This is a genomic window from Piezobacter thermophilus (genome assembly GCF_055386745.1).
The window spans coordinates 2,151,588-2,208,803 of record NZ_AP042380.1 but is presented as its reverse complement, the minus strand read 5'-3'; the positions used below and the strand labels follow the sequence as shown (position 1 = coordinate 2,208,803).

General features: G+C 67.6%; 46 protein-coding genes and 1 pseudogene (2 of these 47 running past the window's edge). 22 read left to right on the top strand and 25 right to left on the bottom strand.

Annotation, left to right across the window (positions count from 1 at the left end; all coding sequences use genetic code 11):
• Positions 1-525 carry the 5' portion of a pyridoxal phosphate-dependent aminotransferase gene (locus tag ACZ5CM_RS10670; protein WP_464638533.1) on the bottom strand. The gene continues 585 nt to the left of window position 1, outside the view, so only the first 525 of its 1,110 coding nucleotides appear in the window; it begins with the start codon at positions 523-525; its stop codon lies off the left edge, out of view.
• A gap of 110 nt (positions 526-635) precedes the next feature.
• On the opposite strand from ACZ5CM_RS10670, the gene ACZ5CM_RS10665 reads away from it, so the two are divergent.
• The 5 genes from ACZ5CM_RS10665 to ACZ5CM_RS10645 all read left to right on the top strand — a co-directional run bounded on the left by ACZ5CM_RS10665 (position 636) and on the right by ACZ5CM_RS10645 (position 4,450).
• The gene (locus tag ACZ5CM_RS10665; protein ID WP_464638531.1) at positions 636-1,421 is read left to right on the top strand and encodes a crotonase/enoyl-CoA hydratase family protein; all 786 of its coding nucleotides are present in this window, start codon (positions 636-638) and stop codon (positions 1,419-1,421) included.
• 161 nt (positions 1,422-1,582) lie between these two features.
• Entirely contained in the window at positions 1,583-2,089 is a 507-nt protein-coding gene (locus tag ACZ5CM_RS10660; protein ID WP_464638529.1) for a peptidylprolyl isomerase, read from the top strand.
• Entirely contained in the window at positions 2,082-2,633 is a 552-nt protein-coding gene (locus ACZ5CM_RS10655) for a peptidylprolyl isomerase (RefSeq protein ID WP_464638527.1), read from the top strand. The genes ACZ5CM_RS10660 and ACZ5CM_RS10655 overlap by 8 nt, the downstream gene beginning before the upstream one ends.
• A 57-nt stretch (positions 2,634-2,690) precedes the next feature.
• Positions 2,691-3,356: an HPP family protein gene (locus ACZ5CM_RS10650; RefSeq protein ID WP_464638525.1), complete on the top strand. Its 666-nt coding sequence runs from the start codon at positions 2,691-2,693 to the stop codon at positions 3,354-3,356.
• Between the two features lie 101 nt (positions 3,357-3,457).
• Entirely contained in the window at positions 3,458-4,450 is a 993-nt protein-coding gene (locus ACZ5CM_RS10645) for a DUF3179 domain-containing protein (RefSeq protein WP_464638522.1), read from the top strand.
• A gap of 70 nt (positions 4,451-4,520) precedes the next feature.
• Here ACZ5CM_RS10645 and ACZ5CM_RS10640 read toward each other — a convergent pair whose 3' ends face one another.
• Positions 4,521-6,614, bottom strand: a complete 2,094-nt coding sequence (locus ACZ5CM_RS10640) for a calcium-binding protein (RefSeq protein WP_464638520.1) — start codon at positions 6,612-6,614, stop codon at positions 4,521-4,523.
• Between the two features lie 506 nt (positions 6,615-7,120).
• Between ACZ5CM_RS10640 and ACZ5CM_RS10635 the strand changes: the two genes are divergently transcribed.
• Positions 7,121-7,324 carry a hypothetical protein gene (locus ACZ5CM_RS10635; RefSeq protein ID WP_464638517.1) on the top strand — a complete coding sequence of 68 codons (204 nt, stop codon included), beginning with the start codon at positions 7,121-7,123 and terminating at the stop codon, positions 7,322-7,324.
• A 17-nt stretch (positions 7,325-7,341) separates the two neighbouring features.
• Here ACZ5CM_RS10635 and metG read toward each other — a convergent pair whose 3' ends face one another.
• From metG to ACZ5CM_RS10615, 4 genes are all read right to left on the bottom strand, one after another.
• Entirely contained in the window at positions 7,342-9,060 is a 1,719-nt protein-coding gene (gene metG, locus ACZ5CM_RS10630) for a methionine--tRNA ligase (protein ID WP_464638515.1), read from the bottom strand.
• Between the two features lie 57 nt (positions 9,061-9,117).
• Entirely contained in the window at positions 9,118-10,380 is a 1,263-nt protein-coding gene (locus ACZ5CM_RS10625; RefSeq protein WP_464642581.1) for an MFS transporter, read from the bottom strand.
• Positions 10,381-10,509: 129 nt separating this feature from the next.
• Positions 10,510-11,118 (bottom strand): YceI family protein, encoded by a 609-nt coding sequence (locus ACZ5CM_RS10620; RefSeq protein WP_464638512.1) that lies wholly within the window; start codon positions 11,116-11,118, stop codon positions 10,510-10,512.
• 91 nt (positions 11,119-11,209) lie between these two features.
• A complete protein-coding gene (locus ACZ5CM_RS10615) occupies positions 11,210-11,833 on the bottom strand; it encodes an ImuA family protein (RefSeq protein WP_464638509.1) in 624 nt (207 codons plus the stop codon).
• A gap of 263 nt (positions 11,834-12,096) precedes the next feature.
• Between ACZ5CM_RS10615 and ACZ5CM_RS10610 the strand changes: the two genes are divergently transcribed.
• The gene (locus tag ACZ5CM_RS10610) at positions 12,097-14,601 is read left to right on the top strand and encodes a GcvT family protein (RefSeq protein ID WP_464638507.1); all 2,505 of its coding nucleotides are present in this window, start codon (positions 12,097-12,099) and stop codon (positions 14,599-14,601) included.
• Between the two features lie 94 nt (positions 14,602-14,695).
• On the opposite strand, the gene ACZ5CM_RS10605 is transcribed toward ACZ5CM_RS10610, so the two are convergent.
• The 11 genes from ACZ5CM_RS10605 to xdhA all read right to left on the bottom strand — a co-directional run bounded on the left by ACZ5CM_RS10605 (position 14,696) and on the right by xdhA (position 27,264).
• Complete coding sequence (locus ACZ5CM_RS10605; RefSeq protein ID WP_464638504.1) at positions 14,696-15,064, bottom strand: carboxymuconolactone decarboxylase family protein; 369 nt, start codon at positions 15,062-15,064, stop codon at positions 14,696-14,698.
• A 264-nt stretch (positions 15,065-15,328) separates the two neighbouring features.
• On the bottom strand, positions 15,329-15,988 hold the full coding sequence (locus ACZ5CM_RS10600) for a DUF938 domain-containing protein (RefSeq protein ID WP_464638502.1): 660 nt from the start codon (positions 15,986-15,988) through the stop codon (positions 15,329-15,331).
• Entirely contained in the window at positions 15,985-17,064 is a 1,080-nt protein-coding gene (locus tag ACZ5CM_RS10595) for an NAD(P)/FAD-dependent oxidoreductase (RefSeq protein ID WP_464638499.1), read from the bottom strand. The genes ACZ5CM_RS10600 and ACZ5CM_RS10595 overlap by 4 nt, the downstream gene beginning before the upstream one ends.
• 79 nt (positions 17,065-17,143) lie before the next feature.
• Positions 17,144-17,725, bottom strand: coding sequence for a VOC family protein (locus tag ACZ5CM_RS10590; protein ID WP_464638497.1), 582 nt, complete (start codon positions 17,723-17,725; stop codon positions 17,144-17,146).
• A 132-nt stretch (positions 17,726-17,857) separates the two neighbouring features.
• Positions 17,858-18,928, bottom strand: a complete 1,071-nt coding sequence (locus tag ACZ5CM_RS10585) for a BMP family ABC transporter substrate-binding protein (RefSeq protein WP_464638494.1) — start codon at positions 18,926-18,928, stop codon at positions 17,858-17,860.
• Positions 18,929-18,963: 35 nt separating this feature from the next.
• A complete protein-coding gene (locus tag ACZ5CM_RS10580; RefSeq protein ID WP_464638491.1) occupies positions 18,964-19,884 on the bottom strand; it encodes an ABC transporter permease in 921 nt (306 codons plus the stop codon).
• Between the two features lies 1 nt (position 19,885).
• The gene (locus ACZ5CM_RS10575; protein WP_464638488.1) at positions 19,886-20,968 is read right to left on the bottom strand and encodes an ABC transporter permease; all 1,083 of its coding nucleotides are present in this window, start codon (positions 20,966-20,968) and stop codon (positions 19,886-19,888) included.
• Between the two features lie 75 nt (positions 20,969-21,043).
• Complete coding sequence (locus ACZ5CM_RS10570) at positions 21,044-22,561, bottom strand: ABC transporter ATP-binding protein (RefSeq protein WP_464638485.1); 1,518 nt, start codon at positions 22,559-22,561, stop codon at positions 21,044-21,046.
• Positions 22,558-23,505: a xanthine dehydrogenase accessory protein XdhC gene (xdhC, locus tag ACZ5CM_RS10565; protein ID WP_464638482.1), complete on the bottom strand. Its 948-nt coding sequence runs from the start codon at positions 23,503-23,505 to the stop codon at positions 22,558-22,560. The genes ACZ5CM_RS10570 and xdhC overlap by 4 nt, the downstream gene beginning before the upstream one ends.
• A complete protein-coding gene (gene xdhB, locus ACZ5CM_RS10560; protein ID WP_464638478.1) occupies positions 23,495-25,858 on the bottom strand; it encodes a xanthine dehydrogenase molybdopterin binding subunit in 2,364 nt (787 codons plus the stop codon). Before xdhB ends, xdhC begins: the two co-directional genes overlap by 11 nt.
• Positions 25,855-27,264 carry a xanthine dehydrogenase small subunit gene (gene xdhA / locus ACZ5CM_RS10555; protein ID WP_464638475.1) on the bottom strand — a complete coding sequence of 470 codons (1,410 nt, stop codon included), beginning with the start codon at positions 27,262-27,264 and terminating at the stop codon, positions 25,855-25,857. Before xdhA ends, xdhB begins: the two co-directional genes overlap by 4 nt.
• A gap of 329 nt (positions 27,265-27,593) precedes the next feature.
• Here xdhA and dnaE point away from each other — a divergent pair, with 329 nt between their 5' ends.
• Positions 27,594-31,106, top strand: a complete 3,513-nt coding sequence (dnaE, locus tag ACZ5CM_RS10550) for a DNA polymerase III subunit alpha (RefSeq protein ID WP_464638473.1) — start codon at positions 27,594-27,596, stop codon at positions 31,104-31,106.
• 8 nt (positions 31,107-31,114) lie between these two features.
• On the opposite strand, the gene ACZ5CM_RS10545 is transcribed toward dnaE, so the two are convergent.
• From ACZ5CM_RS10545 to ACZ5CM_RS10535, 3 genes are all read right to left on the bottom strand, one after another.
• A complete protein-coding gene (locus tag ACZ5CM_RS10545) occupies positions 31,115-31,543 on the bottom strand; it encodes a hypothetical protein (protein ID WP_464638470.1) in 429 nt (142 codons plus the stop codon).
• Positions 31,544-31,698: 155 nt separating this feature from the next.
• Complete coding sequence (gene bmt, locus ACZ5CM_RS10540) at positions 31,699-32,718, bottom strand: betaine--homocysteine S-methyltransferase (protein ID WP_464638467.1); 1,020 nt, start codon at positions 32,716-32,718, stop codon at positions 31,699-31,701.
• A gap of 132 nt (positions 32,719-32,850) precedes the next feature.
• The gene (locus ACZ5CM_RS10535) at positions 32,851-33,177 is read right to left on the bottom strand and encodes a DUF1476 domain-containing protein (RefSeq protein ID WP_464638465.1); all 327 of its coding nucleotides are present in this window, start codon (positions 33,175-33,177) and stop codon (positions 32,851-32,853) included.
• Positions 33,178-33,417: 240 nt separating this feature from the next.
• Here ACZ5CM_RS10535 and purC point away from each other — a divergent pair, with 240 nt between their 5' ends.
• The 6 genes from purC (at position 33,418) to ACZ5CM_RS10505 (ending at position 42,000) form a co-directional block, all read left to right on the top strand.
• Complete coding sequence (gene purC / locus ACZ5CM_RS10530; protein ID WP_464638462.1) at positions 33,418-34,173, top strand: phosphoribosylaminoimidazolesuccinocarboxamide synthase; 756 nt, start codon at positions 33,418-33,420, stop codon at positions 34,171-34,173.
• Between the two features lie 95 nt (positions 34,174-34,268).
• Positions 34,269-34,499 carry a phosphoribosylformylglycinamidine synthase subunit PurS gene (purS, locus tag ACZ5CM_RS10525; protein WP_464638460.1) on the top strand — a complete coding sequence of 77 codons (231 nt, stop codon included), beginning with the start codon at positions 34,269-34,271 and terminating at the stop codon, positions 34,497-34,499.
• 58 nt (positions 34,500-34,557) lie between these two features.
• Positions 34,558-35,226, top strand: a complete 669-nt coding sequence (gene purQ / locus ACZ5CM_RS10520; protein ID WP_464638457.1) for a phosphoribosylformylglycinamidine synthase subunit PurQ — start codon at positions 34,558-34,560, stop codon at positions 35,224-35,226.
• 36 nt (positions 35,227-35,262) lie between these two features.
• Positions 35,263-37,038: a sensor histidine kinase gene (locus ACZ5CM_RS10515; RefSeq protein ID WP_464638455.1), complete on the top strand. Its 1,776-nt coding sequence runs from the start codon at positions 35,263-35,265 to the stop codon at positions 37,036-37,038.
• 19 nt (positions 37,039-37,057) lie between these two features.
• Complete coding sequence (locus ACZ5CM_RS10510) at positions 37,058-38,392, top strand: sigma-54-dependent transcriptional regulator (RefSeq protein WP_464638452.1); 1,335 nt, start codon at positions 37,058-37,060, stop codon at positions 38,390-38,392.
• A gap of 437 nt (positions 38,393-38,829) precedes the next feature.
• Positions 38,830-42,000, top strand: coding sequence for an Rne/Rng family ribonuclease (locus ACZ5CM_RS10505; RefSeq protein ID WP_464638449.1), 3,171 nt, complete (start codon positions 38,830-38,832; stop codon positions 41,998-42,000).
• A gap of 102 nt (positions 42,001-42,102) precedes the next feature.
• Here ACZ5CM_RS10505 and ACZ5CM_RS10500 read toward each other — a convergent pair whose 3' ends face one another.
• Positions 42,103-42,336 carry a sulfurtransferase TusA family protein gene (locus ACZ5CM_RS10500; RefSeq protein WP_464638446.1) on the bottom strand — a complete coding sequence of 78 codons (234 nt, stop codon included), beginning with the start codon at positions 42,334-42,336 and terminating at the stop codon, positions 42,103-42,105.
• Between the two features lie 247 nt (positions 42,337-42,583).
• Between ACZ5CM_RS10500 and ACZ5CM_RS10495 the strand changes: the two genes are divergently transcribed.
• From ACZ5CM_RS10495 to ACZ5CM_RS10480, 4 genes are all read left to right on the top strand, one after another.
• Positions 42,584-43,216 carry a thiamine phosphate synthase gene (locus ACZ5CM_RS10495; RefSeq protein ID WP_464638443.1) on the top strand — a complete coding sequence of 211 codons (633 nt, stop codon included), beginning with the start codon at positions 42,584-42,586 and terminating at the stop codon, positions 43,214-43,216.
• Positions 43,217-43,313: 97 nt separating this feature from the next.
• Positions 43,314-44,762 carry an IMP dehydrogenase gene (guaB, locus tag ACZ5CM_RS10490; RefSeq protein WP_464642579.1) on the top strand — a complete coding sequence of 483 codons (1,449 nt, stop codon included), beginning with the start codon at positions 43,314-43,316 and terminating at the stop codon, positions 44,760-44,762.
• A gap of 52 nt (positions 44,763-44,814) precedes the next feature.
• Positions 44,815-45,981, top strand: coding sequence for an RsmB/NOP family class I SAM-dependent RNA methyltransferase (locus tag ACZ5CM_RS10485; protein ID WP_464638441.1), 1,167 nt, complete (start codon positions 44,815-44,817; stop codon positions 45,979-45,981).
• A gap of 124 nt (positions 45,982-46,105) precedes the next feature.
• Positions 46,106-48,394: an ATP-binding protein gene (locus tag ACZ5CM_RS10480; protein ID WP_464638438.1), complete on the top strand. Its 2,289-nt coding sequence runs from the start codon at positions 46,106-46,108 to the stop codon at positions 48,392-48,394.
• 151 nt (positions 48,395-48,545) lie between these two features.
• Here ACZ5CM_RS10480 and ACZ5CM_RS10475 read toward each other — a convergent pair whose 3' ends face one another.
• On the bottom strand, positions 48,546-49,139 hold the full coding sequence (locus ACZ5CM_RS10475; RefSeq protein WP_464638436.1) for a gamma-glutamyl kinase: 594 nt from the start codon (positions 49,137-49,139) through the stop codon (positions 48,546-48,548).
• Between the two features lie 190 nt (positions 49,140-49,329).
• On the opposite strand from ACZ5CM_RS10475, the gene recA reads away from it, so the two are divergent.
• The 3 genes from recA to ACZ5CM_RS10460 all read left to right on the top strand — a co-directional run bounded on the left by recA (position 49,330) and on the right by ACZ5CM_RS10460 (position 53,545).
• Positions 49,330-50,394, top strand: coding sequence for a recombinase RecA (gene recA / locus ACZ5CM_RS10470; RefSeq protein ID WP_464638433.1), 1,065 nt, complete (start codon positions 49,330-49,332; stop codon positions 50,392-50,394).
• A gap of 197 nt (positions 50,395-50,591) precedes the next feature.
• Complete coding sequence (gene alaS / locus ACZ5CM_RS10465; RefSeq protein ID WP_464638431.1) at positions 50,592-53,255, top strand: alanine--tRNA ligase; 2,664 nt, start codon at positions 50,592-50,594, stop codon at positions 53,253-53,255.
• A gap of 2 nt (positions 53,256-53,257) precedes the next feature.
• On the top strand, positions 53,258-53,545 hold the full coding sequence (locus ACZ5CM_RS10460; RefSeq protein ID WP_464638428.1) for a DUF1330 domain-containing protein: 288 nt from the start codon (positions 53,258-53,260) through the stop codon (positions 53,543-53,545).
• Positions 53,546-53,647: 102 nt separating this feature from the next.
• On the opposite strand, the gene typA is transcribed toward ACZ5CM_RS10460, so the two are convergent.
• The 3 genes and pseudogenes from typA to ACZ5CM_RS10445 form a co-directional block, all read right to left on the bottom strand.
• Positions 53,648-55,468, bottom strand: a complete 1,821-nt coding sequence (gene typA / locus ACZ5CM_RS10455) for a translational GTPase TypA (RefSeq protein ID WP_464638425.1) — start codon at positions 55,466-55,468, stop codon at positions 53,648-53,650.
• Positions 55,469-55,704: 236 nt separating this feature from the next.
• A pseudogene (locus tag ACZ5CM_RS10450) lies at positions 55,705-55,920 on the bottom strand (hypothetical protein); the annotation flags it as partial.
• A complete protein-coding gene (locus ACZ5CM_RS10445) occupies positions 55,920-56,573 on the bottom strand; it encodes an alpha/beta hydrolase (RefSeq protein ID WP_464638423.1) in 654 nt (217 codons plus the stop codon). The gene ACZ5CM_RS10445 and the pseudogene ACZ5CM_RS10450, both read right to left, overlap by 1 nt.
• A gap of 188 nt (positions 56,574-56,761) precedes the next feature.
• On the opposite strand from ACZ5CM_RS10445, the gene iscR reads away from it, so the two are divergent.
• A protein-coding gene (gene iscR, locus ACZ5CM_RS10440; RefSeq protein ID WP_464638420.1) for a Fe-S cluster assembly transcriptional regulator IscR crosses the window boundary here: on the top strand, positions 56,762-57,216 show its 5' portion. 7 nt of this gene lie beyond the right edge of the window; only the first 455 of its 462 coding nucleotides appear in the window; its start codon is at positions 56,762-56,764; its stop codon lies off the right edge, out of view.

The window sequence follows — 57,216 nt, the reverse complement described above, 5'->3', positions numbered from 1 at the left end:
GCGCCCCTCGTGCCAGCTGCCCATCGGATTGTCGGGATTGGCCAGATAGACCAGCTTGGCCCCGACTTCGGCGGCCTTGGCGAACAGGGCTTCGGGGTCTTCGTGGTCGTCACGATAGGGCACGGTATGGATTTCGCCGCCAAAGCCGGTCACGTGGTAGTTGAAGGTGGGATAGGCACCCAGCGAGGTCACCACCCTGTCGCCGGGCGCCACGGTCAGGCGCACGAGGTAGCCCAGCAGCCCGTCGATCCCTTCGCCCACCATCACGTTTTCGGGCGCGACGCCATGATGGGTGGCCAGCGCCGCGCGCAGCTCGTGGTTTTCCGGGTCGCCATACATCCAGACCTCGGCCGCGGCGTGGGCCATGGCCTCGATGGCGCGGGGCGAGGGGCCGAACACGCTTTCATTGGCGCCGATGCGGGCGCGGAAGGGGGCGCCGCGCTGGCGTTCCTGGGTCTCGGGGCCGACGAAGGGCACGGTCGCGGGCAGGCGGGCGGCAAGCGGGGTGTAGCGGGGCGTGGTCATGGGCGGGTAATATGCGCAACCGCCCCGCCGGGGCAAGTGCCCCCACGTCGCGCTGGAATGGCCGCGCGCTTCGCGGCAATCTCGTGAAGCAATGTTACCGGAGGCCCCGCATGGCACGCGTATCCGTCCGCTTTCACGATCACATCGCCCGCGTCACCCTGACCCGGCCGGACAAGATGAACGCGCTGGATGGCGAGATGGTGAAGGCGATCCTGGCCGCGGGCGAGGAAGTCGCTGCCTCGGACGCGCGCGCGGTGGTGCTTGCGGGCGAGGGGCGCTGCTTCTGCGCCGGGCTGGATCTGGCCAGTTTCGGAAAGATGGCCGCCGGCGCCGACCTGGGCGAGTGGCTGCTTGCGCGCAGCCACGGGGATGCCAACGAGATGCAGGAGCTGGCGCTGCTGTGGCGCCGCCTGCCGATGCCGGTGATCGCGGCGCTGCACGGGGCGGTCTTCGGCGGCGGGCTGCAGATCGCGCTGGGCGCCGACATCCGCATCTGTCACCCGCAGGCGCAGCTGGCGGTGATGGAGATGAAATGGGGCATCGTGCCCGACATGGGCGGGATGGTGCTGCTGCCGCGGCTGGTGCGTTCGGACGTGCTGCGGCTGCTGACCTACACGGCTGAGCCGGTGGATGGGGTGCAGGCCGAGCGCTGGGGGCTGGTGACGCGCCTGGCCGAGGATCCGCTGGCCGAGGCGCTGGCGCTGGCCGGGCAGATTGCCGAGCGCGGCCCGAACGCGATCCGCGCCGCCAAGCGGCTGATCGGGCTGGCCGAGACCGCCCCCCGGGCCGAGGTGCTGCTGGCCGAATCGCGCGAGCAGGCGGCGCTGATCGGCCGCCCCGAGCAGATCGAGGTCGTCTCTGCGCAGATGCAGGGCCGCAAGCCGGTCTTCGACTGAGAGCCCCTGGGGGCCAGTTCGGGCGGCCTTTCGCCCCGGCCCGTGTCCGGCCGCGCCGCCCCCTGCGGCATTTGCGGCCCGCGCCTGCCGCCCGCTCCGCCTTGGCAAGGCGGCCCGCGGCGACTAGACAGGGTCCGACACTCATGCGACAGGAGGGCCGGATGGCCGAAATCAGGGATCCCGAAAATACCATTCTCATCGAGCTCAAGGACGGTACGGTGGTCATCGAACTGCTGCCCGACGTGGCGCCGAAGCATTGCGAACGGATGAAGGAGCTGGCCCGCGCCGGCGCCTATGACAATGTCTGCTTTCACCGGGTGATCGACGGCTTCATGGCACAGACCGGCGACGTCAAGAACGGCAACATGGAATCGGGTTTCAACCTTCGCATGGCCGGCACCGGCGGCTCGGACCTGCCGGACCTGCCGGCCGAGTTCTCCAGCCTGCCCCATGACCGGGGCACGCTGGGGGCGGCGCGCTCGGCCAACCCCGACAGCGCCAATTCGCAGTTCTTCATCAATTTCACCGACAATCACTTCCTCAACGGGCAGTACACGGTCTATGGCCGGGTGATCGAGGGGATGGAATTCGTGGACAACATCACCCGGGGCGAGCCGCCGGCGGTGCCGGACCGGATGATCCGCGTCACGGTGGCAGCCGATGCTTAGGCTGGCGGCGGTTCTGGCGCTGGTGGCCGCGCCCGCGCTGGCCACCGAGCTGAAGATCGAGGTCGAGGGCGAGGGCGCCAATGGCAGCTTCACCATCCGCCTGCGCGACGACGTGGCGCCCGAACACGCCGCCCGGCTGGCCGAGCTGGCCCGGTCGGGCGCCTATGACGGGGTGGTGTTCCACCGGGTGATCGACGGGTTCATGGCCCAGACGGGGGATGTGCAGTATGGCCGGCTGGGCGGCGACATGCGCATGGCCGGGCGTGGGGGCTCGGACCTGCCGAACCTGAAGGCCGAGTTCTCGGACATCCCCTTCGAGCGCGGCACCGTCGGCATGGCCCGCGCCCGCGACCCGAACAGCGCCAATTCGCAGTTCTTCATCATGTTCGCCCCGGCCCCGCATCTGAACGGCCAGTACACGGTCGTGGGCGAGGTGATCGAGGGCATGGAGGTGGTGGACGCGATCAAGCGCGGAACCGGGCGCAACGGGGCCGTCGTGGGAAGACCCGACGTGATGAAGAAGGTGACCGTGATCGAGGACTGACAAGCGGGCAGGCGGGCGTCCGTGCCTGCCGGGGCCCGCGGCAAGGGGGAGGGCGCGATGCGGACCTCATCCGCGAAGGAAATCCTGCTTTCGGGCCTGGGGGGCTTTGTGGCCATCGCGGCCGTATTCGGCCTGACCCGGACGCTGGAAGCGGAACTGCATTCGCGGCTGTTGCTGATCGCATCCATGGGCGCGACGGCGGTTCTGCTGTTTGCCGCGCCGAAAAGTCAGCTTGCGCAGCCGTGGAACGTGATCGCGGGCCACATGGTTTCTGCCGCCATCGGCTTCGGCGCGCATGCGCTTCTGGGCGGGACGGCACTTGCCGCGGGCGTCGCGGTGGGGCTGGCGATTTCGGCCATGTATGCGCTTGACGCCCTGCACCCGCCCGGAGGCGCCACCGCCGCGATCCCGGTGATCGCCGGGCCGGCGCTTTCGGATTACGGGGCCCTGTTCATCCTCTTCCCGGTGGGGTTCGGGGCGGTGCTGATGGTGCTGATCGCGATTGCCTTCAACTATCCCCTGAAATGGCGCCGCTACCCCGCCCGTCTTGCCCCGCCCGAGCCGGCGCAGACCTATCCGGATATCAGCCACGCCGATTTCGTCGCCGCGCTGAGCGAGATCGATACTTTCGTGGATATCTCGGAGGAGGACCTTCTGCGCATCTACCGGCTGGCCACCGGCCACCATGCGCGCGAAGGGCGCGCCCCCGAAACCCGCCGCTGACCGCCTGCCGGCCGCGTGCACGATCCGTCAATTCTGCGTGTGGAGGGCTGTGCCCGCCGCCGCCAATGGCGCACCCTGTCGCGCAAAGCGGAGGGGAAGCCATGACCATGTTACGCCTGCTGGCCATCATTGCGGTGTTTGCGGCCTCGCTGGCGCAGGCCAACCCGGATTTCTGGCGCTACGAGTGGCCGAAAACGAATTTCGACAGGACCAGCGTCGAAAGCTGGCTGGAGATCCGCGATGGCGGGCCGCCAAGGGATGGGATTCCGGCGCTCGACGATCCGCCCTTCATTCCCGCGGCGCAGGAAACCCGGCTGGGCGCGCGCGAACCGGTGGTCACGCTACGCATTGACGGCGAAAAGGCTCGGGCCTACCCGATGCGCTACCTGATCTGGCACGAGATCGTCAACGACACGGTAGGCGGCGTGCCTGTCGCGGTGACCTGGTGCCCGCTGTGCAATACCGGCCTGACCTTCGACCGCCGGACCGAAAGCGGCACGCTCAGCTTCGGTGTCACCGGCAAGCTGCGCCTGTCCAACCTCATCATGTACGACCGCGAGACCGAAAGCTGGTGGCAACAGGCGCTGGGCGAAGCGATCGTCGGCGAGCTGACCGGTACGCAGCTTCGGATCCTGCCCACATGGACGGAAAGCTGGGCCGAGTTCCGCGCCCGCAATCCCGACGGGCTGGTGATGGACCAGCCCGGTTTCGCCCGCCGCTACGGGTTCAATCCCTATACCGGCTATGACAGTTCGGCGCGGCCGTTCCTCTACAGCGGCGAAAACCCGCCCTTCGGCATTGCGCCACTTGAGCGCGTGGTGCGGGTCGGGGACCGCGCCTGGCCGCTCACCCGGCTGTCGCGCGAAGGCGAGATCCGCGAGGCGGGGCTCGTGATAAGCTGGACCTCGGGGCAGGCTTCGGCGCTGGATACCAGCCGGATCGCGCGCGGGCGCGACGTGGGATCGATCCGCGTGCGCGACGCGCAGGGTCGCGACGTGATCCACGACATCATGTTCGCCTTTGCCTTCCATGCCTTCTGGCCCGAAGGCAAATGGATGCTGGGCCGACGGGCGCCGCGTGCCCGCACAGAATGACACCGCCCCCTTCAGGGGGGGCGGTGCCGGAGTGCCACCGGTCATCGCCGGGTCGGGCCCGGATGACCGCCTATTCGGCGTAAAGGTTGAAGTTGAGCAGACCGTCGTCGGGATCGGCGTCGTAGATGTTGGCGTCGAGATCCATGAAAAAGTCGATCATGTCGCGCTCGGTGAGGTTGATGAGCGTATCTCCGAACACCTTCCCTTCGTCCACAGCCAGGGTGCCCGCGGTGCGGTACCAGGGGGTGCCGTCCCATGCGACATCGGGCTGATCCGGGGTGCAGGGCTCGGTCCAGACTTCCACGTCCTCGAACACGATCACGCCCTTGCCGTCGGCATCCAGACCGCCCTTGAGCAGGAACTCGAGCAGCTGCGCATCGCTGAACAGCGGATCGGTCAGATCTATGCCTTTGTTCTCGTACTCGGTCACCAGGCCCTCGACGATCACCGAACCGCCATCATCCGGTCCCGCCGGATCCCAAGAGATTTCGACATCGGTGCCGTTGACGATGGTGGCGCTCAGCTCACCCATCAGGGTCGTGTGGAAGACCAGGCGATCACCATTGTCCACGTCGAAGTCAACCACGCGGTTGTTCCAGTCGGCATCGGTGGTCACGGTACCGTTCAGCTCGTAGCCGAAGACGAAATCGTCCCCGTCGCCACCGCCGCGCAGCGTGTCGGTGCCCTCGTCGGCGATCAGGATGTCATTGCCCTTGCCACCGTCGAGATAGTCGTCATCGGGCACCTGATCATAGGTGACACCGCCCAGCAGCAGGTCGTTGCCGAAGTCGCCGAACAGGGTGTCGTTGCCTTCACCGCCGAAGAGCTGGTCATTGCCCCTGCCGCCATCGACATAGTCATCGCCGCTGTCGCCATAGGCACGGTCGTCGCCGCTGTCGCCATAGACCGAGTCATTGTCCTCGCCGCCGCAGAGCAGATCGTTGCCATTCCCGCCGTGGATGAGGTCCATGCCGCTGCCGCCCGAGATCTCGTCCCAGCCGTTGTCGCCGTTGAGGACATCGTTGCCGGCATCGCCGTTGATATCGTCATCGCCATCGCCGCCGCTGACGGTGTCATCGCCGTCACCACCGGCCAGGGTGTCGTTGCCGGTCTGACCGAAGATGGAGTCGTCGCCGGTTCCGCCCTGCACCTGGTCGGCATCTTCGCCGGCAAAGATCGTGTCGTTGCCGGTGCCGCCGTCGATCAGGTCGGTGGCGCGGCCCTGTGCGGGCTGACCATCGGCATTGTCGCCATAGATCAGGTCGTTGCCGTCGCCGCCATAGATGCAGTCGGCATTGTCGTTACCCTCGATGACATCGTCGCCCCACTGGCCGTCGATCCGGTCGTCGCCGCCGCCGCCCTTGATGTTGTCCTTGCCGCCGCCGCCATAGATCTCGTCATTTCCCCGCTGGCCCAGAAGCGCATCGTCGCCTTCATTGCCATGAAGCCAGTCGTCGCCTCCGTTGCCGCGGATCGTGTCGCCGTCGGAGCCGCCGAAAAGGGTGTCTTGACCGGCGCCGCCATTGATGTAGTCCGCCCCGGCATTGCCGGCGATCAGGTCGTTGCCCAGCTGTCCGTAAAGCGAATCGTCGCCTTCGCCTCCGGAGACGCTGTCATCTCCATCGCCGGCGTAGATCTTGTCGTCGCCCAGCTGCCCGAACAGGCTGTCATTTCCCCAGTTGCCGAAGATCGTGTCGTCGCCATCGCCGCCGGCAAGAAAATCGTCGTCGGTGGTGCCGGGTTCGAAGCTGATCCGGCCATTGCCGAACATGCGGTCATTGCCGGTGCCGCCCATGCCGATATCGTCGCCGATGGAGCCGACGATCAGATCGTCGCCGCCCACGCCGGCCATGACATCGTCGCCGGCGCCGCCGTTCACATAGTCGTTCCCGTCGGTCAGCGGGTCGGGGGTGATCCCGTCGCCGATAAGCGCATCGTCATCGGCTCCGCCGAACAGGGTGTCGTCGTCGCCTTCCCCGCGCAGCAGATCCATGCCGCGATTGCCGTAGATCAGGTTCTGAAGAGAATTCCCGCGGATCTGGTCATCGCCGCCCAGGCCCCGGGCCTTGGTGATGTTCAGCGCCGCGTTCAGCGTACCGCTGTCGCTGAACGGCGTGCCTTCAGGCCACGCGTTACCCGGAAACAGATCGAAAAATGATGGCATACTCTTTACCTCTTGTTGCTCGTGATGAACTGGAAGATTTCGGATGATTGTTATTGACCCGGCTCACGTCCGCGCCCGTGGCCTGGCTTTGTCGTTGCGACCGGCGGGGACTCACCCCTCATCCCTTCCGGCCTCACGTCTCACATTGATGCATTTTCCCTCCATGGGCAAGCTGTTCCCCATATATGGGTGGTATCGGGGTGCAATCTTCCACGACTTGTGTTGCCCTCCTGCATCTCGTGGTGTCTTGGTTGCGGGGCGCAGGTTAAGTATGCGCCTCGGGGGCGGGCGGGGTGGCACCCTTGGCCGGGGAACATCGCGGAGCGGTGCCCTGGGCCGGGCCATTGATTCAAATTCGTGAACAGAGCCTGTTTTTTTGTCGTATCGTTTCCATCAAATTGGGCAAATCAGGCAATTTTGGGGCAAAAGGGCGGTCGAAACCGGGCAGGCGGTGACTCGTTGACGAAATTTCAACACAATGCCCGAAGCCATTTCCGGGGGTTGATATGAAAAGACTGTTCTGGGGTTTCACGTTCATCGTCGCCGCCTGCGGCAGCGGCACGTCGCAATATCCTGAAAGCTGGCAGAAGATGAAGGCCGCCTGCGTGGGCGGAGATTATGGTGCCTGCGCCGATATCGGCCACCAGGCCCGCGCCGCGGCAACCCCGCAGCCCGAACGGGTGGTCATCTCGCAGCCGATCGTGGACTGACCGCGAAGGGGACGGGCTCAGCCCCGCCGCCCCGCGAAGCGGGCCTGCCAGTCCGCGCGCTGGTCGTCGGCGATCTTGGCGAACAGCACATCGGGAACCGTGAAGGTGTGGCCGGGCTTCAGCACGGTCAGCGCCGCTTCCAGATCCTGTGGCCAGGCATCGTCGGCAGAGCCCATGGCCGCGAGCATCCGGGCGCTGGTGAAGGGGATGAAGGGTGCACTCAGTACCGCGTAGAGGCGGATCAGGTTCAACGACAGGCGGATGATGGCGGCGGCGCGTTCGGGATCGGTCTTGAACGCGGCCCAGGGGGCGGCCGATTGCAGATATTCGTTGCCGGCAACCCAGATCGCCCGCAGCTCCTGCGCGGCCTTGCGGATCTCCATCGCTTCCATCAGGCGTTCGTAGCTGCGAACCCGGCCTCCCAGGTCGTCGATGAGGGCGCGTTCCGTGTCGCTCCACGCGCCGCCCTCGGGCACCGACTCGCCGAATTTCGACCGGCAGAACTTGGTCACGCGGGAGACGAAATTGCCCAGCACGTCGGCCAGGTCCTTGTTCACCGAGGCCTGGAAGTTTTCCCAGGTGAATTCGCTGTCGGAGTTTTCCGGCGCATGGCTGAGCAGCCACCAGCGCCAGTAATCCGCCGGCAGCAGCTCCAGCGCCTGGTCCATGAACACCCCGCGGCCCTGGCTGGTCGAGAACTGCCCGCCGTCATAGTTGAGGTAGTTGAACGACTTGATGTAATCGACCAGCTTCCACGGCTCTTCCGAGCCGATCAGGGTGGCGGGAAAGGACAGGGTATGGAAGGGCACGTTGTCCTTGCCCATGAACTGGACATAGCGCACGTCGTCCGCGCCCTTGTCGGTGCGCCACCAGCGCTCCCACGCGGTGTCGTCCAGGCCGTGCGCATCGGCCCATTCGGCGGTGGCGCCGATATATTCGATGGGGGCGTCGAACCAGACGTAGAAGACCTTGCCCTCCATCCCCTCCCACGGGGCGCCGGGGAACTGGGCGGGGATGCCCCAGTCAAGGTCGCGGGTGATGCCGCGGTCCTGAAGCCCGTCTCCGTCATGCAGCCATTTCTTGGCGATCGAGGTGGTCAGCACCGGCCAGCCGGATTGCGAGTCGATCCAGGCGTCCAGCCTGTCGCGCAGCCTGGACTGGCGCAGGAAGAGGTGCTTCGTCTCGCGCACCTCGAGGTCGGTCGAGCCCGAAATCGCGCTGCGCGGGTTGATCAGGTCGGTGGGGTCGAGCTGCTTGGTGCATTCCTCGCACTGGTCGCCGCGGGCGCGTTCGTAGCCGCAATTGGGGCAGGTGCCCTCGATATACCGGTCGGGCAGGAAGCGGCCGTCGGCCTTCGAGTAGACCTGTTTCTCGGTCACCACCTCGATCAGCCCGTTTTCGCCCAGCCGGCGCGCCAGATGCTGGGTCAGCACCCGGTTGCGGGCGGATGAAGAGCGCCCGAAATGATCGAAGCTCAGCCCGAAGCGGCGGGCGATGTCGGCCTGGACGTCGTGCATTTCGGCGCAGTATTCGGCCACTGGCTTGCCGGCTTTCTGGGCGGCGATCTCGGCCGGGGTGCCGTGTTCGTCGGTGGCGCAGATGAACATCACCTCGTGGCCGCGCGCGCGCATGTAGCGCGCATAGAGATCGGCCGGCAGCTGGCTGCCGACGAGATTGCCCAGATGCTTGATCCCGTTGATGTAGGGAAGCGCCGAGGTGATGAGAATGCGTGCCATGTCCCTGCCTGCCATGTGGTTGCGCGGGGCCGTGTGTACCCCACCGGCAGATGCCCGTCACCCCCCGAGTTTTTCGCCCCGGGGGGCGCGCCGGGCGCCGTTTTCCTCGCGCTGGCGCCGCAGCAGCCGACCGATCAGGAAGGTCGTGCGCGGGGCATAGACATAGCGGGTGCGCCGGCCCGGTGACGGTCGTGCCATCATGCGGGCAAAGCCGGTGGCGGCAAGCAGCAGATGTACCACCCCGATCATCGTGAACATGGCCGGGGGGCCGGCAAGCTCGATCAGCAGCGAGGTCAGCCACGGCGCCGCGATCGCGCCCAGCGCATAGACGAACATCAGCGCTGCTGACAGTTCGACCCGTTCGGACGATTCGGCGAAGTCGTGGGCGTGGGCGGAGGCCACCGAGAAGATGGGAAAGGTGGTCAGGCCGAAGACGAAGGCCGCTGACATGATCGCGGCGGTGCCCAGATCCTGGGCCGCCACGGTCAGCGCCGAGCTGACCACCGAGGCCAGCGACAGCCAGGTCAGCACCCATCTGCGGTCGAAGCTGTCGGCGATCCAGCCCACCGGGAACTGGGCCAGCGCCCCGCCCAGCACGAAGGCGGACAGGAACCACGCGATCTGGCCGGCACTCAGCCCCACCTCCTGCCCGTAGACCGGACCGACCATGCGAAACGAGGCCAGGGACACCGCCGCCACGATCACCCCGGCCACCGCCAGCGGCGATTTCTCCAGCGCCAGCTTCGGGCGCAGGCGCGGGGCGGCGGGGGTTTCGGGCTGCGGCAGCCGGGTCAGGGTCAGCGGCAGCAACGCGGCGCTGCACAGGATGGCCAGGATGTTGTACGAGATGTAGCTGGCCGGCTCCAGCACCGCGATCATCATCTGCGCCACCAGCGAGCCGCTCATGTCCACCACGCGATAGACCCCCATCGCGCGGGCGCGGACGTCGTTTGAAATCCGTGCCTGAAGCCAGGCCTCGATCACGGTGTAGCAGCCGGCGATGCTGAACCCGGTGGCCACGCGCATCACCGACCAGGCATAGGGGTCGGTCACCAGCATGTGCGCCATCAGGCCGATGGCGCCGGCCGCGGTAAAGGCGGCGAAGGCGCGCGAGTGGCCGACGCTGCCCATCACCCGCGGCGCCCACCAGCAGCCGACGAAGAAGCCGAGGAAATGCGCCGATCCGAGCATTCCGATCTGGGCCCGCGAAAAACCCAGTTGCAGCCCCGACAGCGCGTCGAGCGGCCCCACCCCGCCCGACGACAGCTGCAGCAGGAAAATGGACAGGAAAAGGGCGGCAAAGGACAGGATCAGGCGCATGACCCTAGCCACCTTGACGGTAGCGGCAGGCGCGGCTTCTGCGTTTTCGACATTCCGGTGTCGTTTGCGCGCGTTTCTCGCGCCGCCGGTGCCCGGCGGCGCGGGGCGCGCAGGGATCAGCGGCGGACTCTAGCGGCGGGCGCGGATGGTGGCCGAGATCTCGATGGTGACGGGATCCGGGACCAGATCGGCATATCCGGTCAGGCCGAAGGCCTTGCGGCTGATCAGCCCGGTCAGGCGGACGGTCAGTTCGCTCAGATCGTCAGGTGCGCTGCCGCGCGGGCGGTAGAGTTCGGCGACCAGCTCGACCGGCCGGGTCCGGTCCTTGAGCGTCAGCAACCCGCGCAGGCGCGCCCCGCCCGACAGGCGGCCCTCGGCGCCGAGCCGGACCCGGGTCGAGACGAAGCGGGCGGTGGGATAGCGCGCCACATCCAGCATCAGCGGGCCGGTCAGGGCCTGCGTGGCATAGAACAGCCCGGTGCGCATCTGCGCGGTGCGCAGCCGGACATCGATGCGGCTGGCGGCAAGGTTGGCCGGGTCGATCACGATATCGGCGCTTTCGACCGGCACGATGCCGCGCTGGCGCGTTCCGGCAAGACGAAAGCCGAACTGCACCCGGGTCGAGTCCGGGTCGAGGTCATAGCGGATGGGGGCGGCCCGGGCACCATCGGAGGGCGGGGCGGCCGAAAACAGGGCGCCGGCGGCCAGGGTCGCGAGGAATGTTCTGCGTGTCGGCACCGTGTCCCGTCTCCTTCATCAGTCGCTTTGCGGCAGCCTACACCCTTGCCGGGCCGTCCGCGTGCCTTTTCTCGCATGTCTCACCGGATTGTCAGGGCGCAATCTGCCAATCGGATGCAGCCGGCCCGGCCGGAGGGACGGGCTGGGTGATGTGCCAGGTTTTCGGGGGTGCGGTCCGGGCGTGGCGTCGCTCCAGCCGCCAGGCCCGGATCGGGCCGGCATGGGCCGGGGTCATGTGCCAGCGGCTTTCGACCCCGCGCGCGCCGCCATCGCCGGGGGTCAGCAACAGGCCGAGCGGTACCACGCCCCGTTCCGCCCCCTGTTCCATCCCGGCCTCGGCGGCCAGCTGCAGCCGCCGCACGGGCGTCAGGTCCGGCACGGCGGGCAGATCCGCCACCACCAGGGGCACGACGCCCGCGCGCAGCGCCTCTTCGGCGCACCACAGCAGGTCGGCAGCCCGGCGCGGCGCGACGAAGAGGAACCGCGCCGGATCGGCGAAGGGGTGCAGCCCTTCGGCGTGAAGCCGCTCCACCCCCCAGTCCGGCGCGATCCACAGGACCGGCCCATGCATCCGCCCCGCCAGCCGGGCCGCGAAACCGTGCCGGGCCGGGCCGCAGGCTTCGTGCACGCGGCCGCGGGCCAGTTCGATGCCCTCCTGAAGCCTGACCGGCGTTCCGGCCTGCCGCGGGGCGTGGGAGAGAAGCTGCGCGATCATCCGAATCCCGTATGTTCCTGCAATGTTCCTGTCTACTCCGTTTCTCTCCGGTTTCAAATCCCCGCCGCGCCGCAGGCGGCGCGGAATGGCGCGTGCGCGCCATGCCTCCGGCGGGAGTATTTTCGGCAAGAGGAAGGTGGGGAGGGGCAGGGGGCGGCCTCTGCACGTCGCTTTTTCAACCTGACAGGTCGGATGGACTTGGCGCGCTGCGCCCCCGTTCGGCATAAACCTGAGTCAGCGGATACAATCGGGAGAACGGGCCCATGAAAACCCATGTCAAGGCACTGGTGGTCGGTGGCGGCGCCATCGGCACCTCGATCGCCTATCATCTGGCGCGTGCCGGCTGGCAGGATGTCATGCTGCTGGAGCGCGACGAGTTGACGGCGGGCTCCACCTGGCATGCGGCCGGGCTGTTGCCGCTGTTCAACATGTCCTATGCGACCAGCCATATCCACGACTACAGCGTGAAATTCTACAAGACGCTGGAGGAGGAGACGGGGCTGAACCCCGGCTTCTACGTGGTCGGCAATCTGCGCATGGCCCAGACGCGGGAGCGCATGGACGAGTACATGCTTTACGCCTCGACCGCCGAGACCGTGGGCATTCCCTACGAGTGGCTGACGCCGGCGCAGATCAGGGAACGCTGGCCGCTGGTGCGGACCGAGGATCTGGAGGGCGCGCTCTATCACCCGACCGATGGCTACATCAACCCGGCGGATGTGACCCAGGCCATGGCCAGGGGCGCGCGTCAGCGCGGCGTGGTAATCGAGCGCCGCTGGCAGGTGGACGGCTACGCCTGGACCGGCGCGGAGTGGCAGGTCACGGTCACGAAGATGGCCGAGAAGGGCGGCAATCTGGTGCCCACCGACGAACGGGTGGTGATCACCGCCGAGCATGTGGTGACCGCCACCGGCAACCATGCCCAGCGCACCGCGCGGCTGCTGGGGATCAAGATCCCGGCAATCCCGGTCGAGCACCAGTATATCGTGACCGAGCCCGACCCGGCGCTGGTGGCGTGGCGCGAGGCCGGCAACCCCGAGCATCCCGTCCTGCGCGATGCCGATGCGAAGTGGTATGTGCGCGAGGAGCGCGGCGGCTGGATCCTCGGCCCCTACGAGCGCGGCGCGCCGGCGCGGTTCCTCTACGACGTGCCCGAAAGCTTCCGTGCCGATCTTTTTCCGCTGGATCTGGATCGGATCGAGGAAGAATACATGAGCATGATCCACCGCATCCCCTCGACCGAAACGGTGGGTCTGAAGGACGATTTCAACGGCCCGATCTGTTACACCCCCGACGGCAACCCGCTGGTCGGCCCGGCGCCGGGGCTGCGCAACATGTGGCTGGCCGAGGGGTTCAGCTTCGGCATCACGGCGGCCGGCGGCACCGGCTATTACCTTGCCCAGATGATGGTCGAGGGCGAGGCCGAGATCGACATGGCCAGCCTCGATCCGAAACGGTATGGCGGCGACTGGATGACCACCGAATACGCCGCGCGCAAGAACGAGGAATGCTACGAACACGTCTACATCCTGCACCACCCCGACGAGGAACGCCCCGCCTGCCGGCCGCTGCGCACCGCGCCGGTTTACGACCGGCAGAAGGCGCTGGGCGCGCAGTTCGGGCAGGTGAATGGGTGGGAGCGGCCGAACTATTACGGTCCCGTCGGCGCGCCGGAGGATTTCGACGAAAAGGCGCGCTCCTTCCGCCGCGGTGGCTGGTGGCAATATGCCGAGGCCGAGGCGCGCGCGATCCGCGAGGGCGTGGGCCTGATCGACGCCACCGCCTTTGCCAAGCATGTGGTCAAGGGCCCCGGCGCGACGGCCTTCCTCGACTGGTTCACCACCAACCGCCTGCCGAAGGTGGGGCGGATCAACCTGACCTATGCGCTGACCGATGCCGGCACCACGCGTACCGAATACACCATCGTGCGGCTGGACGAGAACGAATACTATCTTGTCTCGGCCGGGGCATGGGCGGCCTATGACGGCGACTGGCTGCGCAAGGCAGCGGCGGACAAAGCGGACGAGTTCGGCTATATCGAGGTGCAGGACGTGACCACCCAGTGGGGCGTCTTCGCCATTGCCGGGCCGAAGACGCGCGACGTGCTGAACGAACTGGTCCGCGACGCGGACCCGGCCACGGTGCTGTCGAACGCCCGCTTCCCGTGGCTGTCGATGCGCAATATCGAACTGATGATGTGCCCGGTGCGCGCGATCCGCGTGGCCTATACGGGCGAGCTGGGCTGGGAACTGCACCACCCCATCGAGATGAGCACCTACCTGTGGGACCGTCTCATGGAGGCGGGCGGCAAACACGGCCTGAAGCTGGTGGGCGCGCGGGCGCAGAACTGGCTCAGGCAGGAGAAATCCTATCGCGCCTTCGGCACCGAGCTGGGCCGCGACGCCACCCCGCTCGAGGCCGGGCTGGACCGGTTCGTGGATCTCGACAAGGATTTTCACGGCAAGCAGGCGATGGAGGAGACCGGCATCCGCAGCAAATGCGTGACGCTTCTGATCGACGGCCCCGAGGATGCCGACCCTTGGGGGCGTGAGGCGCTCTATGACGGGGATACCAAGGTCGGGCGGCTGACCTCGGGCGGCTGGTCGGTGGCTTTCGGCAAGTCGATCGCCATGGGCTATGTCAAGCCCGACCTCGCCGAGCCGGGGCAGAAGCTGAAGGTCAGGATGTTCGACCGGCTCTGGGATGCCGAGGTGGTGCCCGACAGCCCCTACGACCCGAAGAACGAGGCGATCCGCAAGGACGGGTGACGCTGGCAGACCACCGCACGGCGCGGGCTGCATCAGGGGTGCGGGCCGCGCCGTCCTTCGTGGTTGTCTCCGGCCGGGCGGGCCAGTCCGCGGATCAGTCCGCGGTCAGCTCGTCATAGCATTCCAGAGCGCGGGCGGCATACATCATGGCCGGGCCGCCCCCCATCTGGATGCACATGGCCAGCACGCCGGCCACTTCCTCGCGGGAGGCACCGGCCTTCACCAGAGCCTCCACATGCAACGCGATGCACGGTTCGCAGTGCTCTGCCACCGAAATGCCCAGGGCCACCAGTTCCTTGGTCTTGAAGTCCGGCGCATCGCTGCCCTTGACCGCCTTTCCCAAGGCCCCGAAGGCGCGGGTGGTCTCGGGGATGGCCCGGTTGAGATTGCGCAACCGGTTGCGGGTGGCCGAGAGCTTCTCGCGCCAGTTTTCCCGGGCACCAATTTCTTCTTGCATGTTCATCGGCGACTCTCCTGTCCGCTTCGTCCGGTGTTTCCGTTTCGGTCGAAACAGAACAGGCCCCGCCGCCGCCGGCCTTGACTTCGGTCAGGTCCGAACCTGGACAAATCTCTTCCGAAGTCACTCGGAATCTCCCTGCCAACCGTGCGGATGGCATTCCGCCCTCCTCGCCTCTTCCTCTTGCCCAAAATACTCCGGGGAGCGCGAGGGGCAGCGCCCCTCGCCACCGGCCTGCGCCAATTTCTCCGGGCGCCCGAAAGGACGGGATCAGGCGCGGGGGTGCTCGGCAACCAGGGCAAGGTTGTTGGCCGGCATCTCGACCGCTTCGACCAGTTCCAGCCCGGCCTCCTGGATCAGGTCGATGACGTCGAAATCGTCCTTGTAGCCGATCGCCGGATCCTGCGCGACCAGAGAGGCATGAAAGGCACGGTCGCCATCGCTGGTCAGCTCGCCTGCGCGCATGAACGGGCCGTAGATCACCAGCCGCCCGCCGGGGGCCAGTGCCCGGGCGGCCTCGGCGACCAGAACCGCCACCTGCGGCATCGGAATCAGATGCAGAAGATTGGCCAGAAAGACCAGCGCCTGCCCGCCATGCCGCGCCCCCCATCCCGGCGCGGTGGCATCCAGAGGGATCGGGGCCGCGATGTTCTCAAGCCCCGATTCGGCGATATGGGCGGCGATCGAGGCGCGCCGTTCGGGCGCGGGTTCCGTGGGCTGCCAGTGCAGGCCGGGCAGACGGGCGGCAAAGGCCACCACGTGCTGCCCGGTGCCGCTGGCGATTTCCAGCGCCCGCCCCGCAGGCGGCGCCACATGCTCCAGCAGATCGCACAGCGCATCCACGTTGCGCGCCGCCGAGGGGGCGAACAGCTTGTCGCCCCCGCCCGGCAGCGCAAGGCTGTGCGGCTCGGGCCGGCGGCGCCCGTTCATGGCCGGAACCTGTCGGGACGCAGCGCCGCCACCGTGGCCGCGTCAAGCTCGGGCACCGCCCCGGTTACCAGGTCGCACAGTAGCCGCGAGGCCGCGGGCGCCGTCTGGAAGCCATAGCCGCCCTGTCCCGCGCTCCAGACGAAATCCGGGCAGCTGGGGTCGGGGCCCAGCACCAGCGCCCTGTCGGGGGCGAAGCTGCGCAGCCCGGCCCAGCTGGTCTCCACCCGCCTCACCGGCTCGGTCACCATCTCTTCGTAGCGCGCCAGCCCTTCGGCCAGAACCATGTCGTCGGCCCAGGCGTCGTGCGGCTCGACCGGATCGGCATCGGCAGGCGACACCAGCAGCTTGCCGGCATCGGGCTTGGCATACCACGCCTCGCCCGCGCCCATGAGCATCGGCCAGCCGGTCACGTCCATCCCCCCCGGTGCCGGCAGTCGTGCCATCGATCGCCGAAGCGGGGTAATGCCGATGGGGGCCACCCCGGCCATGCGGGCCACCTCGTCGGCCCAGGCGCCGGCGGCGTTCACCAGAAGGCGCGCCTCGAAGATTTCGCCGGCCGCCTCGACCGCCCAGCCGCTGTCCGTGCGGCGGATCCCGCAGACCGCATGGCGGGTCAGGACCTGCCCGCCATTGCGGCGGATCTCGCGGGCGAAATCCTGCAGCATCCGGTCGGTGTCGATATCCCAGGCCGAGGCATGATGGGCGGCAAACGCCACCCTGTCGCGGTTCAGGACCGGAACCATCGCGACCGCCTCGTCAACCGTGATCGGAGCAAGGCCGAGATCGTCCAGGTCGTGGCGGAAGCGGGCCTCGTCCTCTTCGCGCCCGACCAGCAGCAGCCCGCGCGCAGAGAGATAGCCGCCATTGGCGTTGCGGTGATACGCGCCCGAGGCGACGTTCAGCGCCACGGTCGCGGGCAGGCCGTAGCTGGCCTCGTAGAGCGCCGCCGACCGGCCCGAGGCGTGGTAGCCCAGCGCCTCTTCTGCCTCGACCAGCACCACGCTCCCATGCGCCGAAAGCCGCGCCCCCGCCGACAGGCCGGCGATGCCGCCGCCGATCACCAGAAAATCGATCATCCCGCCCTCCGATGCGCCATTCCCGGGTGCCCCCGGATTCGGCGCGAACCTGCCATGATGAAAGGCCGGCGGGAAGGCCTCACCAGGGGTTTTTGGCGTCGCGGTCGAAAGAAATCGAAGGCTGCCGTTCGCGCACCATCATCTCGATCGCATCGGCCAGGTGGCTCTCGCCGATCGCCCGGTCGCCGCGTTCCACCCGCAGCCGGTGGGCGCGGATCAGCACTTCGGCATGGGTGCAGCCGGTGGGCGGGAAGAACTTGTAGCAGGCCAGCTCGATCAGCAGCCCCAGCGGATCCTTGAAATAGATCGAATCCATGAAGCCGCGGTCGCGGACGCCGGAATGGCCGATGCCGCGTTCGTCGAGCCTCTCGACCGCCTGGCCGAACACCGCGCGGGTCACGTTGAAGGCAAGATGGTGAACGCAGCCGGGCTCGGTCGGTGTCCGGCGCCGGTCGGGGGTGCGGCTTTCGTCGGTGAAGACGGTGATCAGCCGCCCGTCGCCCGGATCGAAGTAGAGATGCCCTTCGTCGGGGTTGTCGAGATTGGGTTGTTCGAAAACCAGGGGCATTCCCAGCACGCCCTCCCAGAAATCGATGGAGGTCTGCCGGTCGGCGCCGGTCAGCGTGATGTGGTGTACGCCCTGAACCTGCAGCTTGCGCATGAGATGTCCCCCCTTGCGGGAGAGGATAGGGCGGGGCGGGGCGATTTCCAAATCACGCTTGTGCAACCGGGCGCCCGGACGGAAGACGGCCCCGCCGGTGGGCGGGGCCGTCAGGGCGCGCGGGCGTGCCGCCTATTTCGGAATCTCGCCCTCGATTCCCTCGACGAAGAAGTTCATGCCCGCCAGCGTGCCGTCATCGGCCACTTCGCCCTCTTTCAGCCAGACGCTGCCGTCCTGCTTGTTCAGCGGGCCGGTGAAGGGGTGATAGGCACCGCTGGCGATGGCGTCGCGCAGCGCTTCGGCCTCGGCCTTCACATCGGCCGGCACGGCGCTGGAGATCTCGCCGATCTTGACCATGCCCTTGCCGATTCCGTCCCAGGTGCTCACGCTTTTCCACGTGCCGTCCATCACCGCGCGGGTGCGCTCGACATAGTAGGGACCCCAGTTGTCGATGATCGAGCTGACCCGCGGCAGCGGGGCGTATTCGGCCATGTCCGAGGCCTGCCCGAAGGTGATGACGTTGCCGGCCTTCTGCGCGGCCGCCTGCGGCGCGGTCGAATCGGTGTGCTGGAGCACCACATCCGCCCCCTGCTCGATCAGCGTCTTGGCCGCGTCCGCTTCCTTGGCCGGATCGAACCAGGTGTAGACCCAGACGATCTTGAACTGCACGTCCGGGTTGACCTTCCGGGCGTGGATGTAGGCGCTGTTGATGCCGCGGATCACCTCGGGGATCGGAAAGGAGGCGATATAGCCGATGATGTTGCTCTTGGTCATCCGCCCGGCGATGGTGCCCTGCACCGCGCGGCCCTCGTAGAAGCGCGCCGAATAGACCGACACGTTGGGCGCGGTCTTGTAGCCGGTGGCGTGCTCGAACTTCACCTTGGGGAACTTCCTGGCCACGTTCTGCACCGCGTCCATGTAGCCGAACGAGGTGGCAAAGATCAGGTCGGCGCCGTTGAGCGCCATCTGCGTCATCACCCGCTCGGCATCGGGGCCCTCGGCCACGTTTTCGACATAGACGGTCTCGACCTTGTCGCCGAACGCGGCCTCGACGGCCTTGCGGCCCTGGTCATGCTCGTAGGTCCAGCCGCCATCGCCCACCGGGCCGACATAGATGAAGCCGACCTTGGTCTTTTCGGCCATGGCGGCGGTGCCAAGGCCGATCGCCAGGGCGGCGGTGGCAAGCAGTTTCGTCAGTTTCATGCGGGATCCCCCATGTTGGTTCGGTTTTGCGCCTCTCAGGTCGAGGCATGGAAGTTGCGGCCGAGCGAGGCCGGCGCGCTGCTCTTGTCCGCGGACAGGATCACGAGCACAAGGATCGTGACCAGGTAGGGCGACATTGCCAGATACTCGACCGGTATGGCAACGCCCGCCGCCTGAAGATTGAGCTGCAGCACGGTGATGCCGCCGAAAAGCCAGGCGCCCAGGAGAACCCGCCACGGCTTCCAGCTGGCAAACACCACCAGCGCCAGCGCAATCCAGCCGGCGCCCGCAGTCATGCCCTCGGTCCACTGCGGCACGCGGACGAGGCTGATATAGGCCCCGCCCAGCCCGGCGCAGGCGCCCCCGGCAAGGATTGCCAGCACCCGGATGCGCACCACCTTGTAGCCCAGCGCATGCGCGGCGTCGTGGTTCTCCCCCACCGCCCTGAGGATCAGCCCGGCGCGGGTGTATTTCAGCAATGCCCAGACCCCGGCCACGATCGCGATGCCCAGGTACAGCACCGGATCATGGATGAACAGGATCGGGCCCAGCACCGGTATCTCGCTCAGCACGGGGATGTCGAGCTGGGCAAAGGCGGGTGGCTTGACGCCGACATAGCTCTGCCCCATCAGCGCACTCAGCCCCAGGCCGAACAGCGTCAGGGCCAGCCCCGAGGCAACCTGATTGGCCAGCGCGAACTGCGTGAGCAGGGCGAACAGGAATGACAGCAGCGCCCCGCCCGCCGCCGCCGCCAGAAAGCCCAGCCAGGGCGACCCGGTTTCCACCGCCGTGGCAAAGCCGGCAATCGCGCCGACGATCATCATCCCCTCGACCCCGAGGTTCAGAACCCCGGCCTTCTCCACCACCAGCTCGCCGATGGCGGCCAGCAGGATCGGGGTCGCCGCCACCATCAGCGAGGCGAGCAGAAGAACCGGGTTGATTGCGCTCAGGTCCATCTCAGGCCACCTCTGCCTTGCCAAAACGGATGCGGAAATTGGTCAGGATGTCGAAGGCCAGCAGAAAGAACAGCAGCATCCCCTGGAACACCTGGATCGCCGCCGCCGGCAGGCCCATCTGAGACTGGGCGATGTCGCCGCCGATATAGGTCAGCGCCATCAGCAGCCCTGCCAGCAGGATCCCCACCGGGTGCAGCCGGCCCAGGAACGCCACGATGATCGCGGTAAAGCCGTAGCCGGCGTTGAAGTCGATGCTGATCTGCCCCGAGGGCCCTGAAACCTCGAACAGCCCGGCAAGCCCCGCCAGCGCCCCCGACGCGCCGAGGCAGAACAGCACCAGCCGCGCCGGCCTGACGCCCGCGAACCGCGCCGCCTTCGGCGCCTCGCCGGTCAGGCGGATGTGAAAGCCCAGCATGTGCCGGTTGAGCAGCACATAGGCAAAGATCACTGCAATCAGCGCCGCCACCACGCCCCAGTGCATCCCCGATCCCTCAATCAGGTCGGCATTGTAGGCGCTCGGATACTGCTGCAGGTTGCGGCTGCCCGGAAAACCGTAGCCTTCGGGGTTCTTCAGCAGACCGAGGCTCATCGAGGCCAGAAGCTGCTCGGCCACATAGACCAGCATCAGGGAAACCAGGATCTCGTTGGTGCCGAACTTCACCCGCAGAACCGCCGGGATCATCGCCCAGGCCCAGCCGCCCAGCGCCCCGGCAATCACCATCAGCGGAAAGATGTACCACGCCTCCAGCGGGTAGAAGGCCAGCGCCACCCCGGCGCCGGTGATTGCACCCATGATGTACTGCCCCTCAGCGCCGATGTTCCAGATGCCGGCGCGAAAGCCAAGGCTCAGCCCGATGGCGATCAGCACCAGCGGCGCCCCCTTCACCAGAAGCTGCGGCCGGTAATAGAACGAGAATTCGCCGAACAGCGGCTCCCAGAAGATGGTCTCGATCGCCGCCAGCGGATCCTTGCCCAGCGCCGCGAACAGCACGCCCCCCGCGACCATGGTCGCCAGCACCGCCACCACCGGCGTTGCCATGGCCCAGATGCGCGACGGCTGCGATCGTTTCTCGAGGGCAATCATGCGCCCGCCCCTCCGGTTCTTTTTCTGGCTGGAAATATCCCCGCCGGAGGCATGAAGACTCCCGCCCCGAACCTCTCAGACATGCGCCACCTCCATGCCATGCGCCCCGCCCATCATCAGCCCGATTTCCTCGACCGAAAGTTCGGCCGTGGGCCGCGGCGCGCTCAGTCGCCCCTCGTTCAGCGCCGCGAAACGGTCGGAAATTTCCATCAGTTCGTCCAGGTCCTGGCTGATGCAGACCACTGCCGTTCCCTGCGCCGCCAGATCCAGAAGCGCCTGCCGGATCGCGGCCGCGGCGGCCGCATCCACCCCCCAGGTGGGCTGGTTGACCACCAGAACCACCGGATCCTGCAGCACTTCGCGGCCGATAACGAATTTCTGCAGATTGCCGCCCGACAGCGACCGCGCGGCGTTGTCGGGGCCCGGTGTGCGCACGTCGAAGGCGGCGATGATCCGTTCCGCGAAGTCGCGCGCGGCCTCCCAGCGGATGAAGCCGTTGCGCTCCAGCTTCTCGCGCACCGATCCGGTCAGCAGCGCGTTCTCGGTCAGCGTCATGTCGGGGGCGGCGGCGTGGCCCAGCCGCTCCTCGGGCGCGGCCAGCAGCCCCAGCCGCCGCCGCGCCACCGGCCCCAGATGTCCCACCGGCAGGCCGTTCAGTCGCACCGCGTCCGCATCGGCGAGAATTTCCCCCGACAGCACTGCAAGCAGCTCGTCCTGGCCATTCCCGGCCACGCCGCCGATGCCCAGCACCTCGCCGCGACGGACCGCGAAATGCAGGTTCTTCAGCGCCGTCCCGAAGGCCGAGGGCGAGGGCACCGACAGCCCGGTGACATCGAGCGCCACGGCGCCGAATTCGCGCCGCGGACGGCTGGGCGTCTGCAGGACGCCGCCGACCATCATTTCGGCCATTTCCCGCGCCGTGGTTTCCGAGGGCGTGCATTCGGCCACGTTCCGGCCCTGTCGCAGGATGGTGGCGTGGTCGCACAGGGCGCGGATCTCTTCCAGCTTGTGGCTGATGTAGAGGATCGACCTGCCCTCGCCACGCAGCCGCCTGAGGGTTTCGAACAGGATCTCCACCTCCTGCGGGGTCAGCACGCTGGTGGGCTCGTCCATGATCAGAAGCCGCGGCTGCTGAAGCAGGCAGCGGATGATCTCGACCCGCTGGCGTTCGCCCGCCGACAGGTCCCCCACCACCCGGAACGGGTCAAGCGGCAGCCCGTAGGCTTCGCTGACCTCGCGGATGCGGGCGGCAAGGTCGCGCATGGGGGGCGGATCCTCCATGCCGAGGGCGATGTTCTCGGCCACGCCGAGCGCCTCGAACAGGGAAAAATGCTGGAACACCATGGCGATGCCGTCGGCGCGGGCGGCGCGCGGTTGCGCCGGGGCGAAGGCTTCCCCGCGCAGCAGCATCCGGCCGCTGTCGGGCTTGACCAGACCGTAGATCATCTTCACCAGCGTCGACTTGCCGGCGCCGTTCTCGCCCAGCAGCGCGTGAATCTCGCCCTCCCGGATGTCGAAGCTCACATGATCGTTGGCGACGACTCCGGGATAGGCCTTGGTCAGCCCCTGGATGCTCAGAAGGGGAACGCTCATGCGCGCATGTCCTTTCGCCTGTCCTCCGTCCGCCGGGCTGCCACGCCCAGGATCTGTGCCGCCACCCCTACCGCGATGGCCTGCGGGTGCTTGCCCAGGGAAGGATCCCCCACCGGGCAGGTGATCGCGGCGATCCGCCCCGGGGCGTGGCCCAGCGCGGCCAGCCGCGAACGGAATCGCGCCCACTTCGTAGCCGAGCCGATCAGCCCGGCAAAGCCGAAACCGTGCCCCAGCAGCCGATGGCACAGTTCGAGGTCCAGCGCATGGGACCAGGTCACCACCAGATGCGCCGCCGCGCGGGGCGCGCGCGGCACCAGCTCCGCAGGGCGCGCCGCCGGCACCACCGTCACCTGCGGCGCCACCGGATCGGGGAAGCGCGCAGGGGAGGTGTCGATCCAGGTGATCGCCAGCTCGGGCAGGGGGGCCAGCACCCCCACCAGGGCCCGGCCCACATGCCCCGCGCCCCAGATCCAGACATCCTGCGCCGGGCGCTGCACCGGCTCCACCATCCAGCCCGCCATCAGCTGCGCCCGCGGCGCCTCGCCCCGCGCCCGGGCCCGGGCCAGAAGCCGCCTGACCGGCAGCGGCATGGCGCGGCCTGCCGCCTCGGGGGCGACGGGGCGCGCGACCACCTCGCCCTCCAGCGCCGCCAGTGCCGCCGCGTCCCAGGCTTCGCTCAGCAGCACCACCGAGCCGCCGCAGCACTGGCCCAGATCCGGGCCCAGCGCGTGACGGCTCAGCCCCAGCCGCCCCGCCCGCGCCGCCTGCACCGCCTGCGCCTCCAGCGCGCCGCCGCCGATGGTGCCGTTTTGCCCGCCCTCCCAGACCAGCATCGCCGCGCCCGCCTCGCGCGGGGACGACCCCCGCACCTCGGCCACCACCACCCGCACCACCCGCCCGTGCCGGGCCACCGCGTCCCTCAGTTCGGCCAGGTCAAAGCCCATCGCGCAGCCTCCCGATCGCGGCCAGAAGCTTCTCGGGCGTGGCCGGCGCGTCCAGCGCCGGGTAAGCGCTGCCGAACGAGGCCACCGCATCGCTCAGCGCCAGATGGGCGGAAATGCCCAGCATCAGCGGCGGCTCTCCCACCGCCTTGGAACGATAGATCGTCTCTTCCCGGTTGCGCCCGTCCCACAGGGTCACGTTGAAGACCCGCGGCCGGTCGGAACAGGCCGGGATCTTGTAGGTCGAGGGCGCATGGGTCAGAAGCCGCCCCTTTTCGTCCCAGACCAGCTCCTCGGTGGTCAGCCAGCCCGCCCCCTGCACATAGCCGCCCTCGATCTGGCCGATGTCGATGGCCGGGTTCAAAGAGGCCCCGGCATCATGCAGGATGTCGGCGCGCAGGATCCGGTATTCGCCGCTGCGCCCGTCCACGGCCACCTCGGTTACCGCGCACCCTTGGGCGAAATAGAAGAAGGGCCGCCCCCGCCCGCGCCGCCGATCCCAGGACAGCTTCGGCGTGCGGTAGAAGCCGGTGGCCGACAGGCTCACCCGCCCCTCGTAAGCCATCCGCGCGGCCTCGGCAAAGGCGATCGATTCGCCGCCCACATGCACGCGCCCGCCCTCGAACCGGACCTCCCCGGCCCCGGTCTGGAACCGTTCGGCCAGATGCGTCGCCATGCGCGCGCGGATCGTGTCGCAGGCCGCGGCCACCGCCATGCCGTTGAGGTCGCTGCCCGAGGACGCCGCCGTGGCCGAAGTATTGGGCACCTTGCCGGTATCGGTGGCGGTAATCTTCACGGCCTCGATGCCGATCCCGAAGCGCGCCGCCGCCACCTGCGCCACCTTGCGGAACAACCCCTGTCCCATCTCGGTGCCGCCGTGGTTCAGATGCACCGACCCGTCCTGATAGACATGCACCAGCGCCCCGGCCTGGTTGAGATGGGTCAGCGTGAAGGAAATCCCGAATTTCACCGGCGAGCACGCGATCCCCCGCCGGATCGCGCCCCCGCGCGCGTTCCACGCTGCCACCGCGTCGCGTCGCGCCGCATAATCGCATCGCGCCAGCAGCTCCGCCGTCATCGCGCCCAACTCGAAATCCTCCACGACCATGCCATAGGGCGTGACATTTCCACCGCCCTCGCCCCCCCGGTCCTTTTTCTGGCCGGAAATATCCCGGGGGGAGGCCGCAGGCCGGGGGGCAGAGCCCCCCCGCGGCGCGTCTGCGTAATAGTTCCGTCGCCGCAGCTCGGCGGGGTCCATCCCCAGCGCATGTGCGGCATGATCCATCACCCGCTCGATCCCCAGCACGCCCTGGGGGCCGCCAAAGCCGCGGAACGCGGTGGCGCTTTGCGTGTTGGTGCGCAGCCGATGGCTTTCGATCCGCACCGCCGGCAGAAAATAGGCATTGTCGGCATGAAGCATGGCCCGATCCGCCACCGGCAGCGACAGGTCCTGGGACCAGCCACAGCGCACATGATGCAGAAAGGACACCCCCCGCAGACGGCCCTCGTCATCGAAACCGGCCCGGTAGGTGATGCGGAAATCATGGCGCTTGCCGGTGATGATCATGTCGTCATCGCGGTCATAGCGCATCTTGCAGGGCCGCCCGGTCGCCCGCGCCGCCACCGCCGCCGCCACCGCCAGCGCGTTGCCCTGGCTTTCCTTGCCGCCAAATCCGCCGCCCATGCGGCGCACCTCGACCCGCACCGCGTTCATGGGCAGGCCCAGCGCCTCGGCCACCTTGTGCTGGGCTTCGGTCGGGTGCTGGGTCGAGGCATGCACCACCATGTCGCCGCCCTCCTGCGGCAGCGCCAGCGCGGCCTGGCCCTCGAGGTAGAAATGTTCCTGGCCGCCGATCTCCATCACCCCCTCGATCACATGCGCGGCGGCGGCGATGGCGGCTTCGGCATCGCCCCTTTCCCAGACCAGCGGGCCGTCCTCGAAGCGGCTGTCCGCGGCCAGCGCCTGGTCGATGGTCAGGATCGGGGTTTCCTCGCGGTATTCAATCTTCCCCAGCCGTGCCGCCCGGCGCGCGGCAAGGTGGCTTTCGGCAATCACCAGAAACAGCGGCTGACCGAAATAATGCACCTGCCCGCAGGCCAGCAGCGGTTCGTCGTGGGCCGAGGGCGAAACGTCATTGGCGAAGGGCAGGTCCTGGGCGCTCAGCACCGCCACCACGCCGGGGGCGGCGCGCACCGGGGCAAGATCCATCGACAGGATCCGCCCTCGTGCGATGGAGCTCAGCCCGAAGGCGAGGTGCAGGCAATCGGCGGGCAGGGGGATGTCGTCCACATAGCGCGCCGCTCCGGTCACATGCAGGCGTGCGGAATCATGGGGCAGGGGGCGGGCGACGGTCATGGCTGCACCTCGAGCACCGATTGCGGCCCGGCGGCGGGGTCGTCCGCGGCCAGGCAGCGGTCGAGCATTGCCGCGGCCGCCTCCAGCCGGTAGCGCGCCGAGGCGCGCAGGTCCGAGATCGGCGTGAAGTCCCGGGCCAGGGCTGGCCTGGCGGCGGCGACGGTTTCGGCGTTCCAGGGCTGTCCGCACAGCGCCGCCTCGAGCGCCCGGGCGCGTCTGGGCGTTGCCGCCATGCCGCCAAAGGCGATGCGTGCCTGCGCGACCCGGCCGTTTTCGAGCCGGATGTTGAAGGCGCCGCAGACGGCCGAGATGTCCTGGTCGAAGCGCCTGGACAGCTTGTAGCAGCGCAGCCGGTCGGGCTGGCGCGGAAAGCTGACGGCTTCGACGAATTCGCCCGGGCGCAGATCCTGTTTGCCATAGTCGATGAAGAAGTCTTCCAGCGCGAGCGCGCGGCGTGTGTCGCGATGGCGCAGGTGCAGCGTGGCGCCCAGGGCGATCAGGGCGGGCGGGTTGTCCCCGATGGGAGAGCCGTTGGCGATGTTGCCGCCGATGGTGGCCGAGGCGCGCACCTGCTCGGAGGCGAAGCGGCGGAGCAGTTCGGCATAGGAGGGGTGCATTTCGGTCATGGCCGCGCGGAGGGCGTTCATGTCGGCCATGGCGCCGATGCGGACGGTTTGGGGGGTGATGGTGATGGTCTTCAGCTCGTCGCAGCCGTCGAGGAAGATCACCGGTTCGATCCGTTGCAGTGCCTTGGTCACCCACAGGCCGACATCGGTGGCGCCGGCGATCAGGGTGGCGTCGGGGTGGGTGGCGAAGATCTCGGCCAACTCGTCGGCGTTGTGGGGGCGGAAGGCGGGGGAGGGGGGCTCTGCCCCCCGGGCTGCGCCCTCCCCCCGGAGTATTTCGGGCAAGAGGAAGTTGCGGTCGTCTTCGATCCAGCCGGGCACGGAGCGGCCGGTCGCGGCGCGGGCGGCGCGGATGATCGGGGCGTAGCCTGTGCAGCGGCAGAGATTGCCGGCGAGGATGTCGTCGAAATCGGTGCGTCCGTTCAGGTGGGCGGCGACCAGCGACATGACGATGCCGGGGGTGCAGAAGCCGCATTGCGATCCGTGGTGGTCGATCATGGCCTGCTGGACCGGGTGCAGTTCGCCATGCGGGGCGATGCCTTCGATGGTGCGCAGGGCCTTGCCGTGGAGCTGGGGCACGAACAGGATGCAGGCGTTGACCGCGCGGCTGCCGCGCTGGTCGGTGACCAGCACCGTGCAGGCGCCGCAATCGCCTTCGTTGCAGCCCTCCTTGGTGCCGGTCAGGCGGCGGTCTTCGCGCAGCCAGTCCAGCAGCGTTCGTGTCGGCGGCACGCCGGTGAGGGTCACGCGCTCTCCGTTCAGAAGAAACGTGATGGTCATTTCCGAAACCCGTCGCCTTACCCTGTTGGCCCGGATGCGGCCCCCTTCGATGCGACGTAGAAAGGGGCGCGGGCATATGTCGTTGCCGGCAAGGTTAGGGAGGCTCGGTGCGGTCTGGCAAGGAAAACCGGGCGCCTGCAGTCGGCGCGGGGGTGGTCGGTTGTGCCGGGAGTGGGGGAAAAGGCGCGGATTTCATTGGAATTTTCCGCTTCGGGGGCGGAGAGGTGAAGGACTTTCAGGAAAATTCGTAAAATTCCGCGCCATTTTCAGGATATAGCGGCCTTGCGGACGGCATTTCCTTCCGTGTGCGGCCGCGCTAGCCTGCGGCCATGAGCAGCCCCCCCCGATTCATCCATCTTCGCGTGCACACGGAATATTCCCTTCTGGAAGGGGCCGTGCGGCTCAAGACGTTGCCCGATCTGTGCAGCCGCCATGACATGCCGGCGGTGGCGGTCACCGATACCAATGCCATGTTCTCGGCGCTGGAGTTTTCGGTGACGCTGAGCGGCGCGGGCGTTCAGCCGATCATCGGCTGCCAGCTGGATCTGGCCTTTCAGCCGGTCCGCCCCGGCGAGGCGGCGCCCGATCCCGCCCCGGTGGTTCTTCTGGCCCAGTCCGAGGCGGGCTATGGCAACCTGATGAAGCTGAGCACCTGTCTTTACGTCGGCAAGGGCGGGCAGCGGCCACAGGTGACGCTGGAAGAGCTGGAGGCCCGCTCGGAGGGCTTGATCTGCCTGACCGGCGGGCCGGAGGGGCCGGTGGGGCGGCTGTTGCAGGCCGGGCAGCGGTCGGCGGCCGAGGGGCTGGTGCAGCGGCTGGCGCGGGCTTTCGAGGGGCGGCTTTACATCGAGCTGCAGCGCCATCCGGGCGAGGGCGGTCTGCCGCGGGCCGAGCGACTGACCGAGCGGGGTCTTGTGGAGATCGCCTATGGCATGGATCTGCCGCTGGTGGCCACCAATGACGTGTATTTCCCCGGCCCCGACATGTATGAGGCCCATGACGCGCTGATCTGCATTGCCGAGGGCGCCTATGTGGACCAGCAGGAGCCGCGCCGGCGCCTGACCCCGCAGCATTACTTCAAGTCGCAGCAGGAGATGGCGACGCTGTTCGCCGATCTGCCCGAGGCGGTCGAGAATACCGTCGAGATCGCCCGCCGCTGTGCCTTCATGGCGCAGCGCCGCAAGCCGATCCTGCCGCGCTTTGCCGATGACGAGGTGGAGGAGCTGCGCCGGCAGGCGCAGGCGGGGCTGGAGGCGCGGCTGGCGGTCATCCCCCATGCCGCGCCGGTCGCGGATTATCACAAGCGGCTGGATTACGAGCTGGGCATCATCGAGCAGATGGGCTTTCCCGGCTACTTCCTGATCGTGGCCGATTTCATCAAGTGGGCCAAGGGGCGGGGTATCCCGGTGGGGCCGGGACGGGGCTCGGGCGCGGGGTCGCTGGTCGCTTATGCGTTGACGATTACCGATCTGGACCCGCTGCGCTACAACCTTCTGTTCGAACGCTTCCTCAACCCCGAGCGGGTCTCGATGCCCGATTTCGACATCGACTTCTGCATGGATCGCCGCGAGGAGGTGATCGAATACGTGCAGGAGAAATACGGCCGCGACAGGGTGGCGCAGATCATCACCTTCGGCGCGCTGCTGTCCAAGGCGGCGGTGCGCGATGTGGGCCGGGTGCTGCAGATGCCCTATGGCCAGGTGGACCGGCTGTCGAAGATGATCCCCGTCGAGGGGGTCAAGCCGGTCAGCATCGAGAAGGCGCTGCAGGAAGAGCCCCGCCTGCGCGAGGCCGCCCGCGCCGAGGAGGTGGTGGAGCGGCTGCTGACATATGGCCGGCAGCTCGAGGGGCTGTTGCGCAATGCCTCGACCCATGCCGCGGGGGTGGTGATCGGCGACCGGCCGCTGGACGAGCTGGTGCCGCTCTACCAGGATCCGCGCTCGGACATGCCGGCCACGCAGTTCAACATGAAATGGGTGGAACAGGCGGGGCTGGTGAAGTTCGACTTTCTCGGGCTCAAGACGCTTACCGTGATCCAGAACGCGGTGGACCTGATCCGGGCCTCGGGGCGGCATCTGCACATCGCCGCCGACGGCAGGCAGCTCTACGACCCGCCCGAGGGCGCCGTGGACGAGATCAACGCCATTCCGCTGGATGACGCGGCGACCTACCGCCTTTACGCCTCGGCCCGCACGGTGGCGGTGTTCCAGGTGGAAAGCTCGGGCATGATGGATGCGCTCAAGCGCATGAAACCCACCTGCATCGAGGACATCGTGGCGCTGGTGGCGCTCTACCGGCCCGGCCCGATGGAGAACATCCCCACCTATTGCGAGGTCAAGAACGGGCTGCGGGAACGCGAAAGCATCCATCCGCTGATCGACCACATCCTGGAGGAAACCCAGGGCATCATCGTCTATCAGGAGCAGGTGATGCAGATCGCCCAGGTGATGGCGGGCTACAGCCTCGGCGGCGCCGACCTGCTGCGCCGGGCCATGGGCAAGAAGATCAAGGAGGCGATGGACGCCGAGCGCCCGAAATTCGTCGAGGGCGCCAAGAAGAACGGGGTGGATCAGAAGAAAGCCGAAGAGGTCTTCGCCCTGCTGGAGAAATTCGCCAATTACGGCTTCAACAAGTCGCACGCGGCCGCCTATGCCGTGGTCAGTTACCAGACCGCGTGGCTCAAGGCCAATCACCCGGTCGAGTTCATGGCCGGGGTGATGAACTGCGACATCCACCTGACCGACAAGCTGGCGGTCTATTTCGAGGAGGTGCGCAAGGGGCTTGCCCTGCCTTGGGTGCCGCCCTGCGTGAACCGCTCGGAGGCGACCTTCACGGTGGCGGACGGGGCGCTGGTCTATGCGCTGGGCGCGCTCAAGAACGTGGGTGTCGAGGCGATGCGGCTGGTGACCGAGGCCCGGCGCGAAGGAGGGGCAGAGCGGCCCTTCGTCAACCTGTTCGATTTCGCCCGCCGGGTGGATCTGCGGCGGATCGGCCGGCGCCCGCTGGAGATGCTGGCACGTGCGGGGGCCTTCGACCAGCTGGACCGGAACCGGCGGCGGGTGCTGGAAAGCCTCGACGCGCTGGTGGCCTGGTCGGCGGCGGTTCACGACCAGAAGGCCAGCGCGCAGGTGTCGCTGTTCGGCGAGGCCGGGGACGACCTGCCCGAGCCGCGCCTGGCCGACGTGCCCGACTGGCTGCCGGCCGAACGGCTGAGCGAGGAGTTCAAGGCGGTCGGATTCTACCTCTCCGGTCATCCGCTGGACGACTACATGACGGCGCTGAAGCGGCGCGGGGCGCTGAGCCTGGACGAGGTGACGCAAAGGGCGCGCAGCGGGCCGCTGGTGGCCCGGATGGCCGGTGTGGTGGCCGGCCGGCAGGAGCGCAAGTCGGCCCGCGGAAACCGCTTTGCCTTCGTGCAGATGTCGGATCCGACCGGGGCGTTCGAGGTCACCCTGTTCTCCGAGGCGCTGGAGGCGGCGCGCGATCATCTCGAGGCCGGCGCCAGCGTGGTGGTGACGGTCGAGGCGACGATGGAGGCCGATCAGCTCAAGCTGCTGGGGCGGTCGGTGGCGCCGATCGACACGGTGGTGGCGCAGGCGGGCGTGGCGGGACTGCGGGTCCATGTCCGCGATGCGGGGGCGGTGGACGTGGTCGGGAGGGTGCTCGAGGATGCACTCAGGCTGTCGCGGGGCGCGGCGAAGGGGCCGGTGGTCCTGTGCCTGACGGGTCCCGGCCTGCCCGGCGAGGTCGAGGTGGATCTGGGCCGGGATTTCGCCATCAGCCCCCAGATCAGGGGCGCCCTGGCCAGTCTCGACGGCGTGGATCTGGTCGAGGAGCTGTAGCCCCCCGGTCAGCCACCGCGAAAGGCCAGCACCGCCAGACCCAGCGCCAGCACCGCCGAGATCAGCCCCAGCGTGCCGAGAATCGCCATGCGCCGGGGCGGCGGCGGGGTGCCTGCGCGGCGCGCGGCGATCACCGACAGGTTCATCAGGGCCGAGCAGATCGTGAGGACGACGACGAAGGCGATCTTGGTGCCGAACAGCGGCGGCAGATCGGCCCAGCCGCCATGCAGCCGATGGACCAGCGCCGGCCCGGTCAGCCACAGCACCACCAGCCCTGCCGTCGCCGCCAGCCCGATGGCGCGCCCGGCACCGGCCAGAGCCGGGCGGGCGCCGGCCTCGCTCCGGGCGGCCTTGCGCGCGATGACGAGATTGGCAAGGCCGCCGCCGATCCCGACGCTGAAACCCAGATAATGCAGAATGATCAGCAGCTGTGTCATGGGCGCATCCTTTCGGATACGGGCCCGGCCGTCCAGCCGGAAATGGCTGGCGGGCGGCAGGGGATAAGGGACGGGCCTGCGGGAGGGGCTGCGGGAGGGGGCGGAGCGGGGGTGCCCGCTGCCCGGCCGGGGTTGCCGCTCGGCCGCTCGGTCGCTCAGCCGCGCCGGCGCCCGCGGCGTCCGCGCCGTTCGGTCTGCGCCGCATCCTTTCCGGTCCCGTCCGAGGCCGAGGAGAAGGGTCCGATCGCGGCGACGATCTGCTCCAGCGTCGGGCGCTCGCCGCGGGGGCGGCTGTCGAGGGCCTCGCGCATGTGCCGCAGGTGCTCGGGCGTGGTGCCGCAGCAGCCGCCGACGATCTTCGCCCCGGCATCGCGGGCCAGGACCGCGTATTCGGCCATCAGCTCGGGGGTGCCGTCGTAATGGATGTGCCCGTCCTCGTATTTCGGGATGCCGGCATTGCCCTTCGAGATGATCGGCCGTTCGGTCCCCTGGGCGACGAAGCCCAGCACCGTGCGCAGGATATCGGAGGCGCCGGTGCCGCAATTGGCGCCGAAGGCCAGTGGCGGGTTGGGCAGGCTGTCCACCAGCTGCACCATGTCGGCCGAGGTCACCCCCATCATGGTCCGCCCGGCGGTGTCGAAGCTCATGGTGCCGCACCAGTCCATGCCGGCAAGCGCGAAGGCCTCGGCCGCGGCGCGGAATTCCTCGGGGGCCGAGATGGTCTCGAGCCACAGCACGTCCACGCCCCCTTCCTTCAGCGCCTCGGCCTGTTCGTGGAACATCTCCACCGCCAGGGCGTGGGTCAGCGTGCCCACCGGTTCCAGGATCTCGCCCGTGGGCCCGACCGAGCCGGCGACCACCACCCTGCGCCCGGCGGTATCGGCCACGTCACGGGCCAGCTCGGCGGCGGCGCGGTTGAGCTCGCGCACCCGCCGGTGGGCGTCGTGCAGCTTCAGCCGCGAGGCGTTGCCGCCGAAGCTGTTGGTCAGGAACAGGTCGCTGCCGGCCTCGACCGCGCCGCGGTAGAGCGCGGTGATCTTCGCCGGCTGTGCGGTGTTCCACAATTCGGGCGCATCGCCCGATTGCAGCCCCATGTTGAAAAGGTTGGTCCCGGTGGCGCCGTCGGCCAGCAGGGTGTCGAGGCTGTTCATGAGCTCGGAAAGGGCGTTGGTCATGGCGATCGCTCCGAATCGGCAAGCGGGGCGGCAGCCGCCCCGGATGTGTGAGCGCCCCGTCTGTCACGGACGGGGCGCGCAGGCAAATTCAAATCGTTCAAGATGAACATGAGCCCCGCGCCGGGGCCGGTGTCAGTCGTCCGAGGCGACCTCCTGCATGATCTGTTCCCTGGCGATGGGCAGGTATTCGGCCAGCTTGGCGCGGATCTCGTCGGCACTGGCCTTGCCGGCCAGGTCGGCGGCGACCTTGCGCACCACGTCTTCCGATCCGGCTTCTTCGAAATCGGCGATCACGACGGTCTTTGCATAGGCTTCGGCGTCTTCGCCGGTCTTGCCCATCAGCTCGGCCGCCCACAGGCCGAGCAGCTTGTTGGCGCGTGCCTGCGCCTTGAACTGCATTTCCTCGTCATGGGCGAACTTGGCCTCGAAAGCGTTTTCGCGGTCGTCGAAAGTGGTCATGGAAGGGGCCTCTTTGATCGGAATGGTCCTCGCGTCAGATATGACCCCGCGATGTGCGAACCGCAAGGGGGGCGAGAGGCGGCCGGCGGCGATATCCTCTGCCCGCCACCCGGGCGGCCGCCCGGTGCGGCCGGTGGCGCCCGGTGCAGGGCGCGCTTGCTTGCGGCAGCGGGGTCGTTGCACTATGAGGGCGGCAACGGCCGGGACTCGCACCCGGCGCGAAGCCGCGAAAGGACCGCCATGGCGCGCCGCAAGAAGATCTACGAAGGCAAGGCGAAGATCCTGTACGAGGGCCCCGAGCCGGGCACGCTCGTGCAGTATTTCAAGGATGATGCCACCGCCTTCAACGCCGAGAAGACGGCCACCATCGAAGGCAAGGGCGTTCTCAACAACCGCCTGAGCGAATTCTTCATGACCGGGCTGAACCAGATCGGCGTGCCCACCCACTTCATCCGCCGCCTGAACATGCGCGAGCAGCTGGTGCGCGCCTGCGAGATCATCCCGCTGGAAGTGATCGTGCGCAACTATGCCGCGGGCTCGATTTCCGAACGCCTCGGGATCGAGGAGGGCACGCAGCTGCCGCGGCCGATCGTGGAATACTGCTACAAGGACGATTCGCTGGGCGATCCGCTGGTGACCGAGGAACATATCGCTGCCTTCGGCTGGGCCAGCCAGCAGGACATGGACGACATCGTGAGCCTGGCGATCCGGGTCAACGACTTCCTGTCCGGGGTGATGCTGGCGGTGGGCATCCGGCTGATCGATTTCAAGATCGAGATCGGGCGGGTCTATGACGGTGATTTCATGCGGCTGATCGTGGCCGACGAGATCAGCCCCGACAGTTGCCGGCTGTGGGACATCGCCACCGGCCAGAAGCTGGACAAGGATGTGTTCCGCCGCGACCTGGGCAGCCTGACGGATGCCTATTCCGAGGTGGCCCGCCGGCTGGGCGTGTTGCCCAAGACGCCGCTTTCGAAGCCGACGCTGATCAACTGAAGCCGCGCTCCGGCCGCCCGGGGCCGGGGTTCGGGCATGTATCGACCAGAATGAAGCGGCAGCTTGCCGCCTTGCCATCAGGAGAAGAGACGGAAATGAAGGCACGGGTGCATGTGATGCTCAGGCGCGGGGTTCTCGACCCGCAGGGCGAGGCGATCCGCCATGCGCTGGGGGCGATGGGCTTTCAGGGAGTCGAGGGCGTGCGTCAGGGCAAGGTGATCGAGCTGGATCTTGCCGATGGCGTCACCGAGGCGGAAGTGACCGAGATGTGCGAGAAACTGCTCGCCAACACGGTGATCGAATCCTATTCCATCGAGATGGGCTGAGGCGGCGACCCCGCCGGGCCCGTTCCGGGACAGCGCCGCGAAACAGGAGAGACGGATCATGCGTGCCGCCGTTGTCGTTTTCCCCGGTTCGAACTGTGACCGCGATCTTGCCGTGGCCTTCGAGAGCAAGGGCTTCGAAGTCGTCATGGTCTGGCACAAGGAGACCGCCCTGCCCGGGGGGGTGGACATCGTCGGCGTGCCGGGCGGGTTTTCCTATGGCGATTACCTGCGCTGCGGCGCCATCGCCGCGCAATCGCCGATCTGCAGGGCGATCGTCGATCATGCCGGGTGCGGCGGCTATGTCATCGGCATCTGCAACGGCTTCCAGGTGCTGACCGAAACCGGCATCCTGCCCGGTGCGTTGTTGCGCAATGCCGGGTTGAAATACATCTGTCGCACCGTCGGGCTGCGGGTGGAAACCGCTGACAGCGCCTTTACCGCCGGCTACGAGAAGGGACAGCGGATCGACATCCCCATCGCCCATCACGACGGCAACTATTACGCCGATGCCGAGACGCTGGCGCGGCTGCGCGGCGAGGACCGGATCGCCTTCACCTATACCGACAACCCCAACGGGTCGGTGGCCGACATTGCCGGCATCCTGTCCGCCGACCGCCGGGTGCTGGGAATGATGCCGCATCCCGAGCGCGCGGCCGATCCGGGCCATGGCGGAACCGACGGATTGGCGCTCTTCCGCGCATTGGCGGGGGTGCTGGCCCCGGCCTGACTTGAGCCCGGCTCCGCCCGGGCGTAGCTTGGGGGCATGAATGAGCCCCGGGCCAAATCGCGATCGCTGCCGGCGGTCTGGACGCGCAACGAGGCGTTCGGCTGGCCGACGCGGATCGGGCTGCTGATCTTCGTCGCCGTCGCCGTCGCCACGGTCTGGGTCACCAACAACCTCCTGACCGATCGCTTCACCGCCGCCACCCGCAACCGTGCCGAGCTGCGGCTTGCGCTTTACGGGGCCAACCTGCTGAGCGAACTGCAGCGCAATTCGATCGTGCCGCAGCTTCTGGCGCGCGACCCCACGCTGATCGCGGCGCTGCAATCCAAGGATTTCAGCCAGTCCACCCAGCGGCTCATCTCGTTCGACGAAGAGATCGGGGCGGCGGCGCTGATCCTGCTGGACCAGGACGGCAGGGTGGTGGCCGCGACCGACCGCAACCGGCTGGGAGAGCTGCATCGCGGCGAGGCCCAGTTCGTCGATGCGGTGCGCTCCACCGCCACGATCTTTTCGGTCACCGAGCGTGAATCGGGCGGCTACCAGTTCAGCTATTCGCGCCGCATCGGGGACGGGGCCGGCATTCTCGGGGTGATCGTGGCCGAGGTCGATCTGCAGAAGTTCGAGCGCGCCTGGGCCGGGGTGTCGGATGCGGTTCTGGTCACGGACAGCGAGGGAACGATCATCCTGGCGACCGAGCCGCGCTGGCGGGGGCTGAGCGAGGAGGAGGCGCTCGAGCGCCAGCCGCCCGCCTCGGCCATCGAACGCGCGATTCGGGTGACCGAGGACTGGACCGCCCTGCCGCCGGACGCCTATGTGATGGGCGAGGCGGTGATGCGCGCGGAAAACCGCATCCCGTTCCGTGGCTGGCGGATGGTGTCCTTCACCACCTATGCCTCGATCCGCGAGCGGGTGAACGCGGTGCTGGCCTTGGAAATCATGGGATTTGCCCTGATTCTGGCGCTTGCCTTCTATGCGCTCAACCGCCGCACCGCGCTGCGGCTGCTGCTGTTCCAGCGCGAATCGGCGAAGCTGCGCGAACTCAACCAGCGCCTTCAGCGCGAAATCGCCGAGCGCGAGCGGGTCCAGGAAAACCTCGCCGTGGCCGAACAGACGCTGGCGCAGAGCTCCAAGCTGGCGGCGCTGGGCGAGATGTCGGCGGCGGTCAGCCACGAGCTCAACCAGCCGCTGGCGGCGATGAAGACCTATCTGGCCGGGGCGCGGCTGCTTCTGCGGCGCAACCGGCCCGACGAGGCGCAGGCCGCCTTCGGCCGCATCGACGATCTGATCGAGCGGATGGGCGCGATCACCCGGCAGCTGAAATCCTATGCCCGCAAGGGCGGAGACGAGTTCGAGCCGGTCAACCTCGTGGACGCGCTCAATTCGTCGCTGGCGATCATGCAGCCGCAGCTGCGCCAGCGGAAGGTGCGGATCACCCGCATCCTGCCCGAGGGGCCGGTGATGGTCATGGGCGACCGGGTGCGGATCGAACAGGTGATGATCAACCTCTTGCGCAATGCGCTGGACGCCACCAAGTCGGTGGACGACCCGGAAGTGGAGATCATCCTTGCCGCCGGAGAGACGGCGACGCTGACCGTGCGCGACAATGGCGAGGGGATCGAGGATCTCAATTCGCTGTTCGAGCCCTTCTACACCACCAAGCAGCCGGGCGACGGCGTCGGGCTGGGGCTGGCGATTTCCTCGGGGATCGTCAGCGACCTGGGCGGCCGGCTGACCGCGCGCAACGGGCAGAATGGCGGGGCGGTGTTCGAGATGCAGCTGCCGATCCTCGACGAGGGAACCGAGGCGGCCGAATAGGAAGAAGAAGGATGGACCGATGGCTCAGGCGATGAAGATCGCGATCGTGGACGACGAACAGGACATGCGCCAGTCGATCAGCCAGTGGCTGGCGCTGTCGGGCTATGATACCGAAACCTTCGCCAGCGCCGAGGAGGCGCTGAAGGCGCTGGGCCCGGACTATCCGGGCATCGTCATCACCGACATCAAGATGCCGGGCATGGACGGGATGCAGTTCCTCAAGAAGCTGATGGGCACCGACAGTTCGCTGCCGGTAATCATGATCACCGGCCATGGCGACGTGCCGATGGCGGTCGAGGCGATGCGGGTGGGGGCCTTCGACTTCCTCGAAAAGCCGTTTCATCCCGACCGCATGTCCGAACTGGCCAAGCGGGCGACCAACCAGCGCCGGCTGGTGCTGGACAACCGGGCGCTGCGGCGTGAACTCAGCGACGGCACCCAGCTGATGAACAAGCTGATCGGCACCAGCCCGGTGATGGAGCGGCTGCGCGAGGACATCCTCGACCTGGGGCAGGCGGACGGGCATGTGCTGATCGACGGCGAAACCGGCACCGGCAAGACTCTGGTGGCCCATGCGCTGCACGCCGCCGGCAGCCGGGCGGGAAGGAAATTCGTCCTGGTCAGCTGCTCGGCGCTGGAAGAAGAGGCGCTGTCGCGGCGTCTGTTCGGCCCCATGCAGCCCGAGGATTCGCGCCTGCCGGCGATCGAGGAGGCCCGCGGCGGCACCCTGGTGCTGGAGGACATCGAGACCCTGACCGAGGCGCTCCAGGCCCGGCTGCTGAGCGTCATCAACGAACAGGGCACCCCGGCCGAAACCCGGATCATCGCCATTTCCAACCTGCAGGAGGCCGGCAAGACCTGCGAGGACGCCCTGCGCCCGGACCTGTTCTACCGGCTGGCAGCGCTGCGGATCACGGTGCCGCCGCTGCGCCAGCGGGGCGAGGACATTCTCACGCTGTTTACCCGCCTGTCCGAGCAGTTCGCCGAGGAATACGGCTGCGAGCCGCCCAAGGTCAGCGCCCAGGAGGCCGCGCAGCTGCTGCAGGCGCCGTGGCCGGGCAATGTGCGCCAGCTCATCAACATCGCCGAGCGTGCAGTGCTGCAGGCGCGGCGCGGCAGCGGCACCATTGCCTCGCTCCTGATGTCGGATCACGAGGACATGCAGCCGGTGATGACCACCGAGGGCAAGCCGCTCAAGGAATATGTCGAGGCGTTCGAGCGGATGCTGATCGACAACACCATGCGCCGGCACAAGGGTTCCATATCGGCGGTGATGGAAGAGCTCTGCCTGCCCCGGCGTACCTTGAACGAGAAGATGGCAAAATACGGGTTGCAGCGGGCCGACTATCTGTGAGTGGCACGAAGACGCGGGCGGCTGCATGGGCCAAAATGCACAATGCCCATTGTCATTGCCCCGGACGTGCCCTTATGTTGGCGGAACGGGCCGGGCGCCGATCCAGGCAACGCGGCCCGCAAGAGAATTCGCTGTTTCAGCCTTTGCCGGCCAGATTCTGACAAGACTGAACAGACCGATCATGCCCCTCGGGGCACAAGAGCACCCCCGCCGGCACATCCGGCCGAGGGATTGAATGGGCGGGCTCGGGGACATGCCCCGACCTGTCGGAGACGAAACGCGATGACGCGAGCGAGAGCCTTGAGGAACGTGACAGGCGACCTTCCGGTCGAAGCCTGCCGTGCCGCCGCGTCCCAGATCGCCCAGACAAGTCACAATCCGACCCGGGCGGGGCCGCCAGGCCCCGGACCCGTGCCGGGATTGCGCAACAAGGAAACATGGCAAAGAAGATGCTCATCGACGCCACGCACGCGGAGGAAACCCGCGTCGTCGTGGTGGACGGCAACAAGGTCGAGGAATTCGACTTTGAGTCCGAGAACAAGCGGCAACTCGCCGGAAACATCTATCTCGCAAAGGTAACGCGGGTCGAACCGTCGCTGCAGGCGGCCTTCGTGGATTACGGGGGCAACCGGCACGGGTTTCTTGCCTTTTCCGAGATCCACCCGGACTACTACCAGATCCCGGTGGCCGACCGCGAAGCCCTGATGGAGGAAGAGCGCGCCTATGCCGAGGCAATGAAGGCGCGCGAAGAGGCCGAAGAGGAAAAGCCCCGCCGCAGCCCTCGCCGCCGGTCGCGCACGCGCGTGAAGGCCGAGGAGGTCCGCTCGGAGGACGCGGTGGAAACCCGCGAGGTCTCGACCGAGATCAGCGGCATGGAGACGATCGACCTCGATCAGGACGACCGGGCGAATGAAGGCGCCGAAGGCGCTGCCGCTCCGGAAGATGCGGCCGCGCCCGAAGCGGTGACCGAAGACGGGGCCGGAACGGGGTCGGAAACGGGGGCGGAAAATGCCGCCGGAACGCCCGGGGCGGGCGACGCGCCCGAAGCTGGCCAGGGGGACGGCGGTCAGGCGGTTTCGGCCGGCACCGACACGCAAGAGGAGGTTGCGGCGCAGGACGATGCCGGCGGCGGGGATGATGCCTCGGCCGCACAGGCCCCGGAAGACGAGGTTTCGGCCCCCGAAGACGAGGACGAGACCGCCCGCGATGCTGCCGCCCACGATGACAGCATCGAATCGGTGGCCGACGAGGATGACAGCGAGGACATCCGCCCGGTGCGCAAGCCGCGCCCGCGCCGCTACAAGATCCAGGAGGTCATCAAGGTCCGGCAGATCATGCTGGTGCAGGTGGTCAAGGAAGAGCGCGGCAACAAGGGTGCGGCGCTGACCACCTACCTGTCTCTGGCGGGTCGCTACTGCGTGCTGATGCCCAACACCGCCCGCGGCGGTGGCATCTCGCGCAAGATCACCAACGCCGCCGACCGCAAGAAGCTGAAGGAAATCGCCGCCGAGATCGACGTGCCGCAGGGCGCGGGGCTGATCATCCGCACCGCCGGTGCCAAGCGCACCAAGGCCGAGATCAAGCGCGATTACGAATACCTCCAGCGCCTGTGGGAACAGATCCGCGAGCTGACGCTGAAATCCATCGCGCCGGCCAAGATCTACGAGGAGGGCGACCTGATCAAGCGGTCGATCCGCGACCTCTACTCGCGCGAGATCGACGAGGTCCTGGTCGAAGGCGAACGCGGCTACCGCATCGCCAAGGACTTCATGAAGATGATCATGCCGTCCCATGCCAAGAACGTGAAGAAATACGAGGATCCGCTGCCTCTCTTTGCGCGCTACCAGGTGGAAAGCTACCTGGCCGGCATGTTCAACCCGGTGGTGCAGCTGAAATCGGGTGGCTACATCGTGATCGGCGTGACCGAGGCGCTGGTGGCCATCGACGTCAACTCGGGCCGGGCCACCAAGGAGGGCTCGATCGAGGAAACCGCGCTCAAGACCAATCTCGAGGCCGCCGAGGAGGTGGCCCGCCAGCTGCGCCTGCGCGATCTTGCCGGTCTGATCGTGATCGATTTCATCGACATGGAGGAGCGCAAGAACAACCTGGCGGTGGAAAAGCGCCTCAAGGAAAAGCTCAAGACCGACCGGGCGCGGATCCAGGTGGGGCGGATCTCGGGCTTCGGCCTGCTGGAGATGAGCCGCCAGCGCCTGCGCCCGGGCATGATCGAGGCCACGACCCAGCCCTGCCCGGCCTGCCACGGGACCGGCCTGATCCGGTCCGATGACAGCATGGCGCTGTCGATCCTGCGCCAGATCGAGGAGGAAGGCACCCGCCGGCGTTCGCGCGAGGTTCTGGTGCGTTGCCCGGTGACGATCGCCAACTACCTGATGAACCAGAAGCGCGAGCACATCCTCCAGATCGAATCGCGCTATGGCATGGCGGTGCGGGTCGAGGGCGACCCCCATCTGGTCAGCCCCGACTTCACGCTGGAGAAGTTCAAGACCGCCACCCGGATGGTGCCGGCGGCAACTGCCCCGGTGGTGTCGGTGGACACCTCGATCATGGATCAGGTCGATTCCGATGCCGCGCCCGAGGAACCGGGCGAGACCGCCACTGCCGAGGCAGTCGCGGAAGGGGCCGAGGCCAAGCCCCGGCGCAAGCGCCGCCGCCGCCGTCGGCGCGGCGGTTCGGGTCGCCCGGCCGAAACGCAGGAGCAGGCCGCTACCGCCGAAAATGCCGAAGGGGCAGCTGACGCGCCCGGAGCCGGCGCGTCGGGAGCCGATGAAACGGCGGTCGAAGAGTCAGCCGCCAGCCCCGCTGCCACCGAGGCGGCTGCCCCGCAGGCTGAGGCAGAGCCTGCCGAGGCCGGCGGAACTCCGGACACGTCCGGGGAGGATGCCGGTGCCGTGGACAGTGCCGCTGCCGAGGCTGCGGAGCCGGCCGAGAGCAAGCCTGCACCGCGCAAGCGCCGCGCCTCGTCCCGCAGCCGGACACGCGCCCGGAAGGCAGAGACGACCGAGAAGGCCTCGCCCCCCGCCGAAGCGGCCGCCGATGACGTGGATGCGCAGGCGGCTGCCGAGACAGGGGCCGCCGAGACCGGGGCCGACGCGGTCGAAGCCGCTGCTCCGGCGGAAGCGGAGGAGAAGCCCAGGCCCAGGCGCAGCAGAACCACCCGCAGCCGGTCGCGGCGGTCGAAGGCCGACGAGGCCGTTGCCGAAGCCTCCGATGCACAGCCTGAATCGGGGGCGGCGTCAGCCGCAGTTGCCGAGGAGGGCGCATCGGCGGAGCTGGCGCCCGCCGAACCCTCTGCCGAACCCGCCAGTCCGGCCGAAGCCGTGGCCGCGCCCGTGGTTGCGGAGTCCGGGTCGGGGGTCGAGGCCGTGAACGGCACGGAAACGGCCGTTGCCGCTCCGGTCGATGCGGATGCGGTTGCCCCGTCGGCCCCGGTGGCGGATCGGCCCGCCGAAACCGGACCCGAGGCCGGAGCGGAGACTGCCGCTGCCGCGCCCGAAGCGGTGACCGCCCCCGCCGACGAGGCGGAGGAGGCCGGGCCGAAAACCCCGCCCAAGCCCAAGCGGCGCGGCTGGTGGGCGATGCGGAGATGAATGGAGGGCGGGCCGTGGGGTCCGCCCTCATTCCTTCCGGCTTGGGCGTGTGCCCGTCCCGTGGCGGGAGTATCCGTGCCCATCCGGCCGGGCGCGGTTTTCCTATCCGCCCTTGCGGATCAGAAAGACGCGGTATTCTCCTTCGTCCTGATCGCCCAGGAAGTCATGTCCGGCCTCGGTGCAGAAATGCGGCACGTCGATGACCGCGGCCGGGTCGTCGGCGAGAATGCGCAGCACCGCGCCGGGGGGAAGCGATTGCAGGCGCTTGCGGGCCTTGAGCACCGGCAGGGGGCACAGCAGCCCGATGGCGTCGAGGGTTTCGGCTATTTCCGTCATGGTGTCGGGATAGCCCTGATCCGGGCGTCTTGTCCACGGGGGGATGGGCGGGGGGATGCCGGCCGGTGGGCATCGCTGGGGCGTTTGCCTTGCCGCGAGGGGGCGCTGCCCCCTCGGCCCTCCGGGCCTCACCCCCGGAGTATTTGGGGCAAGAGGAAGGGGGGCGGGAGGGGCATGCCGGGCTGGGCGACTTGCGTCCGGGCGGCAATACGCTAAACCTGCCCCGTCCCCAGACAGGAGCGCGCCCATGACCGCACCCGCCTCTGCCCCCGAAAAGCCGCAGATCTATCTTGTTACCCCGCCGGCCTTCGATCCCGAAGATTTCGCGCCGCGCCTGGCGCGGGTTCTGGACGGGGCCGAGGTGGCCTGCATCCGGCTGGCTCTGGCCACGCAGGACGAGGACCGGGTGGCGCGGGCCGCAGATGTGTTGCGCGAGGTGGCGCATGCCCGTGACATCGCGTTGGTGGTGGCCGATCATGTGGTTCTGGCCGGGCGGCTGGGGCTGGATGGTGTGCATCTTGGCGATGCCGCCCGTTCGGTGCGTGCCGCGCGCAAGGCGTTGGGACCCGATGCCATTGTCGGCAGTTTCTGCGGGACGTCGCGCCATGATGGCATGACCGCTGGCGAGGCGGGGGCCGATTACGTCAGCTTCGGTCCGGTGGGGGCCACCGTGCTGGGGGACGGGCGGGTCGCCGGGTTCGACCTGTTCCAGTGGTGGTCCGAGATGATCGAGATCCCGGTGGTCGCCGAAGGCGGTCTGAGCGCCGGCCTGGTGGCGCAACTTGCTCCGGTAACCGATTTTTTCGGCATTGGAGAAGAGATCTGGGCGGCCGAGGATCCGCTGGCCGCGCTGAAGGAACTGACCGCGGCGATGGGCTGAGCGGGGCGGGCGGGAAATCCCCCCGGGCCCCTTTCCCCTGCCGGTGATCCGTGCGATAGGGTTGCCGCCAAACGGGTTCATGCACGGGGATGACGAGATGCAGATTCGCGAGGCGCTCACCTTCGACGACGTTCTTCTGGTTCCGGCGGCATCATCGGTGCTGCCCTCGCAGGCGGACACGCGCACGCGGGTGACGCGTGACATCGCGCTCAACATCCCGCTTCTGTCCAGCGCCATGGACACGGTGACCGAGGCCCGTATGGCCATCGCGATGGCACAGGCCGGCGGCATGGGGGTGATCCACCGCAACCTGACCATCGAGGAGCAGGCCGAGCAGGTGCGCCGGGTCAAGCGATTTGAATCCGGCATCGTCTACAACCCGATCACGCTGACCCCCGATCAGACCCTTGCCGATGCCAAGGAACTGCGCGCCCGCTACAACGTGACCGGCTTTCCGGTGGTCGATGACGATGGCCGCGTGGTCGGCATCGTCACCAACCGCGACATGCGCTTTGCCACCTCGGACGACACCCCGGTGCGGGCGATGATGACCTCGGAGAACCTGGCCATCCTGCGCGAGCCCGCCGATCGGGACGAAGCGATCAGCCTGATGAAGGCGCGCCGGATCGAAAAGCTGCTGGTCACCGATGGCGAGGGCAAGCTGACCGGGCTGCTCACGCTGAAGGATACCGAAACCGCGGTGCTCAACCCCACCGCCTGCAAGGACCGGCTGGGGCGGCTGCGGGTGGCGGCGGCCTCGACCGTGGGGGATGCCGGGTTCGAACGCGCTCAGGCGCTGGTCGAGGCCGGCTGCGACCTGATCGTGATCGATACCGCCCATGGCCATTCCCACGCGGTGGCAAAGGCGGTGGAGCGGGCCAAGGCCCTGTCCAACGAGGTTCGGATCGTGGCCGGGAACGTGGCCACGGCCGAGGCCACGCGGGCGTTGATCGATGCTGGCGCCGACGCGATCAAGGTGGGCATCGGCCCAGGCAGCATCTGCACCACCCGGATGGTGGCCGGGGTCGGCGTGCCGCAGCTGACCGCGATCATGGACTGCGCCGAGGCTGCCGGCGACATCCCCGTGATTGCCGATGGCGGCATCAAGTATTCGGGGGATTTCGCCAAGGCGATTGCCGCCGGGGCCTCTTGCGCCATGGTCGGGTCGATGATTGCCGGCACCGATGAAAGCCCGGGCGAGGTCATTCTCTACCAGGGCCGCAGCTTCAAGAGCTATCGCGGCATGGGCTCGCTGGGAGCGATGGCGCGCGGCTCGGCCGACCGCTATTTCCAGAAGGACGCGGCCAGCGACAAGCTGGTGCCCGAGGGGATCGAGGGGCAGGTGCCCTACAAGGGGCCGGCCTCGGCGGTGATCCACCAGCTTGTGGGCGGCTTGCGGGCGGCCATGGGCTATACGGGCTGTGCCACCGTGGACGAGATGCGGCGCAACTGCAAATTCGTCAAGATCACCGGCGCGGGGCTGAAGGAAAGCCATGTGCATGACGTGCAGATCACCCGCGAATCGCCCAACTACCGGGTGATGTGACAGCGCGCGGGGGTGGCAGGGTGGCCGGCGTTTCCCTCATGGGGCGGGGCGGATGACACCGGCCGCGCGGGTTCAGGCGGCGATCGGTATCCTGGACGAGATTCTGGCCGGGGCGCCTGCCGAACGGGTGCTGACCGGCTGGGCGCGCCGCAACCGCTATGCCGGGTCGAAGGATCGGGCGGCAGTGCGCGATCATGTCTTCGATGCGTTGCGCTGCCGGCGGTCTCTGGCCGCACTTGGCGGGGCAGAGACCGGGCGCGGGCTGATGCTGGGGGCATGCCGTCGCGACGGAACCGATCCGGATACAGTGTTTTCCGGTGCCCGGTTCGCGCCGCCGCCCCTGACCGAGGCCGAGCGCCACGCCGGCCGCGCCCCGCGCGACGGGGCCGAGGCCCTGGACCTGCCCGATTGGCTGTGGGCGCGGTTTCGAGACAGCCTCGGGGACAAGGCCGGTATCTGTGCGCGGGTGCTGCAAGAGCGCGCGCCGGTGCATCTGAGGGTCAATCTGCGCAAGACGGACGTGGACGGGGCCATCCGGGTTCTGGCGGATGTGGGCATCACCTGCACCCGGCATCCGCAGGTGGACGGCGCCCTGGTGGTGCGGGCCGGCGCACGGCGCATCCGCTCCAGCAGCGCCTATCTGGACGGGCTGGTGGAACTTCAGGACGCGGCCAGCCAGTCGGCGGTGGCGGCGCTGCCGCTGCGCGACGGGATGCGGGTGCTGGACTATTGCGCCGGCGGCGGGGGCAAGACGCTGGCAATGGCGGCGCAGGCGGATATCGAGATTGTCGCCCATGATGTTGCCCCCCGGCGCATGCGCGATCTGCCCGAACGCGCCCGCCGCGCGGGGATCTGGGTCACGCTGGCCGATGACGTCTCTGTCGCCGCTGCCGCCCCCTTCGATCTGGTGTTGTGCGACGTGCCCTGTTCGGGCAGCGGCGCGTGGCGGCGCGCACCCGAGGGAAAGTGGCGTCTCACGCCCGAACGCCTGGCCGAGCTGGTCGAAATCCAGGCCGGGATTCTGGACCGGGCGGCCGGGCTTGTGGTGCCGCAAGGGGTGCTGGCCTACGCGACCTGCTCGGTTCTGGACGAGGAAAACGACCGCCAGGTCCGGGCCTTCCTGCGGCGTCACGCCGGCTGGAGCCGGGGTTGGAGCCGGTCGTGGCCAGTGGACATGGCCCATGACGGATTTTTTCTTGCACTATTGACGCGAAACTGATCGCGAAATTATACAACCGATGCAAGAAAATTTCAGACCTTAATCCGAACTTAACCGCGCGGATGCGAGAAGGCCGGAGAAATTCCCCTGCCGGTGGAGGCGTCAGGTGTCCGACAGACAGGCAATGATTGACGTTTCATTGCGCCAGGCCCATCCCGTGAACGGAGTGGGGCGAACGCTCGTGGTCCTGCTGGTCGCCATCCTCGCCGGCGTACTGGCAACCGTGTTGGAGCAGCCCGACCTTCTGCGGCGGGGGCTGATTGCCGCATCGGTGGCGATGTTGACGGTGGTCGGCCTGGTCTGGCTGCGGGCGGCGGTGCAGCGGTACGAGAGAAACCGTGCCCTGACCGTCCTGTCCGGCTTCATCGATCACGATTCGGTGGCCAGTTTCGTGTCGGATGATGACGGTCGGGTGACGGCGCGCAACGCTGCGGCCGGCAAGTGGCTGGAGCCGGCGGAGGGGGAAACGCTTGCGGGCTGTCTGCGTAGCGTGATGGCAAACCCCGCGCCGGTTCTGTCGCGTCTGCAGGCCAGTGCCCGCTCCACCGGCGCTGCCCGCGAGGATGTGGTGACGCGAATCGGTGTGATTCGGATTGCGGTTCACCGGCTTGGGGATGACGGATTTCTGTGGCGACTGGAGCCGCTTGCGGATCATCAACGCCGGGGCAGGAGTGCCGATGCGCTGCCGCTGCCCATGCTGACGGTCGGCCGCTCTGGCGCGATTCTCTACATGAACGAGGCTGCGCGGCGGCTGGCAGGGAAGCGGGTCAAGACGCTCGATCACCTGTTCGCGCGACTTCCGGTGCGCCCGAGACGGATCGCCGAAATTGCCGGCGCCGACGGGCCGCGGCGGGTCGCCATCGCGGAAATGCCCGGCAGCGGGGGGCGGCGCGAACTCTATCTGATACCGGTGGACGTGCCGCCGGGCGACGATTCGGCGCCGTTCGAGTCCTTGCCGGTGGCGGCGGCAAAGCTGGACGACGAGGGGCGAATTCTGGCACTCAATCCCCCGGCGGTCGAGCTTCTGGGCGAAGGGACAGGTCCCGGCGACCAGATCGGCCCGCGCCTTCAAGGGGCGGACGGAATCTCGTTTGGCGATTGGCTGGCCGAAACGTTCAGCAAGGGGCGCGAGCGCCGCTCCGGGGTGTTCCGCCTGTGCCGGGCCGAGGGCGAGGCGCATGTTCAGGTAACCGTCGGCCGCGCCGGTGCGGGTCGCGAGATTATTGCGATCATGCATGACGCGACGGAAATGAAGTCGCTTGAGGCACAATTCGTGCAAAGCCAGAAGATGCAGGCGATCGGGCAGCTTGCCGGCGGAATCGCCCATGATTTTAACAATCTTCTGACCGCGATTTCGGGGCATTGCGATCTGCTTCTGCTGCGTCATGATTCGTCGGATCAGGATTATGCGGATTTGATACAGATCCATCAGAACGCCAATCGTGCGGCGTCTCTGGTGGGGCAGTTGCTGGCTTTCTCGCGCAAGCAGACGCTGCGGCCCGAATTGCTCGATCTGCGCGACACGCTGGCGGATCTGACGCATCTTCTGAACCGGCTTGTGGGCGAGAAGGTGACCCTGACGCTGAGTCATGATCCCGTCCTGCGCCCGATTCGCGCGGACAAGCGTCAGCTCGAGCAGGTCCTGATGAATCTGGTGGTGAATGCCCGTGACGCGATGCCTCAGGGCGGCGAAATCCGCATCGAGACCGAGGTGGTGTCGCTGGAGGCGCCGCTCAAGCGCGACCGGGCGACGGTTCCGGCCGGCGAATATGTCGTTGTCCGGGTTCGCGACGAAGGCGTGGGCATCGAACGGGACAAGCTTCAGAAGGTGTTCGAGCCCTTCTACACGACCAAGCGCACCGGCGAAGGCACCGGCCTGGGGCTGTCGACGGTCTATGGGATCATCAAGCAGACCGGCGGTTTCATCTTCGTGGACAGCGCGCCGGGGCAGGGGGCCGAATTCGTCCTGTACTTTCCGGCCTGCGACCCTCCGCCCGCGAAGGTCGAACCGGAAGCGCCACCCGCTGTCCGGGTCTCGGAGGGTCACGGAGAGGGTGTCGTTCTTCTGGTCGAGGACGAGGCGCCGGTGCGCGCCTTTGCCTCGCGGGCGCTGCGCTTGCGGGGATACACGGTGCTCGAGGCCGCTTCGGCCGAGGAGGCACTGGAGATTCTGGAGGATTCCGCACTCAGGGTCGATGTGTTCGTCACCGACGTCGTGATGCCGGGCATGGACGGACCGACATGGGTGCGCAAGGCGCTTGAGGCGCGACCCGATGCGCGGGTGGTTTTCATGTCCGGCTATGCCGAGGGCGCTTTTGGCGAACCCGAGATCAGCGTGGCCGACGCCGCCTTCCTTCCCAAGCCGTTCTCGCTCAACCAGCTTGCGGAAACGGTTCGTCAGCAGATGCCCTGAATGCCGGGCGAAGGGTGGTCAATGGCGCGTGAAGTCGGGCGCCGGTTTGCGCGGCAACGCCTGCTGCGGGTGGGCGGCGCATGTCGCTTGGGGCCGTTGCGCAGCCGGTACGGGGTGGGGTGGGGGCAACGGGAACGTCGCGCCGCCCGGTTCAGCCGATGCTTTCGTAGAGGGCAAATTCCCCGGCGCATTTCCGGCGCAGGCGCTTTTCCACCCCCGGCGACAGGGAAAGCTCCATCTCGGGCGATACGTTCTCGCGCCGAAGTTCCAGGCTGACGCCGAGCCGTTCTTCGAGAAATCCCCTGATCCGGTCCTGGTCCTCGTAGCGGAACAGGTGCGTGACCGTCGTGCCGTTGGGGCGTGGTTCGAGAAATTTCGCCTGGCTGCCGACGCGGGCGAATGCGGGCGGATCGCCCTTCATGTAGGCCTTCACGAAGTCGTCGAAGCTCATGTCGTGGGTCGAGGCGGGTTTGCCCTGCATGAACGGGCGCCGGCGGTAGCGGTACCAGCTTCCCAGCCAGCTGATCGGCTCGCGCATGACCGCCATGGTTTCCATGTCCGCATTGGAGACCTTTTCGAACATCGGCCGGAAGAAGCGATTGTAGCGATAGAGAGGCGCGTGCTTCAGTTCCGGCGGATTCGATACCACGATATCGGCCCGGTTGCGAAGCGCAGCTTCGTAGGCGGTCGTGCCTGTCTTCGGAACCGAGAGGAAGACCAGGCGTTCATTGAAAAAGACCAGCATTTCCGGGGTTTCTTCCTGCCACTGCTCGGCAAGATTGCCGTAAACCAAATTTTAACTCAATTCCAGAAAACTGGGGTGGAAAGAAATCCGTTGCATTGTTCCCGTTTTGATCCCATAAGGAACAGGAGGCGAACAAAGCGGCGATTGCCCCCCGCCCGCGGGTATGACAAGAAGGAAGGACCAAGGGACAATGGCGGATCTTCTCACCATGAGCAGCAAGCAGAGCTCGGACAAGCAGAAGGCGCTGGACAGCGCATTGGCGCAGATCGAACGGCAGTTCGGCAAGGGTTCGATCATGAAACTGGGCGGTGAGAATGCCATCCAGGAAATCGAGGCAAGTTCCACCGGATCGCTGGGGCTCGACATCGCGCTGGGGATCGGCGGCCTGCCCATGGGCCGGATCGTCGAGATCTACGGCCCGGAAAGTTCCGGCAAGACGACGCTGGCGCTGCACTGCATTGCCGAACAGCAGAAGGCCGGCGGTATCTGCGCCTTTGTCGATGCCGAACACGCGCTGGATCCGCAATATGCGCGCAAGCTGGGCGTCGATCTCGACGAATTGCTGATCTCGCAGCCCGATACCGGTGAACAGGCGCTGGAAATCACCGATACGCTGGTCCGCTCGGGCGCGGTGAACATGATCGTGGTCGATTCGGTGGCGGCGCTGACCCCCAAATCCGAGCTTGAAGGCGACATGGGCGATTCCAGCGTCGGCGTGCAGGCCCGCCTGATGAGCCAGGCCATGCGCAAGCTGACCGGTTCGATCTCGCGCTCCAACTGCCTGGTGATCTTCATCAACCAGATCCGCATGAAGATCGGTGTCATGTTCGGCAGCCCGGAAACGACCACGGGCGGCAATGCGCTGAAGTTCTACTCGTCGGTGCGCCTTGACATCCGCCGGATCGGGGCGATCAAGGATCGCGACGAGGTGGTGGGCAACCACACCCGGGTGAAGGTGGTCAAGAACAAGGTGGCCCCCCCCTTCAAGGAGGTCGAATTCGACATCATGTATGGGGAAGGCATCTCGAAGATGGGCGAGTTGCTGGACCTGGGGGTCAAGGCCGGCGTGGTGAACAAGGCCGGCGCATGGTTTTCCTACGGTGACGAGAGGATCGGACAGGGGCGCGAGAACGCCAAGCAGTTCCTGCGCGAAAACCCGCATATCGCCAGCGAGATCGAGGACCGCATTCGTGCCGCTCACGGGCTGGACAGCATCGCTCCGGCCGAGGGGGGCGGGGACGTGCTCGAGGCCTGAGCGCCGAACCCGCACGAATTGCAGGGCCGCGTCCCGGCCGCGGCGGTGCCGGGAATGCCCGGACGGGGTGCCGCCGGCAGGTCCGCGCCCCGTTCCGCATGTTTCCGGGAGGGGCCGACCGGATGTGATGTGGACAGCGGACGGACAGGCGGATAAACCGGCGCAAATGCAGGACTCTGGCAGGAACTGACGCCCACATGCGCTCGCTCAACGAAATCCGATCGACCTTTCTGAACTATTTTGCCCGGCAGGGGCACGAGGTGGTGGAAAGCTCGCCGCTGGTGCCGCGCAACGACCCGACGCTGATGTTCACGAATTCGGGCATGGTCCAGTTCAAGAACCTGTTTACCGGGGTCGAGCATCGCGACTACACGCGCGCCACATCGGCGCAGAAATGCGTGCGCGCGGGCGGCAAGCACAACGATCTGGACAATGTCGGCTATACCGCGCGCCACCACACCTTTTTCGAGATGCTGGGCAATTTCAGCTTCGGCGACTATTTCAAGGAAGAGGCGATCCCCTTCGCCTGGGAGCTGATCACCAAGGAGCTGGACATTCCGAAAGACCGGCTTCTGGTCACGGTCTATCATACCGATGACGAGGCCGCCGAGATATGGAAGAAGACCGCCGGTTTCAGCGATGACCGGATCATCCGCATCCCCACCGCCGACAATTTCTGGATGATGGGGCCCACAGGCCCCTGCGGCCCGTGCACGGAAATCTTCTTCGACCACGGCGAACAGTACTGGGGCGGCCCGCCGGGTTCGCCGGAGGAGGACGGGGACCGTTTTGTCGAGATCTGGAACCTCGTCTTCATGCAGTACGAGCAGTTCGAGGACGGCTCGCGCCGGGATCTGGCGATGCAGTCGATCGATACCGGCATGGGGATCGAACGGGTCGCGGCGCTGCTTCAGGGCACCAATGACAACTACGCCACCGACCTGATGCGCGCGCTGATCGAGGCCAGCGCGCACGCCACCAGCACCGACCCGGACGGGCCGGGGAAGATCCATCACCGGGTGATTGCGGATCACCTGCGTTCGACATCGTTCCTGATCGCCGACGGGGTGATGCCGGCCAATGACGGGCGCGGTTACGTGCTGCGGCGGATCATGCGCCGGGCCATGCGGCATGCGCATCTTCTGGGGGCGAAGGATCCGCTCATGCATCGGCTGGTGCCCGAGCTGGTCCGCCAGATGGGCGAGGCCTATCCCGAACTCATTCGCGCCCAGGCGCTGATCGAGGAGACGCTGAAGCTGGAGGAGACCCGCTTCAAGCAGACGTTGGAGCGGGGGCTGCGGCTGCTGGACGAAGAGCTCTCGCGCCTGCCCGGGAACGCGCCGCTTCCGGGCGAGGCGGCGTTCAAGCTGTATGATACCTACGGCTTCCCCCTTGATCTGACCCAGGATGCCCTGCGCGAAAAGGGCCGCAGCGTCGATACGGAAGGCTTCGACGCCGCCATGGCCGCGCAGAAGGCCAAGGCGCGCGCTGCCTGGGTGGGGTCGGGCGAACATGCGGATGCGGCCATCTGGTTCGACATTGCCGAGAAGCACGGCGTCACCGATTTCCTGGGCCATGACACGGAAACCGCCGAGGGGCAGATCGTCGCGCTGGTGCGGGACGGGGCCGAGCTGGCCGAGGCCGCGGCCGGTGACAAGGTGCAGATCGCGCTGAACCAGACGCCCTTCTATGCCGAGGCCGGTGGCCAGGTGGGCGACATGGGCGAGATCCGCACCGAAAGCGGCGTGGCGCGGGTCACCGACACAAGGCAGGCCGCCGGGGTTTTCATCCACCAGGCGGAGGTGACCGAAGGCACAATCCGCGCCGGCGAGGCGGCGGTGCTTGAGGTCGATCACGACCGGCGCCGGGCGATCCGGGCCAATCATTCGGCCACGCATCTGCTGAACGAGGCGTTGCGCCGGACGTTGGGCGAACATGTGGCTCAGCGCGGCTCGCTCAATGATGCCGAGCGGCTGCGCTTCGATTTCAGTCATGCCAAGGCCCTGACCGGCGAGGAGCTGGCCCGGATCGAGGACGAGGTGAATGCCATGATCCGCCAGAACGCGCCGGTGGAAACCCGGGTGATGACCCCCGACGAGGCCCGCGCGCTGGGGGCGCAGGCGCTGTTCGGCGAGAAATACGGCGACGAGGTGCGGGTGGTGTCGATGGGGGTGCGCGAGGGCTCGGGCAAGGGTCTGGACGGGCGTGCCTATTCGGTGGAGCTGTGCGGCGGCACCCATGTCAAGCGCACCGGAGACATCGGCGAATTCATCCTGCTGGGCGACAGCGCCTCGAGTGCCGGCGTGCGCCGGGTCGAGGCGCTGACCGGGATCGGCGCGCAGCGTCACGTTGCGAAGATGCGCGAGATCCTCGGCGCGCTGCAGGAGGAGTTGCGGGTAACGCCGGATCAACTGGTGGCGCGTGTGCGCGCCGATCAGGCCAAGCTGCGGGCGCTGTCCAACGAGGTGGCCCAGCTGCGCCGCGAACTGGCCCTTGCGGGCGGCGGCGGGGCGGCGCAGCCGGATGTTCGCGAGATCGGCGGCGTCTCCTTCCTGGCGCGGGTTCTTTCCGGGGTGACGGGCAAGGATTTGCCGGCGCTGATCGACGAGCACAAGGCCCGGCTTGGTTCGGGCGTGGTTCTGCTGATTGCCGATGCCGGCGGCAAGGCGGCGGTTGCCGCCGGGGTGACGCCGGATCTGACCGGGCGGCTGTCGGCGGTGGACCTGGTGCGCGCGGCGGTGGCCGAACTGGGTGGCCGGGGCGGCGGCGGCCGGCCAGACATGGCGCAGGGCGGTGGCAAGGACGCGTCGAAGGCCGAGGCCGCGATCAGGGCGGTGGAAAAGCTGTTGGAGGGGGAGTAGTCATGGGAGCCTTGTGGATTGCGCATGTAACGGTGACGGATGAGGAGGAATATGCCAAATATGCGGCCATCGCCACGCAGGCGATTGCCGAGCATGGCGGCGTGTTCATTGCCCGAGGCGGCCGTTACATCCAGCTTGAAGGGCAGGAGCGGCCGCGCAATGTGGTGGCGCGTTTTCCATCGGTGGAGGCGGCCGAGGCCTGCTACAATTCGCCCACCTATCAGCGGGCATTGCAGCATGCGCACAACGCCTCCGAGCGCGAGCTGCTGATCGTCGAGACCAACGAGTGACGCCCCCGCCCGTGGCCGGCGGCGGGGGCCTCCGGCGGGAGTATTTCTGGCAAGAGGAAGCAGGCGGGGCGGCGCCCGGGGTGGCGTGCGCGGGTCCGAGGGTCAGCTTGCGGCGCGGGCTGCGCGTTTGCGTTCGTGCGGGTCGAGAAAGCGTTTGCGCAGGCGGATCGCGTTCGGTGTGACTTCGACCAGTTCGTCGTCGTCGATCCAGGCGATGGCCTCTTCCAGCGACATGCGCACCGGCGGGGTCAGGCGCACCGCTTCGTCCGAGCCGGCGGCGCGGATATTGGTGAGCTTCTTGCCCTTGAGCGGGTTCACTTCAAGGTCGTTTTCGCGGGAATGCTCTCCGATGATCATGCCTTGGTAGACTTGGGTCTGGGGGCCGATGAAGAGCCGGCCGCGCTCTTCGAGGTTCCACAGGGCGTAGGCCACCGCCTGGCCGCTTTCCATCGAGATCAGCACGCCGGCACGGCGGCCGGGGATCGGTCCTTTCCAGGGTGCCCAGCCGTGGAAGACGCGGTTGAGCACGCCGGTCCCGCGGGTGTCGGTGAGGAATTCGCCGTGATAGCCGATCAGCCCGCGCGCGGGCACCAGCGCCACGATCCGGGTCTTGCCGGCGCCCGAAGGGCGCATTTCCTGCAATTCGCCCCGGCGCGGGCCGGTGAGCTTTTCGATCACCACCCCCGCGTGGTCGTCGTCCACGTCGATGGTGACTTCCTCGATCGGCTCCAGCTTCTGGCCGTTTTCTTCGCGCAGCAGCACCTGTGGGCGCGAGATCGACAGTTCGAACCCTTCCCGGCGCATGTTCTCGATCAGCACGCCCATCTGCAGCTCTCCCCGGCCGGCGACCTCGAAGGCCTCGCCGCCGGGGGTGTCGGTGACGCGGATCGCCACGTTCTGCTCGGCCTCGCGCATGAGCCGTTCGCGGATCACCCGGCTTTGCACCTTCTTGCCGTCGCGCCCGGCCAGCGGGCTGTCGTTGATGCCGAAGGTGACCGAGATGGTGGGCGGATCGATGGGCTGGGCCGGGAGGGCTTCGTCCAGCTGCGGGTCCACGAGGCTGTCGGCGACAGTGGCGCGGCTCATGCCGGCGATGGTGACGATGTCGCCCGCCTGCGCGGTGTCGATGGGTTGCTGGGCAAGGCCGCGAAAGGCGAGGATGCGGCTGACCCGGAAGGTTTCGACCAGATTGCCTTCGCGGCCGACCGCCTTGAGCGTCTGCCCCGCCTTCAGCGTGCCGGATTCGACCCGGCCGGTCAGGATGCGCCCCAGATAGGGGTCGGCGCCCAGCGTGGTGGCCAGCATGCGGAAGGGTTCATCCTGGCGGGCGATCTGGGCGGGGGCGGGAACATGGGTCAGGATCAGCTCGAACAGTGCGGTGAGGTCCCTGCGCGGGCCGTCCAGTTCGGCGTCGGCCCAGCCGGCACGGCCCGAGGCGTAGAGGTGGGGGAAGTCGAGCTGATCGTCATCGGCGCCGAGGGCGGCGAAGAGGTCGAACACTTCGTTCAGCGCCCGGTCGGGTTCGGCATCGGGCTTGTCCACCTTGTTGAGGACCACGATCGGTCGCAGCCCCAGCGCCAGCGCCTTGGCGGTGACGAATTTGGTCTGCGGCATCGGCCCTTCGGCTGCGTCCACCAGCAGCACGACGCCATCGACCATGGACAGGATGCGTTCGACCTCGCCGCCGAAATCGGCGTGGCCGGGGGTGTCCACGATGTTGATACGCGTGCCCTTCCATTCGACGCTGGTGGCCTTGGCAAGGATGGTGATGCCGCGTTCGCGTTCGAGATCATTGCTGTCGAGGGCGCGCTCGGCCACCGCCTGGTTTTCGCGGAACGCTCCGGACTGTCTGAGAAGCTCGTCCACGAGCGTGGTCTTGCCGTGATCGACGTGGGCGATGATTGCGATGTTCCGCAGGTTCATGAGTCAAGCCTTGATAGGGGTGTCGGGCCGGCGCATAGCGTGCCGGCGGGGCGAAGGCCAGCGCAAAAGCGGGCGGCGCGCCGGTGGCGGTTCGGGTCGGTTCAGGTCGGGCGCTTGAGCTGCGGACGGCGCGGGCGCGGGGCAGTGGCGGGGGGCTTGTCCGTTGCGTCGGCGGATCCGTCGGGGGCGGCAGAGGCGGGAGCGGGTGCCCTGCCTTCCGTCTCCGAGCTGCCGCCGGTGCGCAGTTCTTCCGCACGGCGTTCCAGGAACCGCCGCGCCGTGCGTTCGGCCAGGCGCACGCGGATTTCGGTCAGGTAGGCCTCTTCCAGCGTCTGCGAGGCGGTGGCCAGCACGTTGCCGACCTCGACATAGAGCCGGTCGGCGCCGGTGGCGTCCATGATCTCCAGCGTGTCTTCGGCCAGTTTCGAGGCCAGGGTTTCGATGCTGCCCATCAGCGGGTGTTTTCCGTCAGGCGGCGTTTGACATATTCGGTGACGTTTTCGATCAGGGTATCCATGTGTGGCCCCTGGAAGAAGTGGTCGGCGCCTTCGATCTGCCGGTGGGTGATGGTGATTCCCTTCTGCTCGTGCAGCTTGGCCACCAGCGCCTCGGTATCGGCGGGCGGGGCGACGCGGTCGCGGGTGCCGTTGATGATCAGGCCCGAAGCCGGGCAGGGGGCGAGGAAGGAAAAGTCATACATGTTGGCCGGCGGCGCGACGCTGATGAAACCGGTGATTTCCGGCCGCCGCATCAGCAGTTGCATGCCGATCCAGGCCCCGAAGGAAAAACCGGCGACCCAGCAGTGCTTGGAGTTGCTGTTCATGGATTGCAGGTAATCCAGCGCCGCCGCTGCGTCGGAAAGTTCTCCAACCCCCTGATCGTATTCGCCCTGGCTGCGGCCGACGCCGCGGAAATTGAAACGCAGGACGGTAAAGCCCATGTTGTAGAAGGCGTAGTGAAGGTTGTAGACGACCTTGTTGTTCATGGTCCCGCCGAATTGCGGGTGTGGGTGGAGGACGATCGCAATGGGCGCGTCCTTTTCCTTTTGCGGGTGGTAGCGGCCTTCGAGGCGGCCTTCGGGTCCGGGAAAAATGACCTCGGGCATGGGCAGTCTTGTATCCTGTCTGTTATCTCCGCACTGGTCCCGTACAATTCTTGACAAAATTGCTAGGGGACATTAGAACGGTTCTAATTGAGGGTGCGCACGCAGGACGTGCGCGGTCTTGGTGCAGATACGCATTGCGGGGCGAAACGTCAATGTTTTCGCCCGTTCGGAGGCTGGGAGGCCGGGTGATGAAGCTGTCCACGAAGGGAAGATACGCGATGGTCGCGCTGGCTGACATTGCGTTGCAGCCCGCGGATTCGCTGGTGACCCTGGCGGAGATTTCGCAGCGCCAGGACATCTCTCTGCCCTATCTGGAGCAGCTGTTCGTCAAGCTCAGGCGGGCGAAGCTGGTGGAATCGGTGCGCGGGCCGGGGGGCGGCTATCGCTTGGCGCGGCCCGCTTCCGAGATCCGGGTGGTCGATGTTCTGACCGCCGTAGACGAGACGGTGGACGCGATGCGAAAGGGGGCGGGCGCGTCGGGGGCGTCGAGCGGCAGCCGTGCCCAGTCGCTGACCAACCGGCTGTGGGAAGGGCTGAGCGCGCATGTATACGTGTTCCTTCACCAGACTCGGCTTTCGGATGTGATCGAGAATGACCTGGCGCCTTGCCCGGCCGTTCCGACGCTGTTTTCGGTGGTGGATGC

Excerpts from the sequence above, each read along its gene's own strand:
- ACZ5CM_RS10460 (WP_464638428.1), top strand. The coding sequence starts at position 53,258 with ATGGGAGCCTTGTGGATTGCGCATGTAACGGTGACGGATGAGGAGGAA.
- ACZ5CM_RS10570 (WP_464638485.1), bottom strand. The coding sequence starts at position 22,561 with ATGAGCGTTCCCCTTCTGAGCATCCAGGGGCTGACCAAGGCCTATCCC.
- xdhC (WP_464638482.1), bottom strand. The coding sequence starts at position 23,505 with ATGGGCTTTGACCTGGCCGAACTGAGGGACGCGGTGGCCCGGCACGGG.
- typA (WP_464638425.1), bottom strand. The coding sequence starts at position 55,468 with ATGAACCTGCGGAACATCGCAATCATCGCCCACGTCGATCACGGCAAG.
- ACZ5CM_RS10475 (WP_464638436.1), bottom strand. The coding sequence starts at position 49,139 with ATGCTGGTCTTTTTCAATGAACGCCTGGTCTTCCTCTCGGTTCCGAAG.
- metG (WP_464638515.1), bottom strand. The coding sequence starts at position 9,060 with ATGGCACGCATTCTCATCACCTCGGCGCTTCCCTACATCAACGGGATC.
- ACZ5CM_RS10635 (WP_464638517.1), top strand. The coding sequence starts at position 7,121 with ATGAAAAGACTGTTCTGGGGTTTCACGTTCATCGTCGCCGCCTGCGGC.
- ACZ5CM_RS10650 (WP_464638525.1), top strand. The coding sequence starts at position 2,691 with ATGCGGACCTCATCCGCGAAGGAAATCCTGCTTTCGGGCCTGGGGGGC.
- ACZ5CM_RS10600 (WP_464638502.1), bottom strand. The coding sequence starts at position 15,988 with ATGAACGGGCGCCGCCGGCCCGAGCCGCACAGCCTTGCGCTGCCGGGC.
- guaB (WP_464642579.1), top strand. The coding sequence starts at position 43,314 with ATGCAGATTCGCGAGGCGCTCACCTTCGACGACGTTCTTCTGGTTCCG.
- ACZ5CM_RS10585 (WP_464638494.1), bottom strand. The coding sequence starts at position 18,928 with ATGAAACTGACGAAACTGCTTGCCACCGCCGCCCTGGCGATCGGCCTT.
- ACZ5CM_RS10665 (WP_464638531.1), top strand. The coding sequence starts at position 636 with ATGGCACGCGTATCCGTCCGCTTTCACGATCACATCGCCCGCGTCACC.
- ACZ5CM_RS10580 (WP_464638491.1), bottom strand. The coding sequence starts at position 19,884 with ATGGACCTGAGCGCAATCAACCCGGTTCTTCTGCTCGCCTCGCTGATG.
- ACZ5CM_RS10660 (WP_464638529.1), top strand. The coding sequence starts at position 1,583 with ATGGCCGAAATCAGGGATCCCGAAAATACCATTCTCATCGAGCTCAAG.
- ACZ5CM_RS10505 (WP_464638449.1), top strand. The coding sequence starts at position 38,830 with ATGGCAAAGAAGATGCTCATCGACGCCACGCACGCGGAGGAAACCCGC.
- ACZ5CM_RS10545 (WP_464638470.1), bottom strand. The coding sequence starts at position 31,543 with ATGACACAGCTGCTGATCATTCTGCATTATCTGGGTTTCAGCGTCGGG.
- ACZ5CM_RS10480 (WP_464638438.1), top strand. The coding sequence starts at position 46,106 with ATGATTGACGTTTCATTGCGCCAGGCCCATCCCGTGAACGGAGTGGGG.
- ACZ5CM_RS10590 (WP_464638497.1), bottom strand. The coding sequence starts at position 17,725 with ATGCGCAAGCTGCAGGTTCAGGGCGTACACCACATCACGCTGACCGGC.
- purS (WP_464638460.1), top strand. The coding sequence starts at position 34,269 with ATGAAGGCACGGGTGCATGTGATGCTCAGGCGCGGGGTTCTCGACCCG.
- ACZ5CM_RS10535 (WP_464638465.1), bottom strand. The coding sequence starts at position 33,177 with ATGACCACTTTCGACGACCGCGAAAACGCTTTCGAGGCCAAGTTCGCC.
- ACZ5CM_RS10510 (WP_464638452.1), top strand. The coding sequence starts at position 37,058 with ATGGCTCAGGCGATGAAGATCGCGATCGTGGACGACGAACAGGACATG.
- purC (WP_464638462.1), top strand. The coding sequence starts at position 33,418 with ATGGCGCGCCGCAAGAAGATCTACGAAGGCAAGGCGAAGATCCTGTAC.
- dnaE (WP_464638473.1), top strand. The coding sequence starts at position 27,594 with ATGAGCAGCCCCCCCCGATTCATCCATCTTCGCGTGCACACGGAATAT.
- alaS (WP_464638431.1), top strand. The coding sequence starts at position 50,592 with ATGCGCTCGCTCAACGAAATCCGATCGACCTTTCTGAACTATTTTGCC.
- ACZ5CM_RS10595 (WP_464638499.1), bottom strand. The coding sequence starts at position 17,064 with ATGATCGATTTTCTGGTGATCGGCGGCGGCATCGCCGGCCTGTCGGCG.
- ACZ5CM_RS10495 (WP_464638443.1), top strand. The coding sequence starts at position 42,584 with ATGACCGCACCCGCCTCTGCCCCCGAAAAGCCGCAGATCTATCTTGTT.
- ACZ5CM_RS10605 (WP_464638504.1), bottom strand. The coding sequence starts at position 15,064 with ATGAACATGCAAGAAGAAATTGGTGCCCGGGAAAACTGGCGCGAGAAG.
- ACZ5CM_RS10500 (WP_464638446.1), bottom strand. The coding sequence starts at position 42,336 with ATGACGGAAATAGCCGAAACCCTCGACGCCATCGGGCTGCTGTGCCCC.
- ACZ5CM_RS10645 (WP_464638522.1), top strand. The coding sequence starts at position 3,458 with ATGACCATGTTACGCCTGCTGGCCATCATTGCGGTGTTTGCGGCCTCG.
- xdhA (WP_464638475.1), bottom strand. The coding sequence starts at position 27,264 with ATGACCATCACGTTTCTTCTGAACGGAGAGCGCGTGACCCTCACCGGC.
- ACZ5CM_RS10625 (WP_464642581.1), bottom strand. The coding sequence starts at position 10,380 with ATGCGCCTGATCCTGTCCTTTGCCGCCCTTTTCCTGTCCATTTTCCTG.
- ACZ5CM_RS10445 (WP_464638423.1), bottom strand. The coding sequence starts at position 56,573 with ATGCCCGAGGTCATTTTTCCCGGACCCGAAGGCCGCCTCGAAGGCCGC.
- ACZ5CM_RS10515 (WP_464638455.1), top strand. The coding sequence starts at position 35,263 with ATGAATGAGCCCCGGGCCAAATCGCGATCGCTGCCGGCGGTCTGGACG.
- purQ (WP_464638457.1), top strand. The coding sequence starts at position 34,558 with ATGCGTGCCGCCGTTGTCGTTTTCCCCGGTTCGAACTGTGACCGCGAT.
- bmt (WP_464638467.1), bottom strand. The coding sequence starts at position 32,718 with ATGACCAACGCCCTTTCCGAGCTCATGAACAGCCTCGACACCCTGCTG.
- xdhB (WP_464638478.1), bottom strand. The coding sequence starts at position 25,858 with ATGACCGTCGCCCGCCCCCTGCCCCATGATTCCGCACGCCTGCATGTG.
- ACZ5CM_RS10640 (WP_464638520.1), bottom strand. The coding sequence starts at position 6,614 with ATGCCATCATTTTTCGATCTGTTTCCGGGTAACGCGTGGCCTGAAGGC.
- ACZ5CM_RS10655 (WP_464638527.1), top strand. The coding sequence starts at position 2,082 with ATGCTTAGGCTGGCGGCGGTTCTGGCGCTGGTGGCCGCGCCCGCGCTG.
- ACZ5CM_RS10610 (WP_464638507.1), top strand. The coding sequence starts at position 12,097 with ATGAAAACCCATGTCAAGGCACTGGTGGTCGGTGGCGGCGCCATCGGC.
- recA (WP_464638433.1), top strand. The coding sequence starts at position 49,330 with ATGGCGGATCTTCTCACCATGAGCAGCAAGCAGAGCTCGGACAAGCAG.
- ACZ5CM_RS10575 (WP_464638488.1), bottom strand. The coding sequence starts at position 20,968 with ATGATTGCCCTCGAGAAACGATCGCAGCCGTCGCGCATCTGGGCCATG.
- ACZ5CM_RS10615 (WP_464638509.1), bottom strand. The coding sequence starts at position 11,833 with ATGATCGCGCAGCTTCTCTCCCACGCCCCGCGGCAGGCCGGAACGCCG.
- ACZ5CM_RS10485 (WP_464638441.1), top strand. The coding sequence starts at position 44,815 with ATGACACCGGCCGCGCGGGTTCAGGCGGCGATCGGTATCCTGGACGAG.